65 protein-coding genes, 1 tRNA gene and 1 pseudogene (1 of these 67 only partly in view) are annotated in these 53,621 nt (G+C 59.6%); 36 read left to right on the forward strand and 31 right to left on the reverse strand.

Annotated features, from left to right (window positions below; translation table 11 throughout):
* Nucleotides 1–516, reverse strand: the 5' end (the start) of a protein-coding gene (bglX, locus tag ACI2KS_RS05460; protein ID WP_404617948.1) for a beta-glucosidase BglX. It extends 1,785 nt beyond the left edge of the window; 516 of the gene's 2,301 nt are visible here — the first part of the coding sequence; its start codon is at nt 514–516; its stop codon lies off the left edge, out of view.
* A 283-nt stretch (nt 517–799) separates the two neighbouring features.
* Here bglX and ACI2KS_RS05465 point away from each other — a divergent pair, with 283 nt between their 5' ends.
* The 4 genes from ACI2KS_RS05465 (at nt 800) to ACI2KS_RS05480 (ending at nt 4,229) form a co-directional block, all read left to right on the forward strand.
* Nucleotides 800–1,423, forward strand: a complete 624-nt coding sequence (locus tag ACI2KS_RS05465; RefSeq protein ID WP_404617950.1) for a LemA family protein — start codon at nt 800–802, stop codon at nt 1,421–1,423.
* Nucleotides 1,423–2,172 carry a TPM domain-containing protein gene (locus ACI2KS_RS05470; RefSeq protein WP_404617951.1) on the forward strand — a complete coding sequence of 250 codons (750 nt, stop codon included), beginning with the start codon at nt 1,423–1,425 and terminating at the stop codon, nt 2,170–2,172. The genes ACI2KS_RS05465 and ACI2KS_RS05470 overlap by 1 nt, the downstream gene beginning before the upstream one ends.
* Nucleotides 2,173–2,199: 27 nt before the next feature.
* A complete protein-coding gene (locus ACI2KS_RS05475) occupies nt 2,200–2,817 on the forward strand; it encodes a TPM domain-containing protein (RefSeq protein ID WP_404617953.1) in 618 nt (205 codons plus the stop codon).
* A gap of 194 nt (nt 2,818–3,011) precedes the next feature.
* A complete protein-coding gene (locus tag ACI2KS_RS05480) occupies nt 3,012–4,229 on the forward strand; it encodes a class I SAM-dependent methyltransferase (RefSeq protein ID WP_404617955.1) in 1,218 nt (405 codons plus the stop codon).
* Here the strand turns inward: ACI2KS_RS05480 and ACI2KS_RS05485 are convergent.
* A complete protein-coding gene (locus ACI2KS_RS05485) occupies nt 4,226–5,125 on the reverse strand; it encodes a DMT family transporter (RefSeq protein WP_404617957.1) in 900 nt (299 codons plus the stop codon). The genes ACI2KS_RS05480 and ACI2KS_RS05485 overlap by 4 nt on opposite strands.
* A gap of 269 nt (nt 5,126–5,394) precedes the next feature.
* On the opposite strand from ACI2KS_RS05485, the gene ACI2KS_RS05490 reads away from it, so the two are divergent.
* Together ACI2KS_RS05490 and ACI2KS_RS05495 are read left to right on the forward strand one after the other, a co-directional pair.
* Nucleotides 5,395–5,625, forward strand: coding sequence for a hypothetical protein (locus ACI2KS_RS05490; protein WP_404617959.1), 231 nt, complete (start codon nt 5,395–5,397; stop codon nt 5,623–5,625).
* 369 nt (nt 5,626–5,994) lie between these two features.
* Nucleotides 5,995–6,432 (forward strand): DUF2442 domain-containing protein, encoded by a 438-nt coding sequence (locus tag ACI2KS_RS05495; protein WP_404617961.1) that lies wholly within the window; start codon nt 5,995–5,997, stop codon nt 6,430–6,432.
* 17 nt (nt 6,433–6,449) lie between these two features.
* Here the strand turns inward: ACI2KS_RS05495 and ACI2KS_RS05500 are convergent, their stop codons facing one another.
* Nucleotides 6,450–7,484, reverse strand: a complete 1,035-nt coding sequence (locus ACI2KS_RS05500) for a DUF4917 family protein (protein WP_404617963.1) — start codon at nt 7,482–7,484, stop codon at nt 6,450–6,452.
* 184 nt (nt 7,485–7,668) lie between these two features.
* Between ACI2KS_RS05500 and ACI2KS_RS05505 the strand changes: the two genes are divergently transcribed.
* From ACI2KS_RS05505 to ACI2KS_RS05520, 4 genes are all read left to right on the forward strand, one after another.
* The gene (locus ACI2KS_RS05505) at nt 7,669–7,896 is read left to right on the forward strand and encodes a hypothetical protein (RefSeq protein ID WP_404618496.1); all 228 of its coding nucleotides are present in this window, start codon (nt 7,669–7,671) and stop codon (nt 7,894–7,896) included.
* A gap of 95 nt (nt 7,897–7,991) precedes the next feature.
* A complete protein-coding gene (locus ACI2KS_RS05510; RefSeq protein WP_404617965.1) occupies nt 7,992–8,231 on the forward strand; it encodes a DUF2188 domain-containing protein in 240 nt (79 codons plus the stop codon).
* Nucleotides 8,232–8,523: 292 nt separating this feature from the next.
* Complete coding sequence (locus ACI2KS_RS05515) at nt 8,524–9,000, forward strand: hemerythrin domain-containing protein (RefSeq protein ID WP_404617967.1); 477 nt, start codon at nt 8,524–8,526, stop codon at nt 8,998–9,000.
* 336 nt (nt 9,001–9,336) lie between these two features.
* Complete coding sequence (locus tag ACI2KS_RS05520; RefSeq protein WP_404617969.1) at nt 9,337–10,536, forward strand: tyrosine-type recombinase/integrase; 1,200 nt, start codon at nt 9,337–9,339, stop codon at nt 10,534–10,536.
* Between the two features lie 10 nt (nt 10,537–10,546).
* Here ACI2KS_RS05520 and ACI2KS_RS05525 read toward each other — a convergent pair whose 3' ends face one another.
* The 11 genes from ACI2KS_RS05525 to ACI2KS_RS05575 form a co-directional block, all read right to left on the reverse strand.
* Complete coding sequence (locus ACI2KS_RS05525; RefSeq protein WP_404618479.1) at nt 10,547–10,738, reverse strand: helix-turn-helix transcriptional regulator; 192 nt, start codon at nt 10,736–10,738, stop codon at nt 10,547–10,549.
* 206 nt (nt 10,739–10,944) lie between these two features.
* Nucleotides 10,945–11,184: a hypothetical protein gene (locus ACI2KS_RS05530; RefSeq protein WP_404617971.1), complete on the reverse strand. Its 240-nt coding sequence runs from the start codon at nt 11,182–11,184 to the stop codon at nt 10,945–10,947.
* Nucleotides 11,177–11,854, reverse strand: coding sequence for an HNH endonuclease signature motif containing protein (locus ACI2KS_RS05535; protein ID WP_404617972.1), 678 nt, complete (start codon nt 11,852–11,854; stop codon nt 11,177–11,179). The genes ACI2KS_RS05530 and ACI2KS_RS05535 overlap by 8 nt, the downstream gene beginning before the upstream one ends.
* On the reverse strand, nt 11,847–12,122 hold the full coding sequence (locus ACI2KS_RS05540; protein WP_404617974.1) for a hypothetical protein: 276 nt from the start codon (nt 12,120–12,122) through the stop codon (nt 11,847–11,849). The genes ACI2KS_RS05535 and ACI2KS_RS05540 overlap by 8 nt, the downstream gene beginning before the upstream one ends.
* A 78-nt stretch (nt 12,123–12,200) precedes the next feature.
* Nucleotides 12,201–12,596: a hypothetical protein gene (locus ACI2KS_RS05545; protein ID WP_404617976.1), complete on the reverse strand. Its 396-nt coding sequence runs from the start codon at nt 12,594–12,596 to the stop codon at nt 12,201–12,203.
* The gene (locus tag ACI2KS_RS05550) at nt 12,589–12,897 is read right to left on the reverse strand and encodes a hypothetical protein (protein WP_404617978.1); all 309 of its coding nucleotides are present in this window, start codon (nt 12,895–12,897) and stop codon (nt 12,589–12,591) included. Before ACI2KS_RS05550 ends, ACI2KS_RS05545 begins: the two co-directional genes overlap by 8 nt.
* Before the next feature lie 10 nt (nt 12,898–12,907).
* Nucleotides 12,908–15,601 carry a toprim domain-containing protein gene (locus ACI2KS_RS05555; protein WP_404618480.1) on the reverse strand — a complete coding sequence of 898 codons (2,694 nt, stop codon included), beginning with the start codon at nt 15,599–15,601 and terminating at the stop codon, nt 12,908–12,910.
* Nucleotides 15,598–15,837 carry a hypothetical protein gene (locus tag ACI2KS_RS05560; protein ID WP_404617980.1) on the reverse strand — a complete coding sequence of 80 codons (240 nt, stop codon included), beginning with the start codon at nt 15,835–15,837 and terminating at the stop codon, nt 15,598–15,600. The genes ACI2KS_RS05555 and ACI2KS_RS05560 overlap by 4 nt, the downstream gene beginning before the upstream one ends.
* Before the next feature lie 72 nt (nt 15,838–15,909).
* Nucleotides 15,910–16,272: a hypothetical protein gene (locus ACI2KS_RS05565; protein WP_404617982.1), complete on the reverse strand. Its 363-nt coding sequence runs from the start codon at nt 16,270–16,272 to the stop codon at nt 15,910–15,912.
* The gene (locus tag ACI2KS_RS05570) at nt 16,269–16,748 is read right to left on the reverse strand and encodes a YmfL family putative regulatory protein (protein WP_404617984.1); all 480 of its coding nucleotides are present in this window, start codon (nt 16,746–16,748) and stop codon (nt 16,269–16,271) included. Before ACI2KS_RS05570 ends, ACI2KS_RS05565 begins: the two co-directional genes overlap by 4 nt.
* A 29-nt stretch (nt 16,749–16,777) precedes the next feature.
* On the reverse strand, nt 16,778–16,978 hold the full coding sequence (locus ACI2KS_RS05575; RefSeq protein WP_404617986.1) for a DNA-binding protein: 201 nt from the start codon (nt 16,976–16,978) through the stop codon (nt 16,778–16,780).
* A gap of 93 nt (nt 16,979–17,071) precedes the next feature.
* Between ACI2KS_RS05575 and ACI2KS_RS05580 the strand changes: the two genes are divergently transcribed.
* Together ACI2KS_RS05580 and ACI2KS_RS05585 are read left to right on the forward strand one after the other, a co-directional pair.
* On the forward strand, nt 17,072–17,419 hold the full coding sequence (locus ACI2KS_RS05580; protein WP_404618482.1) for a helix-turn-helix domain-containing protein: 348 nt from the start codon (nt 17,072–17,074) through the stop codon (nt 17,417–17,419).
* Nucleotides 17,420–17,519: 100 nt separating this feature from the next.
* Nucleotides 17,520–17,705 (forward strand): hypothetical protein, encoded by a 186-nt coding sequence (locus ACI2KS_RS05585; protein WP_404617988.1) that lies wholly within the window; start codon nt 17,520–17,522, stop codon nt 17,703–17,705.
* Between the two features lie 64 nt (nt 17,706–17,769).
* On the opposite strand, the gene ACI2KS_RS05590 is transcribed toward ACI2KS_RS05585, so the two are convergent.
* From ACI2KS_RS05590 to ACI2KS_RS05600, 3 genes are all read right to left on the reverse strand, one after another.
* Nucleotides 17,770–18,030 carry an ogr/Delta-like zinc finger family protein gene (locus tag ACI2KS_RS05590; RefSeq protein WP_404617990.1) on the reverse strand — a complete coding sequence of 87 codons (261 nt, stop codon included), beginning with the start codon at nt 18,028–18,030 and terminating at the stop codon, nt 17,770–17,772.
* A gap of 66 nt (nt 18,031–18,096) precedes the next feature.
* Nucleotides 18,097–18,975, reverse strand: a complete 879-nt coding sequence (locus ACI2KS_RS05595; protein ID WP_404618483.1) for a phage portal protein — start codon at nt 18,973–18,975, stop codon at nt 18,097–18,099.
* Entirely contained in the window at nt 18,887–20,959 is a 2,073-nt protein-coding gene (locus tag ACI2KS_RS05600; RefSeq protein WP_404617992.1) for a terminase large subunit domain-containing protein, read from the reverse strand. The genes ACI2KS_RS05595 and ACI2KS_RS05600 overlap by 89 nt, the downstream gene beginning before the upstream one ends.
* Nucleotides 20,960–21,122: 163 nt before the next feature.
* On the opposite strand from ACI2KS_RS05600, the gene ACI2KS_RS05605 reads away from it, so the two are divergent.
* From ACI2KS_RS05605 to ACI2KS_RS05720, 24 genes and pseudogenes are all read left to right on the forward strand, one after another.
* Complete coding sequence (locus ACI2KS_RS05605) at nt 21,123–22,046, forward strand: GPO family capsid scaffolding protein (protein WP_404617994.1); 924 nt, start codon at nt 21,123–21,125, stop codon at nt 22,044–22,046.
* 1 nt (nt 22,047) lies between these two features.
* Nucleotides 22,048–23,067, forward strand: a complete 1,020-nt coding sequence (locus ACI2KS_RS05610) for a phage major capsid protein, P2 family (protein ID WP_404617996.1) — start codon at nt 22,048–22,050, stop codon at nt 23,065–23,067.
* Nucleotides 23,067–23,810, forward strand: coding sequence for a phage terminase small subunit (gene gpM / locus ACI2KS_RS05615; protein WP_404617998.1), 744 nt, complete (start codon nt 23,067–23,069; stop codon nt 23,808–23,810). Before ACI2KS_RS05610 ends, gpM begins: the two co-directional genes overlap by 1 nt.
* Before the next feature lie 101 nt (nt 23,811–23,911).
* Entirely contained in the window at nt 23,912–24,373 is a 462-nt protein-coding gene (locus ACI2KS_RS05620) for a head completion/stabilization protein (RefSeq protein WP_404618000.1), read from the forward strand.
* Nucleotides 24,370–24,813, forward strand: coding sequence for a phage tail protein (locus ACI2KS_RS05625; RefSeq protein ID WP_404618002.1), 444 nt, complete (start codon nt 24,370–24,372; stop codon nt 24,811–24,813). The genes ACI2KS_RS05620 and ACI2KS_RS05625 overlap by 4 nt, the downstream gene beginning before the upstream one ends.
* The gene (locus tag ACI2KS_RS05630) at nt 24,803–25,483 is read left to right on the forward strand and encodes a phage virion morphogenesis protein (protein WP_404618004.1); all 681 of its coding nucleotides are present in this window, start codon (nt 24,803–24,805) and stop codon (nt 25,481–25,483) included. Before ACI2KS_RS05625 ends, ACI2KS_RS05630 begins: the two co-directional genes overlap by 11 nt.
* Nucleotides 25,484–25,494: 11 nt before the next feature.
* Nucleotides 25,495–26,610, forward strand: a complete 1,116-nt coding sequence (locus ACI2KS_RS05635) for a DUF2586 domain-containing protein (protein ID WP_404618006.1) — start codon at nt 25,495–25,497, stop codon at nt 26,608–26,610.
* Between the two features lie 3 nt (nt 26,611–26,613).
* Complete coding sequence (locus ACI2KS_RS05640; RefSeq protein WP_404618008.1) at nt 26,614–27,066, forward strand: phage protein; 453 nt, start codon at nt 26,614–26,616, stop codon at nt 27,064–27,066.
* Nucleotides 27,066–27,275, forward strand: coding sequence for a TraR/DksA family transcriptional regulator (locus ACI2KS_RS05645; RefSeq protein WP_404618010.1), 210 nt, complete (start codon nt 27,066–27,068; stop codon nt 27,273–27,275). The genes ACI2KS_RS05640 and ACI2KS_RS05645 overlap by 1 nt, the downstream gene beginning before the upstream one ends.
* The gene (locus ACI2KS_RS05650; RefSeq protein ID WP_404618012.1) at nt 27,275–27,481 is read left to right on the forward strand and encodes a hypothetical protein; all 207 of its coding nucleotides are present in this window, start codon (nt 27,275–27,277) and stop codon (nt 27,479–27,481) included. Before ACI2KS_RS05645 ends, ACI2KS_RS05650 begins: the two co-directional genes overlap by 1 nt.
* The gene (locus ACI2KS_RS05655; RefSeq protein ID WP_404618014.1) at nt 27,478–28,005 is read left to right on the forward strand and encodes a lysozyme; all 528 of its coding nucleotides are present in this window, start codon (nt 27,478–27,480) and stop codon (nt 28,003–28,005) included. Before ACI2KS_RS05650 ends, ACI2KS_RS05655 begins: the two co-directional genes overlap by 4 nt.
* Nucleotides 28,002–28,517 (forward strand): lysis system i-spanin subunit Rz, encoded by a 516-nt coding sequence (locus ACI2KS_RS05660; protein WP_404618016.1) that lies wholly within the window; start codon nt 28,002–28,004, stop codon nt 28,515–28,517. Before ACI2KS_RS05655 ends, ACI2KS_RS05660 begins: the two co-directional genes overlap by 4 nt.
* Entirely contained in the window at nt 28,514–28,804 is a 291-nt protein-coding gene (locus ACI2KS_RS05665; RefSeq protein ID WP_404618018.1) for a putative phage tail assembly chaperone, read from the forward strand. Before ACI2KS_RS05660 ends, ACI2KS_RS05665 begins: the two co-directional genes overlap by 4 nt.
* A gap of 20 nt (nt 28,805–28,824) precedes the next feature.
* On the forward strand, nt 28,825–28,968 hold the full coding sequence (locus ACI2KS_RS05670) for a DUF6890 family protein (RefSeq protein WP_404618485.1): 144 nt from the start codon (nt 28,825–28,827) through the stop codon (nt 28,966–28,968).
* A gap of 6 nt (nt 28,969–28,974) precedes the next feature.
* A complete protein-coding gene (locus tag ACI2KS_RS05675; protein ID WP_404618020.1) occupies nt 28,975–31,005 on the forward strand; it encodes a phage tail tape measure protein in 2,031 nt (676 codons plus the stop codon).
* Nucleotides 31,002–31,319 carry a DUF2590 family protein gene (locus tag ACI2KS_RS05680; protein ID WP_404618022.1) on the forward strand — a complete coding sequence of 106 codons (318 nt, stop codon included), beginning with the start codon at nt 31,002–31,004 and terminating at the stop codon, nt 31,317–31,319. Before ACI2KS_RS05675 ends, ACI2KS_RS05680 begins: the two co-directional genes overlap by 4 nt.
* Nucleotides 31,316–32,491 (forward strand): baseplate J/gp47 family protein, encoded by a 1,176-nt coding sequence (locus ACI2KS_RS05685; RefSeq protein ID WP_404618024.1) that lies wholly within the window; start codon nt 31,316–31,318, stop codon nt 32,489–32,491. Before ACI2KS_RS05680 ends, ACI2KS_RS05685 begins: the two co-directional genes overlap by 4 nt.
* Nucleotides 32,484–32,999, forward strand: a pseudogene (locus ACI2KS_RS05690) (phage tail protein); the annotation flags it as partial. The gene ACI2KS_RS05685 and the pseudogene ACI2KS_RS05690, both read left to right, overlap by 8 nt.
* 175 nt (nt 33,000–33,174) lie before the next feature.
* Complete coding sequence (locus ACI2KS_RS05695) at nt 33,175–35,457, forward strand: phage tail protein (RefSeq protein ID WP_404618026.1); 2,283 nt, start codon at nt 33,175–33,177, stop codon at nt 35,455–35,457.
* Nucleotides 35,458–35,466: 9 nt separating this feature from the next.
* On the forward strand, nt 35,467–35,979 hold the full coding sequence (locus tag ACI2KS_RS05700) for a DUF4376 domain-containing protein (RefSeq protein WP_404618028.1): 513 nt from the start codon (nt 35,467–35,469) through the stop codon (nt 35,977–35,979).
* On the forward strand, nt 35,976–36,902 hold the full coding sequence (locus ACI2KS_RS05705; protein ID WP_404618030.1) for a hypothetical protein: 927 nt from the start codon (nt 35,976–35,978) through the stop codon (nt 36,900–36,902). Before ACI2KS_RS05700 ends, ACI2KS_RS05705 begins: the two co-directional genes overlap by 4 nt.
* Nucleotides 36,899–37,444, forward strand: a complete 546-nt coding sequence (locus ACI2KS_RS05710; RefSeq protein WP_404618032.1) for a DNA-binding protein — start codon at nt 36,899–36,901, stop codon at nt 37,442–37,444. The genes ACI2KS_RS05705 and ACI2KS_RS05710 overlap by 4 nt, the downstream gene beginning before the upstream one ends.
* Complete coding sequence (locus ACI2KS_RS05715) at nt 37,441–38,151, forward strand: hypothetical protein (protein ID WP_404618034.1); 711 nt, start codon at nt 37,441–37,443, stop codon at nt 38,149–38,151. The genes ACI2KS_RS05710 and ACI2KS_RS05715 overlap by 4 nt, the downstream gene beginning before the upstream one ends.
* Entirely contained in the window at nt 38,124–39,095 is a 972-nt protein-coding gene (locus ACI2KS_RS05720) for a hypothetical protein (RefSeq protein WP_404618036.1), read from the forward strand. The genes ACI2KS_RS05715 and ACI2KS_RS05720 overlap by 28 nt, the downstream gene beginning before the upstream one ends.
* A gap of 5 nt (nt 39,096–39,100) precedes the next feature.
* Here the strand turns inward: ACI2KS_RS05720 and ACI2KS_RS05725 are convergent, their stop codons facing one another.
* From ACI2KS_RS05725 to ACI2KS_RS05790, 14 genes are all read right to left on the reverse strand, one after another.
* Nucleotides 39,101–39,937, reverse strand: coding sequence for a DUF5677 domain-containing protein (locus ACI2KS_RS05725; RefSeq protein WP_404618038.1), 837 nt, complete (start codon nt 39,935–39,937; stop codon nt 39,101–39,103).
* A gap of 40 nt (nt 39,938–39,977) precedes the next feature.
* On the reverse strand, nt 39,978–40,226 hold the full coding sequence (locus ACI2KS_RS05730; protein WP_404618040.1) for a hypothetical protein: 249 nt from the start codon (nt 40,224–40,226) through the stop codon (nt 39,978–39,980).
* Nucleotides 40,227–40,348: 122 nt separating this feature from the next.
* A complete protein-coding gene (locus ACI2KS_RS05735) occupies nt 40,349–40,579 on the reverse strand; it encodes a hypothetical protein (RefSeq protein WP_404618042.1) in 231 nt (76 codons plus the stop codon).
* 1,009 nt (nt 40,580–41,588) lie between these two features.
* A tRNA-Gly gene (locus ACI2KS_RS05740) sits at nt 41,589–41,662 on the reverse strand.
* A gap of 180 nt (nt 41,663–41,842) precedes the next feature.
* Nucleotides 41,843–42,727 carry an alpha/beta fold hydrolase gene (locus ACI2KS_RS05745; protein WP_404618044.1) on the reverse strand — a complete coding sequence of 295 codons (885 nt, stop codon included), beginning with the start codon at nt 42,725–42,727 and terminating at the stop codon, nt 41,843–41,845.
* Between the two features lie 303 nt (nt 42,728–43,030).
* Nucleotides 43,031–43,723 carry a pseudouridine synthase gene (locus ACI2KS_RS05750; RefSeq protein ID WP_404618046.1) on the reverse strand — a complete coding sequence of 231 codons (693 nt, stop codon included), beginning with the start codon at nt 43,721–43,723 and terminating at the stop codon, nt 43,031–43,033.
* A gap of 145 nt (nt 43,724–43,868) precedes the next feature.
* Nucleotides 43,869–44,090, reverse strand: coding sequence for a cysteine-rich CWC family protein (locus ACI2KS_RS05755; protein WP_404618048.1), 222 nt, complete (start codon nt 44,088–44,090; stop codon nt 43,869–43,871).
* A complete protein-coding gene (locus tag ACI2KS_RS05760; RefSeq protein WP_404618050.1) occupies nt 44,087–45,568 on the reverse strand; it encodes a diguanylate cyclase domain-containing protein in 1,482 nt (493 codons plus the stop codon). Before ACI2KS_RS05760 ends, ACI2KS_RS05755 begins: the two co-directional genes overlap by 4 nt.
* A 154-nt stretch (nt 45,569–45,722) precedes the next feature.
* Nucleotides 45,723–49,421, reverse strand: a complete 3,699-nt coding sequence (gene uca, locus ACI2KS_RS05765; RefSeq protein WP_404618052.1) for an urea carboxylase — start codon at nt 49,419–49,421, stop codon at nt 45,723–45,725.
* 124 nt (nt 49,422–49,545) lie between these two features.
* Complete coding sequence (locus ACI2KS_RS05770) at nt 49,546–50,169, reverse strand: urea amidolyase associated protein UAAP2 (protein WP_404618054.1); 624 nt, start codon at nt 50,167–50,169, stop codon at nt 49,546–49,548.
* An 11-nt stretch (nt 50,170–50,180) separates the two neighbouring features.
* Nucleotides 50,181–50,906: an urea amidolyase associated protein UAAP1 gene (locus ACI2KS_RS05775; protein ID WP_404618056.1), complete on the reverse strand. Its 726-nt coding sequence runs from the start codon at nt 50,904–50,906 to the stop codon at nt 50,181–50,183.
* 11 nt (nt 50,907–50,917) lie between these two features.
* Nucleotides 50,918–51,682, reverse strand: a complete 765-nt coding sequence (locus ACI2KS_RS05780) for an ABC transporter ATP-binding protein (RefSeq protein WP_404618058.1) — start codon at nt 51,680–51,682, stop codon at nt 50,918–50,920.
* The gene (locus ACI2KS_RS05785; RefSeq protein WP_404618060.1) at nt 51,679–52,494 is read right to left on the reverse strand and encodes an ABC transporter permease; all 816 of its coding nucleotides are present in this window, start codon (nt 52,492–52,494) and stop codon (nt 51,679–51,681) included. The genes ACI2KS_RS05780 and ACI2KS_RS05785 overlap by 4 nt, the downstream gene beginning before the upstream one ends.
* An 18-nt stretch (nt 52,495–52,512) precedes the next feature.
* The gene (locus tag ACI2KS_RS05790; protein WP_404618062.1) at nt 52,513–53,580 is read right to left on the reverse strand and encodes a putative urea ABC transporter substrate-binding protein; all 1,068 of its coding nucleotides are present in this window, start codon (nt 53,578–53,580) and stop codon (nt 52,513–52,515) included.
* Between the last annotated feature and the right edge of the window lie 41 nt (nt 53,581–53,621).

Raw genomic sequence — 53,621 nt, forward strand, 5'->3', positions numbered from 1 at the left:
GCTGCGGCCCCAGCGCGCGTCGCGGGTGATGTCGACCATTGGCGCAAAGGTCATGTCCAGACCGTCGGCGGCGGATTCTATGGCCGAGACCCGACCGGTGCGGGTGATGGCGTCCATGTCCCAGGTCGACGCCAGGCCCAGGCTGATCGGGAAAATGGTGCGCTGACCATGGACCACATCGTAGGCGAAGAACATCGGGATCTTGTTGCGGCTATGAGCGACTGCGGCGTCCTGCATGGCGCGGTTGTCAGGCAGTACGACCGAATTGAACGTGCCGCCGATCCGGCCTGCGGCGATTTCCTTGAGAATCTCCGGCTTGGGCATCTCCGGCCCGATGCTGATGAGGCGCAGCTGACCGATCTTTTCGTCGAGGGTCATCTGCTTCATCAGGTTGGAGATGAAAGCATTCTTGGCTTGCAGCGTGGAGAGGTTGCTGGCGGTGCTGGTGGCGGTCTCGGCCCAGGCGGACTGACTGACCAAACCGATGACGAGACTCAGTAGACACAGCTTATTCATGAATGTTTTTCTCAAGGCGTGAGCCGGCAACTCGCGTGTAATACCGGGCGGCCTATGTCTTTGGTGTGAAACCTTTGGTTTTTATTGTCATCAGGACCGGGGTGGTCGCTGAACTCCCGACGCATCTGAGCATCAGTAGCGCAACGACTTTTATCTGATTGCAGCCTGGCAATCCAGTGCCCTGACGACGCGATGGGTCAAGATTATGCCGGGGATCGCCTGATTTGGCTAAAGTCATGACTGACGGAAAGATTTTTAAAGCACATCAAGGAGCGCACAGGCTATGCAAATAGAGCGTTACGGGCACGTTCGAGGCAGTCGTTACAATTTGTCACTGACGTTGCTGATGCTGCTGAGCACGTTGCTGGCCGGTTGTGGCATCAACAACATTCCGACCTATGACGAGCAGGTCAAGGCGGCCTGGGCGCAGGTGCAGAATCAGTATCAGCGCCGTGCCGACCTGATCCCCAACCTGGTGGAAACCGTGAAGGGCTACGCCAAACAGGAGCAGGACACGCTGACGGCAGTGATCGAGGCGCGGGCCAAGGCCACGTCGATCCAGGTCGATGCCAATACCCTGAACGATCCGGCCAGGCTCAAGCAGTTCCAGGAAGCGCAGGGTCAATTGACCGGTGCGCTGAGTCGTTTGATGGTGGTGTCCGAGCGTTATCCGGACCTCAAGTCCAATCAGAACTTTCTTTCGTTGCAGTCGCAGCTTGAAGGGACGGAAAACCGCATTGCCGTGGCGCGTCGGGATTTCATCGCTTCGGTGGAGCGCTACAACACCGAGATTCGAACCTTTCCCGGCCGTCTCTGGCATTCGGTGATGTACAGCGATCTGCCGATCCGGCCTAACTTCGAAGCCACTGCCGCCGACGCTGACAAAGCGCCTCAAGTGAAATTCTGATGGCGTGCGCGCGGCGGGGCGTGTGGATCGCGTTGCTGGCGGTGGGGGTCGGGCTGTTCGCCCAATGGGCCCGGGCCGACCTGAAGTTTCCGGCGTTGAGCGGCCAGGTGGTCGACAGCGCCGGAATGATCGACAACGACAGCCGGGAGCGTCTGTCACAGATGCTGCGCGCCCATGAAGAGTTGACCACCGAACAGGTGGTGGTGGTCACGCTGCCCAACCTGCAGGGCTCGACCATCGAGGATTATGGTTACCAGCTGGGTCGTTACTGGGGTATCGGTCAGAAGGGCAAGGACAACGGCGCACTGCTGATCGTCGCCAAAGAGGAGCGCAAGGTGCGCATCGAGGTCGGCTACGGCCTGGAAGATCGGCTCACCGATGCGCAATCCTCGGTGATCATCAACCAGATCATCACGCCGGCGTTCAAACAGGGCGATTTCGTGGGCGGCATCAGCAAGGGCACCGAAGCGATGGTGCAGGTGCTCGGTGGCGATCCGCTGGCCGAGCCGGTGGTCGGGGCCTCGGGTGGCGACGATGTCACTGACTGGAAGATGAGCCTGCTGTTTTTCGTGCTGTTCGTGGTCTTCCTCTACATCAATACGCGCTGGGGGCGCGGTCTCGGCGCCCTGGGTGGCGGCTACATCGGGTCAGGAGGGTCGGGCGGCTTCGGTTCCGGTTCCGGCGGTTCAGGCGGCATGCGCGGTGGTGGTGGCAGTTTTGGCGGCGGCGGTGCCTCCGGTGGCTGGTAGTCGGTAGTTCAATAAAAGGCGTAGCGCATGGCATTACTCACTGAAGACGAACAGCAACAGGTGGCCAGGGCCATCGAGGTGGTCGAGCGTCAAACCGATGCCGAGCTGGTCACGGTGCTGGCCGCCAGCGCCGATGACTACGCCTACGTGCCGCTGATATGGGCCGGGCTGGTGGCGCTGCTGGTGCCGGGGCTGATCAATTTCTACCCGGGCTGGCTCAACGCCAACGAATTGCTGTTGACGCAGATCGCCACATTTATCGTGGTGGCGCTCGTGTGCCGTTTACCGGCCGTCATCACCCGGCTGGTGCCCGGCCCCGTGCGTCATTGGCGGGCCGGCAGTCTGGCACGCCGACAGTTCCTGGAGCAGAACCTGCACGCCACGGCCAATGGCACAGGCGTGTTGATATTCGTCAGCGAGGCCGAGCGTTACGTTGAGATCATCGTCGACGACGGCATCGCCCGGCACGTAGATGACATGGTGTGGCGCTCGATGGTCGACGTGTTTACCCGGCAAGTGAGCGAAGGGAAGATTCTGGAAGGTTTTCTGGGCTGCATTCATTCGTGCGGCGAGGTGCTCAGCGACCAGGTGCCAGTGACTCAGGCGCGTAATGAGTTACCGAATCGGTTGGTGGTGTTGAGATAAATATCGCCGCTACACCTGTGTAGCGGCTCGGTTCGACGGCGGGCGCCCGGGCCGAAGCAGCGCGCTGGCAGCACTTTCCTCGGGCAAGCGCAATCCGACCTGTGGAACTGCCGCGACTTGAATTAAATCCACCACAAGCGCTCAACCCGCCTAAAATAGCGCCCTCGCATTTTTTGCTCCCGAGGCTGCGCCCGATGTCCGCTACTGCACCCACCGCCACTTCTTCGCAGGATCATCGCGAGCAGTTTCTCAGTCAGCTCGACATTTGCCTGACCCAGAACTCGCTGATCAAGCTGGTGCTGGCCAAGTACGTGGGCAGCGAAGCCGAACTGCAGCGAATCATCATCAAACCCGTCACCGTCAAGGATCAGCCCTGCCTGTCGTTCGTCTACCGCTACAAGACCCGTGATATCACCAAGAATCACCCCTTGGCTGATGCGCAGGCATTGATCGCGCAGCTGTTGCCCGAGTCCTTCAAGAACGCGCATCTGCTGTCGCTCACCGACGAGCTGCAGCTGGAATTCAGCAAAAAGGGCAAGAGCACTCTGTTCCGCAATACCTCGCAGCAACAACGTCAAACACCCTCGGCCGACCATGACCGCGAGAAGAAGCGTTACCTGGAGTTGAGCCGCCCGTTTCTCACCGATCTGGGCGTGACCAACAAGCAGCACGAGCTGATCCCGGCCATGTCGCGCAAATGGAAGCAGATCAACAAGTTCATCGAGGTGTTTTCCCACGCCCTGACGACTTCGCCAATCAAGCTCGATCAGCCGGTGACGGTAGCGGACTTCGGATCGGGCAAGGGCTACCTGACTTTCGCCATCCATGACTACCTGCGCAACACCTTGCAGGCGCAGGGCAACGTCACCGGCGTCGAGCTGCGTGAAGACATGGTGACCCTGTGCAACAACGCGGCGGCTCGGCTCGAGCATCCCGGGCTGGTATTCAAGTGTGGCGATGTGCGCTCGGTGGCGCCGAGCGAGCTGGATGTGATGATCGCGCTGCATGCCTGTGACATCGCCACCGATTACGCGATCCACACCGGCATTCGTTCCGGCGCGTCGATCATCATGTGCTCGCCGTGCTGCCACAAACAGATCCGCTTGCAGATCCAGAGCCCGACCCTGCTGCGGCCGATGCTGCAATATGGCCTGCACATGGGCCAGCAGGCGGAAATGGTCACCGACGCCTTGCGTGCCTTGTTGCTCGAAGCGTGCGGCTACGAAACCAAGGTGTTCGAGTTCATTTCGCTGGAACATACCAACAAGAACAAAATGATCCTGGCGGTCAAGCGCGCCACGCCGGCCGATCCCGCCGAGCTGCTGGCGAAGATCCAGGAACTGAAAACCTTCTACGGCATTTCCGAGCAATGCCTGGAGAGCCTGCTCCAGGCGGATGGCCTGCTCGGCTAGATCCGGGTCGCGGTCAGCGGTTTGGGCGCAATCACTGCGGTTTTGCGCCCGATGGCCAGGGTCACCACCACGCCAGCCGCGAAGATCCAGGTCGTCGGATCGATGTGCTCGCCGAAGAACAATGCCGAAAACGCCATGGTGAAGAACAGCTGCACCAGCTGGATCTGACTGACCCGGGCGATGCCGCCCATGGCAAGCCCGGCATACCAGGCGAAAAAACCGATGAACTGTGAAAACAGCGACACATAACCGAATGCCCACCAGGTGCCCGCCGAGATCGGCCCCTGATGCTGCGCAGCCAGATAGCCAACCGGCACGATCAATACCGGAATCGAGATCACCAGCGCCCAGCAGATGACCTGCCAGCCGCCCATCTGTTTGGCCAGTCGTCCGCCCTCGGCATAGCCCAGGCCGCCGATCGCAACGGCACCGACCATCAGCAGATCCCCCGCTTGAAGATTGCCGGCGCCGCTGATCAATGCGTACCCCAGAACCAGCACGCTGCCCATCGCGGCGCACGCCCAGAACGCTTTCGAGGGCCGTTCATGGGACAACCACGCCGCATAGATAGCCACCAGCAATGGCTGCAAACCATTGACCAGCGCACCATGAGAGGCTGGCAGGGTTTTCATCGCCCAGGCAGAGAGCACCGGGAAGCCGACAATGACGCCCAGGGCGACCACCATCAAGGCTTTGAATTGCGCGCGGGTCGGCCATTTTTCCCGCCGCCACAGCAGCAAGGCGGCGGCCGGAACGGCTGCGAACAGTGCCCGGCCCAGGCCGTTGAGCAATGGATGGATTTCCTGGACCACGATACGGGTCATGGGCAATGTCAGGCTGAAGATCACCACCCCGACCAGTCCGAGGACCATGCCGGTGTTTTCGCGAGAGGACATGTTGAATCGTGCCTTTGTTGTTATGAATAAAGAGCAATGGATGAAAAAAAACAGGCATTCATTCAGCCACAGATCCCACGCTGATCGCCTTAACAGCTGACGACAGAATCGGCCGTACACTTCGGCTCCAAGGGGGGAAATGCCGTATATGAGGATTTTTCGACGGCGACCCTGACGAGCCCCGATGTTGGTGCAGAATTTGAATGCCATCTCCCTGCAACAGGTTGCAGGTCAAATGGTTGCCGTCGAACTCAGTCAGGAGAACAATCGTGTCGGACATAGGAAAGTGGGCGTTTCAAGGTGTCGTGGTGTTTCTGTTTGCCTGGATGGCAACCGCAGCGGCCCAGTGGTCATCCAGCGTGGTCAAATCAACGAGCAGCGACCGCCTTGCCGTCCTCAGCAGCGTCCGCTTGTCGACTGAGTCGATCGCCGCCAGCGTCAATAAAAAAACTCGTGGCGCGACAGTCGTGGTGGGCGCTTTGTCGGAAAGTAACGAATAAGCACGCGGCGCTGGGAAGAATGGGAGCGTTGTGATTGAGCGAAGCGTCAACCGGACCTGAGAGGTCCGGTTGTTGTTTTGGGTTGAAAATGGCTTTGCGCCAGGGAAATTTTTTCTCTAGTGTCCGCCACCATGGCTACCGTACAAAGCGACCGAAATTGGAAGATCAAAATATATCCGGATGACCATCCCCGCCGCATTTCCACGTCCTGACCCCGGATGGTGAGTCGTTAGTACAAATCGACGGCCTCAGAGTGCTCGGCAAAAAGGTGCCGAGCCTGAAGCGCTTAAAGGCGCGTTGATGTGGGCCCGAACCAATACCGCAGAACTGTGGCGGGTTTGGTATGAGCAAAACCGGAGGATTTGATATATGGGGAGCAAATTACGTATCGCTGCCGTGCGACCCGTTGTGGGCAAGCATGCGCTGGTCGTCGACTGGAGCAACGGCAAACAGCACACGGTTGATTTGTCAGCGTTCGTTGAGCAGTTCCCTGCACTGGCGCCGTTAAAGGATGCCCGGCTGTTCAGCCAGGTGTCGTTGGGGGAGTGGGGGTTCGATGTGACTTGGGGGGATGACCTTGAGGTTGCTGCATCGACGCTTCATCGGCTGGCGCTTGAGCAAACCGGTCAGGTGATGCCGACCAGGGATTTCAAGCAATGGATGGCAAAGAACAACCTTTCGCTGTCAGCTGCAGCGGTGGAGCTTGGTTTTACGCGGCGAACAATTACCGCATATAGCAGTGGTGCGGCGTTGATACCCAAGCACGTTGCATTGGCGTGCAGAGGATGGGAGTACGAGCACCGCTGAAGGCGGTTCTCATCTGCTCAGCCCTTCCTCAACTCCACCGCCTCCTTCAGCCGCGCCACTGGCACCGACAGGCCAGGGCTGCCCAGCGGATGGGTCGTGGCGTCAAAGAACTCAAGCTCAATGTTCTGCCCTTCGAACAGCGCGCTGTAGTGGCGCTTCTGATGCTGAACGAACGCCTCGCTTCGCGGCAGGATGGAGATGGCGAGGGTGCTCGGCCGGGCCTGCAGGACGGCGTGCAGAATGTGCCGATCCTGTTTGCCCAGCTGATGGCCGAAGATGCACAGCGCGCCCTGGTGTTGCGCCAGTTGTGCGTGGCAGTAGGACAGGTAGTCCGAGCCGCGGATGATTTTCATCTTGTCTTCACTGCGGCCTTCGCAGACGAACAGCGGTACGTCATCCAGCGCGTTGATGGCGAAACTTCCCAGCAGCGTGCTTTCCGATGACAACAACTTGCGCGCGCTGGCGTCGAAGTTTTTCACCAGGTGCATGCCGCCGTGCAGATAGAGGATGCGAGTGGCGTGGCTCGCGGTGCGATGCAGGTTGAAAACCGCATCATCGTCGAACAGGTCGTCGAAAGGCTGAGCGCCATGCAGGACGGCCCAGTAGGCCAGCAGGTCATAGTTGGTCGAATAGACGGTTGCGTACTCGCTCAGCGCCTTGCTGATGTGGGCAACGGTCGATGCTTCGACCAGACGCCAGGGAATGTGCGCCGAACGAATGCCGTGGATCAGCGCTTCCTTGATGGCGAAATAACGGTTGCGCGGCGACGAAGAGCTGACCGTCAGCGCGGCATTGACCCGCATCGCCACTTTCAGCCCACTGAGCACCGGCTCGAAGTTTTCGGTCTCCATCGATTTGAACAGCGCAAGCTCGGTCGGGCTCAGCGGCTTGTTGCGAGTGGTCTGGGCCAGTTCGAACAGCGAGTCGTAGGCGAAGTTCTTCCATACCGCCAGGCTTGCGCCATTGCCCAGCAGCAAGCCGGAACAGGGGTGGGCACTCTGCAATTGGTTCCAGTCGGCCAGTTGGGCATCAAAATCGGTGAATTCCATCATCTCGCTTCGCTTTCAGGTGAGCTGGTACTGACCGGGTCGCCAGAACGCAGTGACTTATAGAAACACGGGCCGGGCTTGTCAACGCCGCACCTTGCGATTCGCCGCCGGGCAGAATCTTCGAACCCCCGGAGCCGGCCTCGCTCTAACCCTTGAACCTAAAATCCGGTTCGCTTGAGAGGTAGCCATGAAGACCGATCCAGTGAATACCCCTGCTGCGCAAAGCCCCGGCCCCAACCCCAATCCCATGGAAACCACGCGCGGCAGTGATGCCGAGCGCCAGGCCCGTGAATTCGAACGGGTGGAACACACCGATGATGCCGAGCGCGAAACACCACCCCCGCAAACCTGGAAACACCCGGACGACGGAAAAAGCCTGTCGCAAACGGATGAAGAGATACCGCTCAAACCCTGACCACCATCTGTCTAACGCTCATTTACATGGCGCTGGCGGGGAGTAAGGTCGTGGAGGAAAATCCATAACACTCTCTGAATGAGAGCGAGGCAAGCATGCACAATGCGACGCTCAGCAAAACGCATTTCAATGGTTATGACGTGATCAACGTCAACAACGGCCCATGGCGGGTCTGTACTCATCAAGACCGTCTCGGATCGTTCGGCACACGCGAGGAGGCCATGGCGTTTGCCGCCTCGTTGTCTGCTTATCATGAACGAACGGCGATGGCACCCCGGCCTGAGCTTGCCGCAGGCTCTCATGGTGCTGCGACGAATCACAAAGCCAGGCACTGATGAGGTCACCGAGCCCCGGTCACGCCGGGGCTACATCAATGCTGCTCGCAGGACCCACCCCCATCGCAACAAATCCTCTGCTGACCGCATCTGCCGGCTTGCTATCTGCAACATCCATTTGCGCAGATTCATGCAAGCTGCACGATCAGATCGTCTGTCGTTGGGCTCAAGCCATTGATTTAACGTGGAATTATCAGACAGATCATCCGGCACGGTCGATGCAACTTCCCTTTGGCATAAGCAGGATCGACATTCAGATCGATCCCCAACTCGTGATCCCAGAGGAAATGACATGAACGCTATCGACCTTCTCAAAGCCGACCATGAACGAGTCAAAGCCATCCTTACGCAACTGAGCGAATCCACTGAACGCGGGGTGAAAAAACGCACCGATCTGCTGGCCAAACTTGAAATGGAAATCACCATCCACACCAAGCTTGAAGAGGAAATCCTCTATCCGGCGTTCAAGGAAGCAGGCTCCAAAGAGCAAGACATCATGTATTACGAGGCCAAGGAAGAGCACCGCACCGTCGATTCCCTGGTGCTTCCGGACCTCAAGCAGACTGACCCTGGCACGCCGGAATTCTCGGGCCGGGTCAAAGTCGTGAAGGAATTGCTGGAGCACCACATCGAGGAAGAAGAGACCGAGATGTTCCCGCAGGCGAAAAAGCTCCTGGGCAAAGCCAAACTCGAAGAGCTGGGAGCGCAGATGGAGGCCATGAAGGCTGACTACAAGAAGTCCATGCTGGCACCAAGCCTTGCCGCGTGATCATTGTCTTACGAAAAAACCCGGACTCGTTCCGGGTTTTTTTCACGCAAAAAAAACCCATACGACAGAGAGTTCAGGTTCGTATGCGTGGGGTTGTGGGGATTAAAAAGAGGTGCAGCGACTGCGAAGGGAAAAGGCTGGAGCGGGTGAAGGGAATCGAACCCTCGTTATCAGCTTGGGAAGCTATGGTGGGTGCTGTATCAGGTAGACGCGTAGGGTATGCTTTCATGCGCTTAAGCCATCAAGATCAAGGCTTTGCGCGGTGGTTGGAGTTTCATCTTGTACCACCTCAATCCCCTATATTCCGGCCGAATGGCCCCCAGATACGGCCCCCAAATGCTTACGGATAAACAAATCAGGGCAATGAAGCCTGGAGAACGGGAATACACCATCTCTGACGGCCGCAGCGCGAAAGGTGAAGGTGTGCTGATGCTCAGAGTCAGGCCCACTGGCACGAAGGAGTTCTATTTCCAACGCCGGCTGGATGGCAAAAAGATCAAGTCGAAGCTCGGCACCTGGCCGGCAATGAGCCTTACTGCAGCACGAGATCTCTGCCGAGTGGAAAAGGAAGTGGTGATTGCCGCCGGTACGTTTCAGAACCTTATCGACGCATACATCAACAAGCTCGAGGGTGAGCAAGCCGCTTCAGCAGACGATGTGAAATGGTCGCTCAAGCACTACGTGAGCGAGGCGTTTCCTGATCTAGTGTCACGACCTGTTGCGCTGATTGGACCGGGCAATATTCGGGACATCCTTTCTAAAATGATCAGTGACGGCGTGACCACTTACTGCAACCGAGTGCGATCGCAGTTACACGCGGCATTTCAGGTCGGCCTCGAGCAGGAGTTCAATCCGCGCAGCTACCAGAAGACGGCTTTGAAATTCGGGCTTACCAGTAATCCCGTGGCCAGCGTCCCGGTGCAGGCTGATTGGGAGAGGCCTGGTGATCGCGCATTGTCGACCCAAGAGCTGGCCACACTTTGGCATTTGCTGCCGGAACACCTCACCCTGGTTACCTCGGAGCTTCTTAAGTTCCTGATCACATCTGGAGGGCAGCGCCCAGAACAGTTGCTCACAAGTGAGCGCCGGCACTACTTCAAAGATCACATGGTAATCAGAAATAAAAAGGGCAAGGCGGGCGAGCGGTCGCTGCATGTGGTGCCGTACAACACACTGATGCGGCGTAGCCTGAAGGTCATGGACGAAATCAGTGAAACCAGCGTTTACCCTTTCGAGGGTAAGGTTATAGGGAAGGCCTTGCACACACAGTCACTTTCCCGAGCGGTCACCAAACTTTACGGCCGGCACGTCGATAAATTCAGCGAGCCGTTCACGTTGCGTGATATCCGGCGGACCTGCAAAACGCTGATGGGGGTTGCTGGGTTAAGCAAAGAGCTCAGGGATCGTATCCAGGGCCACGCGTTCGGCGATGTTTCTTCCAAGCATTACGACCGACACGACTACTTCAAAGAAAAGCAGGAAGGGTTGCTCAGGTGGTCCGTGTGGCTGCACAGGAATGTGGTGGATCTAAAATAAGTGAAGCCGCTTAAGCGGCTTCGATTGGATCAGAAGATTTCCAGCGTTGGGGATCTCGCTGCCAAACGGCAATCGACGATTCCCGCCAACCTACCCGCCCCGGCGATATGGCCACAGCCTTTGGAAACTTCCCCTGCTTGATCACCCGCCAAAGCGTTGTCCTGGACAGGGAGGTAGCCTCGAGCACATCCCGTTCACGCATAAAACGATCTAGCTTACTCACCTCAGTTACCTCCCTTTCTATTCTGGTCCTGCCGCAGCGCGCTGAGCGCCTGGCGCCGCTTGCTGCACTTATCGTGATTGCCTTGAGCTCTGTTTTTACCACATTGGTCGCAGACGGGCGTCACGTCCATGTTCCAAGGGAAACGTCTTCCGTTCTCAGCCATCATCGATCCTCGCTATGACTGTTCATTGGCGGGAACCTTGGATAGCAGGCAATGCTTTCTGCGATTCGATAAATCCTGTGCTGACACCGTCGCCGTCCATCACTTTCATGTACATCACTTCAACTTTCGCAGAGTCGACCAGCACTTTGCCAACCTCCGCAATCGCTTTGGCGCGCTCGATATCCATTGGTTTCTCCTGATCCTGCAGAGCCTCAAGCGTTGCGAAAAGATGGTTTCGCAGATCCGTCATTTTGTTATTCATGGCTGGCCTCGATGGTGCGTTTAAGTTTTCCAAGCAGGCGGATCGCGCCCTTTACATCTGAGGGGTAACGCTGAATGGAGTTACGGCGCATTAACTCGCTGCGCGTCACCAGCTCGAGGTTGTCGATATCGCAATTGGTGCGATCGGGGACCTTGAATACCAGGGCCATCCCCTTCGGAATGGGGCCATGGGCGGCCTCCCAATTGCGCCTATGGGTCCACTCCCATTTGTTGGGTTCTGCGACTTTGATCTTCAGATAACCATCGGTGGCCATAACCTCTGTCCCGATTGGCACATGGTTGTGAGGTACGCCACCTTGAGCGAACTGAGTCTCCGCCGATCGGCCAGTAGCGGGCCGCGACATACCTTTGCTCCAGCTGGGCACACCTTTCTGAAACCGTGTAGAGGCGCCACGGGCGCCATCAAGCCGGCCAGACAAGGGACCATTCAGAAATGCTTCACTCTTTTTCAATCCCAGCGCTTTCGCTTTGGAATGGATAGCACTGATCGGCCGATCTAGAAGCTGGGCAATCGCCGCTGCCTGTTGATCCGGATAGAGCTCAGTCAGGATTTCGATTTCTCGATTCGTCCAAAAACGCCTGGCTGTAGGGTTACTGCGTGCGCGGTCCAGAGCCTGCTGCGCAATAACACTCATGGTTTGTTCAGACATGATGTCGGTCCTGCAAATGCGGGGTGGTATGAGTAGCGAGCACCTTGGCAACGACAAGTGCTTCGACGTCAGTTAAATCCCCTTGGGCCTGGGCCATGGTGGCCAAGGACTCAAGGCGGATTCGAGCGTCGGGCGTCTTGCGTACCTGGTAATCGAAGATCGCCGTGCCGACGATCCGGATCGTCATCAAATGCCGAGCTGCCTGCTCGTCCGGATACGTCGATGTGATAGTCTTCAAAGCGCTGCTGCTTTGGTGCTGTGCTTGCATGGTGTTGCCCTCTGTGGTGGTTGGTGCCGAGGGGTTGCACCCCCTCGACGCCTTTCCTATTCCGGCACTTGCCGGCGTTTACTTGACCTGGTGGAATTCGCTGTCGCGCTTGAACAGCAACTTCACGTCTTCCAGCCTGTAGCACCCTCCGACGCCACCTTTAACGATGTACCCGGAAGGGTCCTGTTCGAACCGAACTGGAAAGGGGTAGGCGTTGCGCAACTCCATCCAGCCGATCTGCGATGCGTATTTGCTGGTCGGTTTGATTTCCGCGTACAGCTGCTGGCCGATCACCCGCGCAGGATTGGGTTTTGCACCTTCTAGGTAGGCTTCAAACACCAGCTGCACTGTCTTGTTCTCGAACCTCTCCCCGTCGTGTGCCAAGTTCTGAGGTGCGATTTTTGTAAACATCGCTTCCTTGAACGCGTCGACGTGCAGCTGCTGTTCCAGCTGTTGTTTCTCATCTTCATGCATGGGTTTGCTCCTCTTGTTTACGCACCAGGTGAATCACCAAATCTTCAAACTGTCCGTCGTCTTCGCAGGAGTTCCACTCCAGAACCCCCTGGACGTGTGCCCGCGAACAGTCCATCACCAGAATTTCGCGTTCGCCCCGGACTGCACGCACTTCCAGAATCCCTATCAGGCCGTCGGCGGCGTATGCCCCGGCATGCACGATCGGAAGGCCGTCAGGCGTTTGTTTCAGCCCTGCGATGACGGTCGCGATCACGTCGGATGAATCGTCAGTTCGCGAACTGTTAATCACTTGAATCTGCATCGCTTCCTCCTCACGCTGCCTGGAAAATCCAGCACCGTACGGTTTTGGGTTTGTTGGCGGCGTCGACGTCCCAGGACGAACACACGTTTCTGTTCGTCTCCACAAACTTCGGGCACTTGCTGGTTTTCAGGTGGCGTTTGAGTTCGGTCAGATCCGGCACTTTCTGCCGCTTCTCTGCCGCCTCTTTGGCGAAATCGTTCAGGTTGACTGCAATCAATCCGTCATTGCGGGAGTGGTTCAGTCCGCCGGCAGCGCTGTTCAGGTACTCGTACAGCTCCCAAAACTCGACGACGATCGGATGATCAGCGTTGATGGCCAGCTGTCGTTCCTTGGCCATGTCCTGAATCTCGGAATGTGCCGCCTCGACCTGGTGCTGCTGCAGGGGCACGACATGAACCAAGGCGTCGACCAGGGCATGCAGTTGAGCGTGGTTTTTCGCGATACGGACGGTGCGAATCTCAGGCAGCTGCAGCAGCTTCTGTTCGTAGGTGGGCACGCCCGCTTTAACGGTCTGCATCACCTGCGCCTCCCTGGTAGTCGCCATCAAAAGAAACCCGCTCACCTTGTCCACCGGCATCTGCTCAAGCTCTTCCACCAGCAGTTTGGTTTTCGCGGTCTGACCGTCCTTCGTCATGCCGACGTGGGCAATACGCTGCAGGATGGGTTCAGACGCGTTGACGGCATGGTTCTGGGCGAAGACGAAGGCACCGCGAAATGGGGGTTCACGCGTGTCGTTGCCGTTGTTCTTCACGCCCGTAGACCGCACGCTGCGCCCGTTGTAAGCGGTTTTCAGCTCGTCCCAGTCGTACTGTTTGGTGGCGCTGCCATCGGTCTTTTCACGCTCGGACTCGATCAGCACGACGGGCAGGTTCCCGACTTGGGCGAAGTTCCGAGCGCGGGCAACCGGTGTGCCCTTGGATGGGTCGAAGCCTTCGTAATCGAGGCGCCCGAGCAGCTTCCAAAGGAATTCGATCAGTGTCGACTTACCCGCGCCGGCCTCACCGACCACCTCAAGGAACAGGTAGCTTTTCTGGTGTTGCCGGATCTGCTCTGCGAACAGTGAGCCCAACCAATAAGCCAGGACAACAATCCCTTTGGCGCCGAAGCACTGCCAAAGGATGTCCAGCCACCGGGTGGTGAACTTGTTCAGATCGGTGTTGATGTTCAGGGCGACGGATTGGCTAAGCGTCTTAATGCTCAGTTTGTTCATGTCGAAGAAGTCTTCTTCGTTCAGCTCGTAAACCTTGCCGTCACGCACCGCCACGTCGCCGTAGACGTACGCGCCGTGCTCACGGGTGTAGCCGGTGAAGTCGATCGTCTGAACGGTCTTGAGCGCATTGGTTTGCTCTTCAATGAACGCATCCAGCTGCTGCGTGGTGCCGGTGAACATCCCACCAGGTGCAATGCCCAACAGGCGTTTTTTGAATTCGGCGGACGATGCGATTTGCGAACTGGTGAAAGTGTTCTTGATCGGCGCTGCGTCGTGCGCGAACGTGATCCGGAAGTAGTACCAGGACTCGTCTGTCAGCTTGTTTTCCTGGTAGTACAGGGCCTTCGGGTTACATGTGGCGATCCGTTGAATGGCGCCGCACTGCTGCATCGCTTTGGCCCGACGCTGCTTGTCGTTCATCAACTGATCGTCCTGGTGCTCGCTGTCCTCGAGGTCCTGGATCGCACGGTTATATTTTTCAAGGTCGAGCTTGAACCAATACAGCCGGTTGCCGAACTCCAGGTGAAATTCGCTACGGCGATTCCAGTCGAAGAGCACCAGTGCTTTTTCAGTCGCGTTGTCAGCAATCAGCAGGGCGCCGTGGTGACGCGCAACCGCGAGGTCTTTCGTAACCTGTGCATCACGCTTCTCACCCGTGTCCAGAGCCCACCAGCGCTGATGCAGGTCATTCCAGTCAACCTTCCTGCCGTCACGCTGGGGGATCTGTGCAGCTTCGCAGACAAAACCCAACTCACGCGCCTGGCGCACCCAGCGCTTGGTGTAGGCGTGTGCGCCTGGCTCGTTGTCCAATGCCCAGATCAGCTTCGGCATGTTGCCGGCGCGGTCGACGGCGAGCTGTCGCAGGGATTCATCCGGAAAGGCGTTGGAGGACATCGCCGATACAGCGGGGATGCCGTTATGCACCAGCGCGATCGCGTCGAAGATTCCTTCAACGATCCACAGTTCTTTGACGTCCAGCAGCTCGACGCACGGCGGGCACCACCAGACGCCCTTGTAGCTTTCACCAGGCTTAAACCGGGCCTTCATTTTTCCGAATCGTGCCGGGCGGTCGATCAGACGTTCCCAGTACCCGCCTTTATCCAGAGCGAAGCGGACTGTGGCGCTGCCGGCGTCGTGCTGAGCCGAAAAGTAAGTTTCTTGCGTGAACCACCCTGCGATCACCGACATATCGAAACTGCGCGCAAACTCAAGATACGCCCGAGCTGTGGCCGTTGGTGCGTTGTCAGTGGCCGGGGCGCGCTTGCTCCAATCCTCGAAAAGGTCGTCGTAGATTTCTTTCACATGCAGGGTGTGCCCGCACTTTTCCTGTCGCCCACAGATCAGCTGCCACGGGCTGTCAAAACGGGTGTACAGCTCCTTTCTATTGCACTTGGGGCACGTGCCGCCGCGCATGTAATTGGTCGTTGCGCGGTGCTTCAACCCGTAGTCGAACTGAATGCGCTGTAGGACGTCGTGACGGAGATCGTCTCTCATGATTGCTTCACTGCTTTGAGGCTGAGGGACAGCGCGGCCATCAGGCGTTTTTGCGCTGCCATTGCCGGCTTTTTCTTGAGAATCGAGCTGTGCCTTACGTCCGAGGGAACGCACCGAAACTCATCGGCGTACCAGTGTTCGTTGAGGCTCATGCTGTAGTGCGTGCGCATTGATACCAACAGCGCTTCGGCTTCTGCAGGTGGCATCTGTGCGGTGATTTGAAGTGCGTTTCCCATCAGGAACCTCGAATTCGGGCGCAGCTCACCCAAACCCACGGGAAGCGGGGCAGGGCGTTGGGTTAGGGGGTGTTACGAATCGGTTACGCGAAAGCGCCCGTATTCCGGTGCTTTGATGATGCGTTCGTAGATCAGGCTGACCGGGATAGCCCAGGCATTGCCAGTGAAGGGGTCAACAATCACCGAGTGCGTGTCACTGCTGTTGGCGACATCGAGGCGCTGACGATCGCGGATGGCGTTCAAGTCAGTCAGAGCAAGGCTAACGACCTGCTCGGCTTTGCTGGTCAGCAGGTCGAAGTCGTTCACCAGGTGCTGAACCGCTCGGTCGAAAAGCATTTGGTCATTGCTCAGGTGTTCGGAGTGGTGCCGCTCCAGAAAAGCGAGCGCTGCCGCTTTCAAAACGTCCTGGTACTGCTGGGCTGCCGGCGTTTTCATAGCGACGACTCCGAGCGGTGGCGATGCAGTTCGATCGCGGCAAGTACTTCCGCGTGCCGTGCTGCCATATGCAGGTTGTGGGCAGACAGAATCGCGTTGGCTTCGCTTTCGTTGATTTCACCGTCGTCCAGCGCTTTGGCGATGATCTGGTCAACCGTTCCGCGTTTAGCTGCGACCTGAACTGACATGGTGTACAGCTCGACCTTGTCCAACGAATCCGGGTCCGCAACAGGCACAAATATCCCGCCGTATAGAGCGGCCACGTAGTTGGCCAAGTGCGTCGACTTCGTTTCCTGCTCCAGCTGGTGGATCTGGATTTCAGTCAGCGGACGGATGTTGCCGTTCTCGTAGGCGTGGTTGTCGAACTTCTTCAAATTCATGCCGAGCCGTGCAGCAGCGCACTCACGCCCGCCGGGATAGGCGCAGATGATCGTGCTGACCACTTCCCTTAGCGTCGATAGAACCGGAATTTTCATGTTCTGGTGTCCCCTGAATGACCGTGCCATTACTGTGCAATCACGCCGTCTTTGATACCGAGTAGTACGGCGGCGCGATGTGCCTCCCCTCGGTGACCTTTGATCCGACCGTTCAATAGGTCACTGACCAAATTTTTGTTCAGCTCATGTTGTCGGCTGAATTCAGCAATGCTGATCCCCTTTCGCTCAAGATCGGCGCGGGCTTGCTCGCGTGTGACGGTGGCGGGCATGATGGCTACTCTGTTTGTTTGTGTTGGTTTCTGTTGATTTGTGGCGATTCTTGGTCAAAATTTTGATCTTGTAAAGGGTGGATGAATAAAAAAATGCTCATAGCGGATGGAGTGGGGGACCGCCTCAGGGATGAGCGCGAGCGTTTGGGTTTGAACCAAACAGATTTCGGAACGCTTCTAGGGGTCAGTCGCGGGACCCAAAAAAACTATGAACTGGGGGCAAATTCGCTTGACCTTCGATACGTCGCCGCGCTGGTCACTCATGGCGTAGACGCCGGTTTCGTACTCACCGGCAGACGCTCGCCATCGCCCGATAAAGGACTTTCGGAGACTGAACAAACCCTCGTAGAGCAGTTCAGGACAGTACCGGCGGACGATCAAAAAGCCATTCTGCGTTTCTTGAAGGCAATGTTCGACGATGCAGTGAAAGGTTCGAAGTAAGTTGTAATAAAATGTGTATGTCACCTGTCATTTACCTTTCTCAATTCAGCGGAGTGGTCCGATAACGTCGATTCAGCAATGCACTTATGGAGAGAAAAGCATGTTGGATCGCACCAAGGTTGAAGACCGTTCCGTTGAAGTGATCGAATTTGAATGGCACGCACTTACGAAAATCGAACGTCGTCTGATTACCCTCTATCGCCGAATGCGCGCAGAGGAGCGACAGCAATTGAGACGCCTTACGGAAGTTCTGGTTGGTCACCCTGACGAGGCTGAGAGCCTATAAAACGCGGCATAGCGCCAGGCTCTGACGCACTCGACCGCCGGCTTTGATGCTGGCGGTTTGCGATTCAAGCCACTGCCTGCGACCCCAACTGCTCGAACAGCTCCCGCTGCTTCGCCCTGGGCAGATCCTTCAATCGATCAAATAGCATCCGATCAAATGTCTGTGCTGACGGGCTCAGCGTGTGCGAGTAAGTCAGGTTTGCCACCCAGGTGTGCCCGCACTTTGCGTCCAGGCATTGGCAGTACAGCTTGACGAACATGCTCGAAACTTCTTCGCGAGAACTGATGCGGCCCTTGTTACGGCAGCTGGTGCAGTAGATGCGCATGTGTCCCTCCCCAGGGTCAAATGAATAGCCATCATTTTGCCATGTTTTATAGGGCGAATCTCTTAGCTAGACACTAGATGTAGTGTTTTCAACTGGTAAAGTCGCTTCTCGCCACGCAATTTGCCTGTCGGCGCGAAGGGTATCGTTCGCCTGCTCGAAAAGTTGACAGATGGGCCGAATCTCGTTGCTGGTGTACACCCGATCGATCTTTTCAATGTCCCCAAAGCCGGCGCTGTTCTCGGGAATAATCCCGGCCAGCGCGGGATTCATGCGCCAAGCCGCGATCACGTCGTTGCGCGTGATGTTCTTGACCTTCTCCAGCTCGTCCTTCGCTTGGAAGTCTCCGACCGGGATGATCTGGATTGCCTTTTCGGCGCCGCCCGGGATGTTCACGAACATCGATCTGAAGTTACCGACACCCTTGCTGGCGGTGATTTGGGCTTTCAGCTCGTCTTCGTCCTCCTCCGTCAGATTCGGGTCGTTGGTGTAGAAGATGTAACCGGCGTGCGCACCGTTGCTGTAATAGCGCCGGCGGAACAGGGTGGCCGCCTCATTGAGCAGCAGCGCCTGCAGGCCGCCCAAGTAATCGGGCACCCCGTAGATGTTCTGTTCCACGTCGTAATTCAGGATGTGGTCAATCTCGTCCTGGTCAAACACAACTTCTTTGCCGTTGGGCAACAGCTGGACGAACCCGCCGCCGATCTTCACGCGCATGTTGATGGCGGGCAGGTGTTCCATCTCGATGATCTGCCCGAACGCATTGGGCTTGCGATACAAATAGGTCTCGCCGAACACCATGAAATCCAAAGCCGACCGGCTCATGGTCGCAGTGGTGAAGCCTTGGGACGGGATGAACTCACGCAGCAATAGGTTGCGCTTGAATCCCGGAATGGCGCCGTGGTGCGCGTTGGCTTTCAGCAGTTTGGCAAGGCCTTGTCGCGACACTGGGGGCGTGTAGATGCGTCCGTCGTGGCTGGCGAACACGCCGAGGTATTGCCCGATGTTCTCCGACAGAACCGCTTCGGGCGCACCGAACGAAAACGCGCGCATCGGTCCGGATGGCTGCGGTTTTACCTGCTGACTTTTGTGTCTTTTGCGTCGATCCATTGTTTGCTGATCCGCTGAGTGCGTAGCGGCTACGCCGCGACTTGTTGGTGTTGAGAGGTTCGTTGGCGAGCGCGTGCATGATTGCCCACGCAATGTCGGCGTGACCGGTGGCGTCGGTACGCGAGGCGCTGTAGGTCACCTGGCCGCTGCCAGTGGTGCCGCGCTTGATCGTCAGGAACGCCTGGGCGATATCGCTCCAGCCGGCGTCCCACTCGATCCTGCTGCCCTGAATCGTGTCCTGCGCCTTGAGCACCAGGGTGTTTTTGGTTTCGAGGCTGTAATGGATCGAGGTGGCACGCGAGTAGAAGTCGCGCACCAGGTCAAATACGCCGTAACCGATGCCGGTCGTATCGATGCCGATGTGCTGGACGTTGAAGCGCTCTGTGAGCTTCTTGACCTGTTCCGCCTGGTACTTGAAGGACTGGCCCCGCCAGCTGTGTTTTTCCAGGATGCGGAACTTGCCGCCGGTTTCCAGTGGCGGCGCGATGACCACGCAGGTGGCGTCGTCCCTGGTGCGGCTTGGGTCGTAGCCGATCCACACGGGGCTGTTGCCGAAAGGTCGCGGATCGTCGGGGTCGTAGTCCGTCCAAAGGGACAGGTCGGAGTAGCAACGCTCCAGATCGGCCAGACCGAAGGCGCTCTGTGTGCTGTCGATGAATTTGCACATGAACAGCTGCTCGAACTTGTCTTCGTCGTACTCCAGCTGCAGCTGCGGCAGGTCGAACAGATCGCAGCCCCCGGCCATGGCGTCGAGAATGGTGATGATCTTGCGCCACTGGCCATCCGGACACAGCGCACCAGACGCAATGTGTTTGTCGGTCGGCCAAGGATCCTTCGCGTTCTTACGCTTGCTGTTGCGAAATTTCTCGCCGGTCCAGAACGGATAGGCCTGGTGCGACACCGCGCTGGGCGTCGAGAAGTAGGTTTTGCGCCACTTCTTGTGGGTGGCCATCGCCGACGCAACCGTGTTCAGCTTCTCGAAATTCTGAATCCAAAAGTATTCGTCGACGTAAACGTGTCCGTGGTGACCTTGGGCTGTGCTGCTGTTGGTGCTGAGAAAGCGCAGCTCTGCCCACGGCTTGCCGTCCTTGCTGAGCACGATCGGGTTGCCGGTCAGCTCCATGCCAAACCATTCCTGGGCGAACGAAATGATGTAGCTGCGGAAGATTTCGGACTGGGCGCGGCTGGCCGACAGGAACACCTGGTTATCGCCGGTCAACACCGCGTCCATGAACGCTTCGCCGGCGAAGTAGTACGTCAGGCCAACCTGCCGGCTTTTGAGGATGTTGCGGATCCGCGCTGTCAGCGGGTTCAGCTTTGCCTGGTACAGCTCCTTTTGGTAGCCGTACATCTTGCTGATGAACTTGTCGAGAAAGTCCACTTCGGTCAGTTCGCTGACGTCGTTCTTGACCTTCTTTTCCCGCTTTTTGCCGCCCTTGCTGTCTCGATCGCCTCGGTCACGGCGATTGCCACGCTGATCGTCGCGGCGCTGGCCACCGTCCTCGGGCTGATCAGCTGGCGCCGCCGGCGCAGGTTTGGCGCATTGCTTGACCAGGCGTTCGCGGACCGTTGTCAGCCGGTCCAGTTCGTCCAGCTCGCCCTTGGTCAAGGTGACCTGCTTTTCCAGCAGCAGCGTGATGCGCCGGCTGACGGCCGTCAGCGGTTCTTCGTCCGACAGCATGTCTTCCCAACTGCCTTGGCGCATCCAGTAATAGACGATCCGAATGTTGGGCAGGTTGAGTTGCGCCTGGATTTCCTTCGCCTTATAGCGGCGCAGGAAAAGGCGTTTGGCGGCTTCTTTGACTTCGGTTGAGTAGTACATGGGCCGCAGTCTATGCGGCGAAAACGCTGGAAACGCGGGGTTAATTTCCGGGATTAACCTACTTCTCAATTGTAGGAGAAGCGCGCAAGTGAACCGTTTGTTTGGCGGTCTGCAGCTCCCTATCTTGGCGGCTCAAACCACCGATTGAGCGCAGTTAACGCCCATGCCCCGTTCCCTTGTTTCGTATTGGAAACGCGTCGCCACCAGCGGCCCGACCGCCGATGGTCGCGAGATCCTTCCCCAGGAGCTGCGCGATATCGCAGAGACCTACAAGGTCTCGACCTACACCGCCGTTATCTGGTGCGAGCATGAGCGCTGGTGCGGCTCCCATGGCACCGTTTTCGCCGTGCGCCTGGTTGAGGATGCCGACGACCTGCAGCCTGGTCAAATCGCACTGGAAGCGCAGTTGAAGCCGAACGACAAGCTGCTGCGGCTCAACGACCAAGGCGAAAAGCTGTTCACCAGCATCGAAATCACCCCGAATTTCGGCCTGTCCGGCAAAGCGTACCTGACCGGCCTGGCTGTCACTGATTCCCCGGCCAGCCTGGGCACTCAAGAACTCTACTTCTCCAGCAAAAGCAGCAAGGCCGCGTTCTTCGCCATGCCCGTTGCCCTCGGATCACTGCGCGAAGACCTACCGCATAACGACCCGGAAGGCCTGCTGGCCAGCATGTTCGCCAAAATCTTCAAGCGCTTTGCTGTTGACGAACAGGAAGCGTCCACGTCGACCGACACCCCCACCGAGAGCAAACCCCCAATGGATGAAGCTACAGCCAAGGCGCTGAAGGCCTTGAACGAACAGCTGGCGGTGATCGTCGCCGGCATCGCAGCTGTGATCGCACCCGCTACTGATGAAGTCGTAGACCCCGTCGTTGACGAGGTTGACGACGTGCAAGCAGCCGTCGACGCCATCGTCACCCAGGTCGAGACCGACCGTGATTTCAGCCGCCAAAGCAAGACCACCGCCGCGCTGTTGAAAGGCATGGCCGAGATGCAGAAGCAATTCTCGGCGCTGGTCAACACGCCCAAAGGTCGCGACCTGCAGGTCACTACCGGCGCCAACGACAACAAAAAGCGGGTGCTTTGACATGAGTCAATCTCAAGCATTGAGCAATCGCGCTCTCAAGCAATACAACGAGCTGCGCGAAGCGATCGCCGAAACATACAGCGTCGACGTCAACCGCCAGTTCTCGGTCGAGCCGAGCATTGCCCAGGAACTGAACGACAAGATCACTGAGCGCGCCGACTTCCTGGAGCGCATCAACGTCGTGCCGGTCACCGAGATCAAGGGTGAAAAGGTGATGTTCGGCGTCAATGGTCCGGTGACGAGCCGCACCAACACCAAAACCACCGACCGTGAAGCCAAGGACGTGTCGGATCTGAACGGTTTGGGCTATGAACTGCACTCGACCGAATCCGACGTCGCTCTGCCGTTTGCGAAAATCGACAGCTGGGCCAAATTCCCGGACTTCGCCGATCGTTATTCGGCTGCAGTGCAAAAGCAGATCGCCCTGGACCGCATCATGATCGGCTGGCATGGCGTGTTGGCAGCGGTGCAGACCGACCTGACTGCGAACCCAATGCTGCAGGACGTCAACAAGGGCTGGTTGCAGATTGCCCGCGAGGAGATTCCTGAGCAGGTTCTGAAGCAAGGCGCTGTCGCCGGCAAGATCACCCTCGGCGAGGGCGGCGACTACGAAAACCTCGATGGCCTGGTGCATGACACCAAGCAAATGATCGATCCGGTGTTCCGCGATGGCGGTGACCTGGTGGCAATCATCGGCAGCGACCTGTTGGCGCATGACAAGGCGAAGCTCTATTCGAACCAGGCGGGGAAACCCACTGAGAAAGAGCGCATCGAAAGCGCCCAGGTGATCGCCACTTACGGCGGTTTGCCAGCCTTCACCGTGCCGCACTTCCCGACCAACGCAGTCGTAGTCACCAGCTGGGACAACCTGTCGATTTACTTCCAGGACAGCAGCTGGCGCCGTCATTTGCTCGAGAACCCCAAGCGTTCCCGCGTTGAGGATTACAACGCCCGTAACGAGGGCTACGTGATCGAGCAGCTGGAGAAATTCGCAGCAGCTGAAAACGTGGAGCTGATCTGATGAGCCTGGCACTGGCGCACAAGCGGCGCGTACTTGCAGAAGGTCCTGCGGCAGCTGTCGCCAGTGCCGGCGCGGGGAGCTATACGCCCTCCGCTGCACTCTCCAGCCCGGCCAATGGGCGCAAGCATCTCAAGCTGATGGAAGACGCACTGGCGGTGGACCTGGAGCGCATCGCCGCTATCAAGCCGCACGAACTCCGTCAGCAGCTAAAGCGCGATGAGCTGCTGCCCAAATACCAAGAATACGTACAGCGGTATCGCGATTCCGGATTGAGCTTCCCGAACTCGGTGCTGGTGTACGTCCTGATCTGGCTGTTCGACACCGGTGAGTTCGACAAGGGCCTGGAGCTGGCTGACTTCGCCATGTCCCAAGGCCAGCCGCTGCCTGAGCGCTTTAACCGAGACATCCCGACGTTCGTTGCCGACGAGGTCATCACCTGGGCCGAGGCCGAATACAAGGCGGGCCGCAGTCCTGAACCCTATGTCTCGAGCCTGCTGCCCCGGGTTGATGGCGAATGGAAGCTCTATGAGCGTATCCCTGCCCGTTATCACAAGGTCCTGGGAATCATGGCCATGGATGCCAAGGACTGGCGCACGGCAATCGCCCGTTTTGAGCGTGCCGAGGCGCTGTATTCGAGCATTGGCGTTGATGGTCGCTTGAAAACTTCCCGCAAAGAATTGGGGAAAGAGGCTGTTCTGCTGGCTGAAAAGGCCAAAGAGCAAGCCGAAACCCCGAACCAATAACCGACTACCCCCCCAGCGGGGAACTGCTGAGGTCATCCAGTTCACTTGTGACCTGGTGATGCCGTCGACGCAGTTTCCCCGCCCTATTCGAGCGCCCAGCAATGAGCTTTTCAGGTAAACCCACCACGTTTGTGGAACAGCAGATTGAGAACGACGGCTTTTGGCCGGACCTCTCCATGTCTGAGTTTCAGAAGGGTTACCGCCTGCCGGCGGAGTACCTGGGCGAGATGCTGGTTGCTGACCTGACCACCGCAATGATCGAGGTGAACCAGGATCTGGCCAAGCGCAAAGCCGCTTGGCAGAACGTGGGCATCACCAGCGTGGAATCCGCAGACCCTACGGTGCTGCAGGAACGCACATTTCACGCAGCGACGTATAAGCGCGCCGTGTATACCCGCGCCAAAGCCAGCTTGCTGACCCAGTTCGCCACGGTGACCCGCCGTGAAAGCGCCGAGAACACTGGCAAGGAACTGCCCGAGCGTTCCGAAACCTTCCTGGCTTTCAGTCAGCAGGCCGTGCGCTCGCTGCAGGGCCGTGGCCGCATCACGGTGAACCTGCTGTGATCAAGCTGCAGGCGTTGACCGCCTACCTGATCGAACGCCAGCTGGTGGCACCGGAGCAGCTCGACAGCTGGACCGACCAGGTGCAGCTGGAGTTGATCTGGAAGCCCGACGAAAAGGGCATGCACATGGGCGACATGAACTACGGCGCCACGATCGCACTCGAGCGCTTCGCCGATAACCCGGCGCGCCTGATGGCATTGGTGGGCAGCTGGCTGGAAAACACTGACCAGGATCGCGACGGCCTGCCTCAGACCGTGTTCGACATCACCATGCTCGATGACGACCTGGCCGACGTCGACATCAAGCTGCAGTTCACCGAGCCGCAGTACCTGGCAGAGGATCCTGACGGCGAAATCCTGACCTTCGGAAAGACCTGGTCATTCATCCCGTTCGACCTGTGGATTGCCGAGAAAGGCGAGGTGACCGGCGATGGCGCGTAGCACCTTCGAACTCGACGTGCGCGGTTACCTGGGCGTCCAGGAACAACTGGCATTGCTGAGCCTGCCCCCGCAATTGCGCCGGCGTTTGCTCAACAACGTGACCAAGCGTGTGCGCAGCATGAGCCGCCAGCGGATCCGCTCCCAGCAGAACGTCGACGGCACCGCATTCGCAGCGCGTAAAGGCGACGGCAAAGGCAAAAAGAAGATGGAAGCCGGCCTGGGCAAATTGCTCATGGTCACCCGTCTGAATGCCGACGAAGCCGAGTTGGGATGGCGCAACGCACTGACCCGTTGGGTTGCCTCCCAGCAGCACAACGGCGTGTCAGAGCGCCGTACCGCCGCGCAGATGCGCAAATGGAACAAGGTGCCCGAAGGCCTGGCCGCGACCGAAAAGCAGGCCAAGCGCCTGCGTCGGCTCGGTTTCAAGACTCGCCAGGCGGGCAAGAAATCCCTCACGCGACCTTCGGTGGCGTGGATTAAAGAGCATGTGAACTACGCCAAGGCGGGTCTGCTGATCCGCATCCTGGACGACGAACAATCCGAATCCACTGGCAAGCAAAGCTGGGACATCACCCTGCCCAAACGCCAGTTCCTCGGCGCGAGCACCAATCAGGACACCAGCTTGCTGGTGAACCAGGTGCTGCAACAAATCCTTCATTCCCCCCGCTAACGAGGCACTGCATGGCACTCGGTCAAGTCAGCGTTAACAACCTCAATCTCAGCCAAGGCGCTGTGACGGCGGTTGAACGCTATTTCCTCTTCATCGGCCAGGCTGCGAAAAGCCCAGGCCAACTTATTCCACTGAACACGGACAGCGACCTGGACGTGATGCTGGGCATTCCGGCCAGCGATCTGAAAACCCAGATCACCGCAGCCCGGGCCAACGGCGGCGATCGTTGGGCGTGCTTGGCTGCGCCACTGGCTGCAGACGGCACCTGGCAGAAGACGCTGGAGACGGCGCAGCAGCAGGGCTATTCGGTCGAAGGCGTAGTGATCACTGCGCCTGTCACTGCCGGCGCGGCGCTGTCGGCCATGAATGACGCCGCCGTGGCACTGAACAACACCTACGGACGTCGTGCGTTCGTGATGGCGTCCACTGCCGGCATCGATCCTGCCAAGTCCTGGTCGGAATACCTCACCGCGCAGAAGGCGATCACCGCCGGGTTGTCTGCACCGCGTGTCCTCGTCGTGCCCCAGTTGCACGGCAATGACCTGGGCGTGTTGGCCGGTCGCCTGGCAAACGCTGCCGTGAGCATTGCTGACAGCCCGATGCGTGTGGCCACCGGCGCCGTGTTGGGCCTCGGGCCCGTACCGAGCGACAAAGACGGCGTGCCGCTGTTGTCAGCCGTCCGATCGGAGCTGGACAAGGCGCGCTTCTCGGTCACGCAGACCTATCCGGATTACCCGGGCGTGTACTGGGGCGACGGCAACATGCTCGACGCCCCGGGCAGCGACTTCCAGGTGATTGAGTACCTGCGCATCGCCGACAAGGCATCGCGCCAGATCCGTCCGCTGCTGATTCGCCGCGTGGCTGACCGCCGCTTGAACAACACCCCCAACAGCATGGCCGTGAACATCAACGCGCTGATGGCGCCGCTGCGCGCCATGGCGAAGTCCACGACCTTCGGTGGCCAGCTGTTTCCGGGCGAGATCGAGCAGCCCAAGGACGGCGACATCGTATTGACCTGGACCAGCAAAACCGCCGTCGAGGCGTACATCAAGCTGCGTCCCCTCAACTGCCCGAAAGACCTGACCGCGAACATCGCGCTGGATCTTTCCACCGGCGATTCGGAGTAACCCATGGCAGCAAAAATTGGCGGTAAGAACTTCACCGTGAACCTGGGCGATCTGCAGGTTTACGTCGAGAGCTGCACCCTGGACATCACCGACAACACCGCAGTCGCGATGACCGGCGGTGTGCCCAACGGGCATGTCGACGGTGACGTGGCCGCTGCAGGTGAAATCGAGCTGGACACCACGAACTTCAACCTGTTGATCGAATCGGCCAAAGCCGCCGGCAGTTTTCGGGAGCTCGAACCATTCGACGCGGTGTTCTATGCCAAGGCCGGTGAAGAAGAGTTTCGGGTGGAGGCGTTCGGCTGCAAGTTGCGCCTGACCAGCATCCTGAGCATCGACCCGAAGGGCGCCGAGAAGAACAAGCACAAGATCCCGTACGACGTCACCAGTCCGGATTTCGTGAAGATCAACGGCGTGCCGTACCTCTCCGCTGCTGAAATCGAGGGCCTGACCTGATGGTTTGCCCGTTCGACCGTGCCCAGGCGCTTGAGCTTCGGCAGCGCGAGCAGGCCATTACGGCTGTGCTTGCGCGCAAGCGGCCGATCGGGCCGAGCCTCACCCATTGCAAGGACTGCGACAGGGAAATTCCTGCAGCGCGCCAGGCGCTCGGCGGCATGACCCGCTGCGTCCCTTGCCAGTCCATTTTTGAACGAGAGGTTCGGTGATGAGCGCGAATCAAGCCGCCCAGGACACTGCGATCGCGTTGGCAAAAGTGTCGCCTGCGATCGGAGTAGCCGCCACCGGTGTGACCGGCGCCGTCGACTGGTCGGCGGTTGCCTACATGCTGACTGCCTTCTACATGGCGCTGCAGATCCTGCTCCTGGTCCCCAAGTACCGGCAGATGTTGCGAGATTGGAAGGTCAAGGGATGAGCCTGCGCCACAAGATCGCCATCGGCGCCCTGGTGCTGGCCGGCAGCACGTTCACCGCGTTCCTGGGCAAATGGGAAGGCACCGGCCAGAACGTGGTTTACGCGGACCAGTTGGCCCGTGGTCTGCCGACTGTGTGCAAGGGCATTACTCGCTACACCAGCCCAGTGCCGGTCGTGGTGGGCGACTACTGGTCCGACGCCCGCTGCGCCGAGGTGGAAAGCCTGGTGGTTTCGAAAGGGCAGTTGGCATTGGCGGACTGCCTGACCAATCAGGCGATCGGCCAGAACACCTTCGACGCCCTGAGCAGCCACGCGCACAACGTAGGCACGGCCAACACCTGCGCCAGTCGCGCCGTGGGCTTGATCAACACGGGGCGGATCCCCGAAGGCTGTCAGGCGTTGGCCTGGGCCCCGGACGGAAAAACCCCGGTTTGGGCGTATGTGACCGACGTGCGAGGCCGAAAGGTATTCGTGCCCGGGCTGCACAACCGGCGACTGGCCGAAGCGGGGCTGTGCGCCCAATGACCATCAGCCCGTTGCGCCTGCTACTGCTCGTCGTGCTTGCCGGCCTTTTGACCTGGTGCGCGTTTGACTGGGTGACCGATCAACGTGACACCGCACGCCGGGAGCGTGACAGCGCTGTGAATGAACGCGATGGGTTGCGCGAGGCCTCGCGTATCAGCGGGGAAATGCTCGCCACCCGTGACCAGATTGATCAGCAACACACGAAGGAACTGAACCTTGCGAATGCTCAAATTCTGGATCTGCGCCGCGACGTTGACGATGGCCGTCAGCGGCTGCTCATCCGTGCCACCTGCCGACCCGCTCCCGCCGCCAATGCCACCGGCACCACCGGCGTGGCTGATGCAGGATCCGCCGAACTCGCAGCAGACGCTCGATCGGATTATTTCACCCTCCGAGGTCAGCTCGCCCTAAGCAGGCAAATGATCCTCGGCCTGCAGGACTACATCCGCCAGGTGATCCAGCGATCACCGGCCACCGCAGCACCCCTTAAACCAATGGAAACCACGCAATGACCGACGTAAACCGCGACATCACCCTGGAAATCGGCGACAGCGAATTCACCTTCCACCTGACCCCGGCGGACGTGACGAAGTACTTCAACGCCACCACGAACAACAACAAGGTCGCGCCGGCCAACAACCTGTTGGTGCAGACCGTCCTGCAGGAACAACGCGCCGGCCTCAAACCGTTTTTGACCAATCCGATCACCGTGATGGAGCTGGCCGGCGCGCTGCTCGAGGAGTACTCGCCGAACGTTGAAATCATCGTAAAAAAGTCCTCGGACACGCTGACGGCCTGACCGAAGACGGGCTGGGCCAGCTGCTGGCTCTGACTAACCGCTGGTTACCTGGTGCTGAGCCCTCAATCGAAAACATGGGCACGGCCAAGTGGCTGGAAGATGAACACTGGCGCCGGATGGAGATAGCCGTTGCAAACGGCATCGCCTTCGCGCTGAACGGATAAATACGCATGGCCGACCGCGCTGCCCGCCTGGCTTTCATCCTGAGTCTGACCGACAAGGTCAGCGCGCCCCTGGGCAAGGTGAAAACCAGCTTCTCCGACCTGGCCAACCAAAGCCAGCAGAACATCGTCAAGGTAGGCGCAGGGCTGGCCGGGATGGTGGGCGCGGGCGTGGCCATCACTGAATCACTGGAACCAGCGCTGGAAATGAACCGGGCGCTGGGTCAGGTCCGATCGCTGGGCGTTGCCGAAGACGCCCTGGACTCGCTGAACAAGAAGGCCCTGGAGTTTTCCGTGGCCTACGGCGCGCACGCCAATGAATTCGTCGAATCGGCCTACAGCATTTCCGGCGCCATCAAGGGCCTGACCGGGGACCAGCTGGCCACCTTCACCAACACCAGCAACCTGCTGGCCAAGGCTACCAAATCCGACGCCGAAACCCTCGGCGAGTACCTGGGCACCATGTACAACCTTTTCAAAACCCAGGCCGACGCGATCGGCAAAGACACCTGGGTGGAAAAACTCGGTGGTCAGACGGCGCTGGCCACCAAGTTGTTCCGCACCAATGGCGCCCAGCTCAAGGACGCCTTCAAGGAAGTCGGAGCGATCGCCACGAGTTTCGGTGTGGATCTGTCTGAGCAGTTCGCGGTGATCGGCACCTTGAGCAGCACCATGGAAGGCGGCGATGCCGGCGGGCGCTACAAGGCGTTCTTCGAAAACGCTGCCAACGCTTCGAAAACCCTGGGCGTCAAACTGACGGATCAGAAGGGCAATCTGCTGCCGATCCTCGATGTCCTGGACGTGCTGAAAGGCAAGCTGGGTGATCTGAACAGCTCTGCAGCCAGCGCCAAATTGCTCGCAGCGTTCGGCGGCGAAGGCGCCCAGGTGATTGGCGCGCTGGCCAAGGACACTGACCGGCTGAAAAACGGCCTCAATCAGCTCGGTCAGGTGCGCGGACTGGAAAGCGCCGAGAAGATGGCGAAAGCCATGGTCGACCCGTGGCAGCAGTTCGGCGCCGCCGTGCAGGCGCTGCGCATTGCGTTCGGCCAATCGTTGATTCCGCTGTTGACCCCACTGATGGAACGCCTGGTGGGCATCGCGTCGACGCTGACCCGCTGGACGCAGATTTTCCCGAACATCACTCGAGTAATCGGCATCGTCGTTCTGATCATTTTGGGACTGGCCGGCGCGATGGCGGCGCTTACCACGGTGGTGGGTCTGAGCCGGCTGGTGTGGTCGGCCCTGGTCACGATCTGGAAGGTGCTGACCTGGACGGGATTGCGCAGCATCGCGATGTTCCTTTATCACACTGTACTGATCGCAGCGTTCGTCGTGGGCATGGTCGCCATGTACACGTGGATGGCGCTGGTCCGCACTGGCATGTTGCTCTGGCAGGGCGCTATCTGGCTGGTCAACGCTGCACTGCTGGCCAACCCGGTGCTGCTGATCATTGCCGGCATCGTCGCGTTGGTCGCCCTGGTGATCGCGGCGGTGGTGTATTGGGATCAGTGGACCACGGCCCTGATGAACACGGCGGCATTTACGTGGATCACGGCGCAGCTGCAGAAGCTGTCGGACTGGTTCGGCACCATTGGCGGCTGGACCGGGCTCGCCAGCGCCGCGTGGGACGGGATCGTCGCCATCTTCAAGGACGCGATCAACGGCCTGATCGAGATGCTGAACAAGATCCCCGGTGTGAAGATCGATGCAGTGTTCGGGGACATGCCCAAAGCGCCGAATCTGCCAGGGATCACCGCGCCTCTGATGGCGTCCCCTGAGCCTCCGCGCCTGGTGACTACGCCGCCGCTGACTGAACAGGCGGAGCAAGCCCGCGAGCGGATGAACAGCACCACCGTGGGCATCTCGCCTGCGCGGCCTACCGCCGTGCCCCAAGGCGGTCTGCTGCGCACGATCCAGGCCACCACCAGTGCGCAGCAGGCTCGCCCAGGTGTTCACGTTGAAACGCTCAACCTTACCAACACCAAGCCCCTGAACAACCTCGAGCTGGAAAACATGCTCGGCATGGCGGTGGGCGGATGAGCGAGTACCTGGACCTGCTGATCGTCGACAACGACCTGTCGCTGGATCCTGCCCGGCAGCCGCTGCTGGTGGAAGACCGCGCCTGCATCGCCCAGGACATCGCCCACATGATCCGCGACAGCGGCCTGTTGGTCACGTTGGTGGCCGAGCGCAACCGCCTGAAACAGCGCGACTGCATCCAGCAGTTGGAACTGCTGGTGGAAAACGACGTGCGCCTGGTACCGGGCACGGCCTCGATCACCGAGATCGGCGCCGGCCAGTACCTGGTCACGGCCAAAACCCTGGAATTCGGATCGATTGAGGTAACGCTTTGAGCGACGTGGATTTTAAACAGGCGCTCGCTGATGCGGGCATTCCGACAACCGAGGCCGCTCTGCGCCAGGCGTGGGAAACCGAAGTCACTGACCAGGGCGGCAAGCTGCGCAACACCAGCGCCTATTCGCCGTTCTGGCGGATCATGACCGCGTTGGTGACCAAGCCTGCGCTGTGGCTGATGACGTTTGTCAGCGACACCGTGTTGCCGAACTTCTTTGTGAAGACGGCCACCGGCGACTGGCTGGACATGTTGGCCTGGGCGGTGAACGTCGAGCGCAAGGCCCCCACCAAGGCGATCGGCTCGCTGTTGTTCACCCGGGCGTTGCCCACCGGCTCGCTGGAAGTGCCGGTGGGTACCCGCGTGCAGTCGGCAGCGATCAATGGCCACGTTTACGAGCTGGTCACCACGCTCGCCGCCAGCTTCGTCGACGGCCTGGTCCAGCTGCAGGTGCCGGTCACGGCGATCGATGCCGGCAGCGGCTACAACCTCGCACCTGGTTATTTCGCCATCTTGCCGGTTCCGGTACCGGGCGTGGTCCAGGTGGTGAATGTTGATGGCTGGCTCGACACTCCCGGATCTGACCAGGAGCCCGACGATCAGCTTCGACTGCGCGTGCGCAACCAGTTCAGCGCCGTGAACCAATGGCACACCGATTCGGTGTACCGGGCGCTGATCGCGGCGTTCCCTGGCGTATCGGCGGATGGCGTGTATTTCGAGCACAACGCACCCCGGGGCCCAGGCAGCGCGAACGCCTATGTACTGTTCGAAGCCGGTGTGCCGGCGGACACCTATCTGGCGCAGATCAACGCCCGGATCATGGACGAAGGCAACCATGGCCACGGCGATGACCTGCTGGTGCGCACCATGCCGGAAACCCAGCAGGCGGTCAGCGTGCAGGTCTGGCCGGTGGCGAACCTTACGACCGGCGAGCGTGACGGACTCAAAACCGAGGTGGCGTTGTTCATCCGTGCGGCCTTCCGCGAAAGCACCGGGCGCGATTACAGCCCGACGCTGACCTGGCCGCAGTCGCGGTTTTCATTCAGCCGCCTGACCGAGGAGCTGCACGAGCAGTTTCCGCGTATCGCCTCGATGCGCTTTGCGACCACCGACATCATCTCGACGCTGAACATCCCACGGCTTAGCGGGTTGACGGTGACGCTCAATGATTAAGCTAGAGCTGCCGTTCTGGCTCGACGCCGGCGAGCTGACCAAATTGAAGGCAAGCGCCCAGGCTTGGTGGGAAACCGCCGAAGGCTGGATGCGTTGGCCGCTGCTGCAGCTGGACGCCGAAACCTGTCACCTGACCATTCTGGATCTACTGGCCTGGCAGCGCGACATCAGCCGTTTTCAGGGCGAGCAGGAAACGCTGTACCGCAAGCGGGTGAAATACGCCTTCGTCAACGCGGTCGACGCCGGATCTGTCGCCGGCTTCAAACGCATCCTGCAGCGCCTGGGCATCGGCTCGGTGGACATTCTCGAGCGTCAGCCTTACCGCGACTGGGACATTGTGCAGCTGCACCTGACGGACCAGCAGCTATCGGATTACCCCGCGCTGCTCAACATGATCATTCAGCAATACGGACGAACCTGCCGCCGGTACGAGCTGGTGGCCACCTCGATCGTTTCCCTGGTGCTGGGTGCCTACGAGGTCGGCAACGACCAGATGACGCTGACAGCCCGATTCCACGACACCAACACCGTGACCCTGCGCATGACGCTGCAGGAATACGGCGGCGACCAGCAAACCATCACCGCCAAATTCAACCACACCGAAACGGTAGGCCTATCCCTGGCTGCCCTTGAGTTCAACCACGACCACATGACGCTGGTCACCCGCTAAAGGAAACTTCCCCATGGGGGCAAGCATTACCCTGGCAGGCGAAAGCCTGATTGCAACCAAACAGAGCAAGCGCGAAGTGTTGGCCGTTGCACGCTTCGTGTTGGCCAACATTCCCGGCCTCGATACTACGCTGGCTGTCGACCGGGCTGCAGCGCTTCCGCCGGCGGCGCAGGTCGTGAAAGAAGTGGTTGTAACCCGTGAGGGCTACATCAGCCCGAACAAGGTGGTTTACAGCCTGATGCTGGACACCACCATCGGCGATTTCGATTTCAACTACATCGGCCTGGTGACCACTGAAAACGTGTTGCTGATTGCGGCCTACGTGCCCCTGCAGCAGAAGCGCAAAGAGATCGTGCCGACGCAGGCGGGCAACAACCTGACCCGCAACATCGTGCTCGAGTACAACGGCGCACAAAGCCTGACCGGGATTCAGGTTCCGGCCAGCACCTGGCAGTTCGACTTCACCGAGAAATTCAGCTCGATCGCCTCGGACATGGCCCAGCTGCGCCTGGACGTCGACAAGAAGCTGAACGCCGATGCCTTGGGATCGGTCAAGTCGGTAAGCCTCGACGGCCCGGTGATCGTCTACCCGGGCAGTACCAACACCTACAAGATTACCGACTACAACCGGTTCAGCACCTTCAAGGTGGCCGCGTCCGTGGGCACAGTCGCGATCAGCGCTGACACCATCACCCTGACCATTGCGACCGGTACCGCATCAGGGCTGATTACCCTGGACGTCACCCGCGACGACGTGAAGGTTTCTTTCAAAGTGCCCCTGGGCGTTGCGGCGATCGAGAAACCGACCCTGACAGTGCCGGCGAACATGGCCACCGGCGTGGGCTTTGAACCGACCCTGACGAGCTCGACATTCAGCGTGCTGCCGGCGGGCTTTGAAGCCCAGGCGAAAACCCGGTGGCAGATCGCAACCGACGCCGCGTTCACGGTTTTGGTGATGGACAAGGAAGGCACGACCAACCTTAAAAGCATCACCCTGTCTGACGTTGGCGTGCGCCTGAATCCGTCGACCCGCTACTACGCCCGAGTGCGTTACAGCGGTCCTACGCTGACCTCTGACTGGTCGACAGTGATCTACTTCAACACTGCGTCGGTCTACGTGCGGAAACCGGCGATCACCTTTCCGGTGGATGGCTCTGACAAAGTGAGCCTGGCCGGTCGTTTGAAGGGCGATGCGTTCAGCGTCTACGGCGGAGCGGATACGCACCAGGCTAGCCGCTGGCAGATTTCGACCGTCGCGGACTTCTCGACCGTTGTCCAGGACAGCGGCTGGTCCACTTCACAGCTGACCGAATTCGTCCCGCCGTCGAGCCTGACACGCAAGACCCAGTATTACGCCCGTGTCTCATATCGCGGTAACGCGACACCACAAAGCGAATGGTCTGCCACTGTGGGTTTCATCACCGCTGAACCGCTCAACGGAACGTCCACACTGGTCGGCAGCGGCGCGACTGCTCGCGACACGCATACCCTGACCAGTATTGCCGGCGCTTTGTACGCCATGGGCGGCTATTCGACGGCGGTCGGGGTTAACCAGGGCAAAACCCTCTGGCGCTATGACGTTGCCAGCAACGCCTGGCAGCAAAAAGCTTCGGCACCGATCAACCGTTCTCGCCACGCTGCCGCAACCGTGGGCGGCATGCTGTACGTATTTGGCGGCAGCACGGACGGCGGCAGCACGCTCACAGCTGACTTCTCGCGATATGACCCGGCGTCCGACACTTGGGCAACGCTGCAAGTTGGCCCGTCTGCCCGGGCTTGGGCGGGAATGGTTGAGGTCGGCGGCGATCTGTATGTGCTGGGCGGTGGCGCCGGTGCAGGCGGTTCCAACACAAAGGATGTCTGGAAATACACGGTTGCGACCAATAAGTGGACGCAATTGGGGGATATGCCGGCGGCTTTAAACTACTCACTTGCCGTAGCGATCGGGGGGAAGGTCTACGTTCTCGCAGGCTTCGTTCACTACATCTGGGATGTGGCTTCCAACACATGGACCTCTGGAGCGGCCCCGATCGTGAGCGTCGATCGGGGCGCCGGCGCGGGCGTGTCCGGATTCCTTTACACCGTAGGCGGTACCGGAGCGGTGTCGGGTGAGTCGTCCACATACAACCACGTTCAGGAATACGACCCGGCGACGGACAAGTGGCGCCGTCTGGCGAACCTTCCAGTTACGCGGTTTTTGGTGCCGGCGGCAGAATGCAACGGCGCGTTGTACGTCTTCGGCGGGCAACAGAACAGCCCGAACATCGTCACCAACACCCTTTATCGAATCGACTGAGGCCTGTCCATGTACAGAGTTGAATACGTAGCAGACGGTTACGCCATGATCGTCAACGAAAGCGATTACCGTTCGGAGTGGATGGCCCAGACCGAGGCTGAAGGCGAGCAGATCGCTATTAGCCTGAACAAGCCAGAAATGCTGAGCACCTTGGCCGACGTTCGCTACCAGGTGGAAACGGCGCCGCTCGAACTGGCAGACGGTCTGCAGATCCTCACCGATCGAGAAAGCCGCGCTGAGTTCTGGAGCACATACGACAACCTGAAAAACGAGCTGATTCCGGACACCGACTGGAAGGCTGCGAACGGGTGGAAGGTGGTCACGCTCGCCGAGATGCACCCCATTGCCAAGGCCATGGCAGCGCACGTCCGTGGCTGCTACGCCGGCGAACGTCAGGTAGTGACCGCCATCAAAGGCGCGACCACCATGGTGCAGATCGAGGCGATCAACATCGCGGGGCAATTCAGCCAGGCATACCAGGCGGCTGTCGACCAGATGATGACTGCCGAGCCTGACGCATGAACTGGACGCCGGTGAGCATGCAGTGGCCCACCGAGGCCACGCAGTGGATGGACAAACTCGCAGCGGCCAAGGATCTGGCCGCAAGTGAGCTGCAGGGCGCTGGGCAGCGGCTGTCGGCCCTGACGACACTGGTGACCACCGACCTGAGCCAACTGGGTGACATTGCCAAGAACGCTGCCGCTGTCGGGCGCGCTGCGCTCGATGGCCAGTTTGGTGAAGTCCCGATGTGCGTAGTCGTGACGCCGTTTCAGAGTGGCGTGGGGCAGGGCACGGGCTACCAGCGGTTTCTGTCTGCGCCGAACCTGTTGCAGCGGCTGGCTGACAAGCTGCAGGACGTTACCGATCCGGCGCGTCCGGTGGGCGAGCAATACGCCCTGGTGGTGATGTTCCTGGGCACGCGGTTCGATCAGTTGTCCGGCACCTTGTCGAAATTCAATGCCCTTATGCCGATTCCGGATCTGCAGCGCGCCGAGCGTCGATCGTCCAACCTGTTCAAGCTCGAGGCGGAAAAGTTCGAGCTGCCGACGGCGGGCATCCTGCCGCGTTGGGCCGGCCTTCCGCTCGAGCGCTGCACGGTGCTCAAGGACGCGGTGGAATCGTTCAACGGCCAGCTGGCAAGTCTGGAGAGCTACGCGGCCAACAGTTCGCCGCTGAGCGATCTTGCGCAACTGGCCCAGCGCAAAGCGCAGCAGGCACTGGATCAGAGCACTGAGTTGACCGCGCTCAAGGATCTGCTGGCCAACGGCACCGCCGATGCAAGTATGCAGGCGCGGTTGATTGGTCCAGGTGATGCCGGCGAGCTGCGCAAGCAGCTACTCGAGGGCGACGATGCACCAGGTCATGAATGGGTGTTGTCGTCGGGCATGATGCTGGTGGGATCGTTGACGGGGCTGAGCTTCGTGCGCGAGCTGGTGGGCCTATGACTCTGATGCTCGATGGGGAACTGATCACTGGCCACCGGTTGAAGGTAACCGGCAGCTTGAAGATCGAGAGCGATGACATGTCCGGCCAGACCAGTGCCACCGACAAGTCGCACAAGGGCTTCAAGCCGAAAACGCTGACCGTGGCCCTCATGATCCCGTTCAAGGACCAGCAGAACCTGCGCACGCTGATGCGCCTGGCGGAAGGCGTTGCAGGCGGTGGTCAGCCCAAGACCTATCGGATCGTCAATGACACTGCAGAAGCGTTCGGCATTCGCCAGGTGCAGTTCAGCGAAGGCGTGAGCGCTCGCGAAGATGACACCCTGGCGCAGTGGATCATCCAGTTCACTCTGTCCGAAAAGCTCTCCAATCCGGAGAAGGTCGAAAACCGTCAGGCGGGGAAGAGCGTCAATAGCCAGTCCGCACCTGGTGACGGCGTGAACGGATCCGGAAGCGGCGCCGGCGGATCTGGGGCCCCGCAGGAACTGACCGGGTTTGAAGGCGTGTTGAAAAACGTCGACAACTGGCTGGGCAAAACCCTGTGAGCATGAAGCTGCATAAGGTGCTGACCATCGATGGCCAAGTCATTCCCCTGGTGAAGGACGAAGTGCGCCTTGAGCTGAAAACACCCGGGCGTGCGATGTTCACCATCCAGGCCGGCGCGACGGTGAAAGGGCTGGTGACGCTTGATATCGGCTACAACGAAGCCCCGCTGCAGCGTCACTTCATCGGCTACGTCGAGCGGTCCACCGCGGTGAACGGGATTCAGCAGGTGGTGTTCTGCCGTGAACTAGCCGCGGTACTCGCCAATCCGTTGCCGCTGAACCTGCGCCATGTGGATCTGCGCGCCGTGCTGGCGGAGGTCAGCAGCAAAACCGGCCTGAGCTTCCGCGTTCCGGATCAACCGTACACCCGAAAAAAAGCACCGTTCTTCTACAGCCTGGCGGCTGGATACCAGGCGATGGACAGCCTGGCGAAGGTGTTCGGCATCCCGGACGGGATCTGGCAGCAGCAGGGCGACGGCGAAGTCTTCGTGGGCAGTTGGGCAGACAGCTTTTTTGGGGAGCGACCGCCGCTGCAGCTGCCTGAAAAGCTGTTCGACAACTACCAGGGCAACCAAAGCGCGATGATTGCAGCTCTTCCCGGGTTGCGACCAGGTGCAACGATCAACAATGGCGAGCGGATCACCACGGTCACGCTCGACGGCACGCAGATGGGTATCAAATGGACAACGCAATCAAAGGCAGCGTAGAGCGCCTGTTTCCGGAATTGACCGGTGGCTATCACCTGCCGCGTTTTGCCCGGGTTATTGGCGTGCCGGATGCGCCCGCCGGCGCCGGGATCTGCGACGACTTCCGGCCACGTTACGCGGTCGATATCGAAGTGCTGACAGCGGACGGCGATGCGGATCCGGCATTGCCGATTCTGTCGGGCGTGCCGCTGCCGGTGCCCACCGGCGGCGAGGAAATGGGCGTGTTCGGCTTTCCGGAGGAAGGCACCCGCGTAGTGGTGTGCTTTGCCTACGGCCTGCCGAGCTGCCCTTACATCCAAACGGTGCTGCCGCACGGCCTGAGCTTGCCAAAGGTGCCCAAGGGCGACCAGGTGTGGCAACACAGCGATTTGGTGCAGCAGCGCGTCGACGCGGACGGCAATTGGACCCGCCTGACCGACGGCAAGATCCGTGACCAGGCGATCGAGCGCGAGGTGGAAGCCCTGGGCAACAGCGAGCGCTATCAATCCCACGCCCAGGACGTGAAATACCATTCGACGGAACAGGTGGGGGGAATCAAGCGTATCGATGCCCTGGGTGCGCTCAAGCTCAATTCAGCCGGCACCGCCACGCTTGCTGCCTTGGACGACATGCACCAGGCAACCGGTCGGGATCTGAACCTGGTAGTCGGCAAGAAGCACAACGCCTCGGTCGGTGGCGACATGCAGGAACAGATTCAGGGCCTGCGTAAAAGCGTGGCCGGGATGAGCCAACGCCTGCAGGCGCCGAAGAACTGGGTAGGTTCGGAGACGGTCAACATCTTCAAAGTGCTGTGCGACACTCTTGACCTGGTACAACTGATGGCCACGCAGATAGCCACTCATACCCATCCGACCGGTCAGCCGCCAACGCAGGCGGCAGTGTTCACGGCGGATGCGGTTAAAGCCAAACTATTGTCGGTCACTTTGGGTGCGGTCACTTTGTAAGGACGTCACTGCGAGGCAGGCGGGGTATAAATATGGTTTACGTGCTCAGTTTTTATATACCAAGTGGAAGCAATATTTATTGCCTTTGACTCTTTGAGTATTTTTTCAGACTCAGGAAAAAGCTCAATATATGAATGTATCAAATGAGCCAAGACCAATATCCCGCAGTTGAGAAAGCTTTCTGCGAATCTTTTCTGGGAGTGGATATCGGGAGTGTCACGAATTTGAAGGATGCTTATATAACTCCCGTGAGCGTGATTGCTCAGTCCGTTATATATGTCCCTGAAATACGTGGGATGTATAGCAGCAAGCTCACTCAAGTATTTCCAACCATCTGCTGGCTTCCACTTCCCTTCTATAATGCTTCTACCTCTCTTTGGTGGATGTGTCTGGTGGTGGGGATGAGCCTCCAGCTCCCCGATTATCTGAAGGATAGCCACTGCCTCTTGAGCGAGTACTTGCTTGGTTTCTTTCGTGTTAGCGAGCAACCTGCTGCGGTCTATCAATCCTGCTAAGCGCCATGCCTTGTGACGGTATTGGGTGACTTCTGGATCGTCATTAATGAATACATAGTGGAATGTCAGATAGCTTTCAAAAGCTGTCCTTAATAAAACGGCAATTGAGGATATGTCTATATACTCAAAGCTTTCACCCTGACCGAAATTGAAATGACTACCATTATAGAGTTGCTGTGCCGAGGCTATATTTTTGAATATCTTTGCACACAATACTTGGCCGTCATTTTTCCAATTTGACGCCTGAGTATTTGGCTTGCCTGATTCGGAGTCGATCAGTTGGAATGTTAAATAGGTCAGGTGTTCTAGATCTTCAACGTAATTCATGCAGTGTCCCTTGCAGTTAGATCGGTGAGAGTCAATCGCTTTAGGGCAGAGTCCTTAATGTCTCCATCCTGGCTTCACTTGCTGTTTCAAAGCCAACGTACATCGCCTCGATCATATCGCGCTTTAAGGCCTCTGCAGTTTCAAGCCCCAACACAAAACCTTCGGCACGGTTCACAGCCATACGCACCGCTTGGACGCTCTCTGCTACCTCAATTGCTGCGAGCAGCCGGAACACCTGGTTTCGGATCCCTACAGGCATAGTCAAGCTACGTAGATCAGCTTTCATCATATAGCCACCCCGTACAACGTCTATGCAAAAGCCCGCTACACAGAGCGGGCTTTTGGTTGTCAGTTTTGGACTAGTTTCGTCACCCTCCGATTTTACTCTTTGTGTATGGATCAGGGAATAAATTACTTCCGGTTTTGAGCCTCGTGAGGCACGGACGAGCAGGTTGCTGGGTTCATGAGGGATTCCAAGGCCTCGGACTGCTCGTTGGTGATCAAGTCCAGCGCTAACAACGCATGCAGCTGGCCCAGCGCATAAGCACGCCCTCGCGGGCTGACGTTGTCACCTTCCGCTTCAATGTCGGCCCGGATGGATCGTAGGCGCTCCGCAACGGCTGAGTCTTCAATAATTGGCATCGGCGAATTCCTTTCGGTCTGGTGGTGTGCCGCTGAATGTCGGGCATCGTGCCTCCGCTGTCAAACTCGCCCTGGTAAAGAAAAAGCTGCCGAAAAAGCACTAATCCCCCTCCCGCCGACGGGCTTTGCGTCCGTTTTTTGTGCAAATCCTCAGACAGTGCAAACAAAGCTGCAGCCCAGGCGGGCCACGGGGCTCCGTGGGCGATCGCGCATTTCACAGTTTGCAAAGTTTTGCGAAGAAATGAAGCGCGGCTGCACGGCCATCCGATTCCGCCTCAGAAGGCGCGAACGCGGGATACCCCCGGCTTTGCTGGGCGAAAAATTGAAAAACGAACGAATAGGGATGTTTTCGAAATCGGGATCCGTCGCGAGCTGGCGGCATTTGGCAAGGCGACGACTTAAAGGTGGACGACTGAAAGCCCCGTTCTGTCTGCCCTGCAGGCTGTTTCGTAGCGTCGGGCAGGCTGCACAACGCTGCACAGAATATTCGCTTTAACCAGGTCCTAGATTCGACCTGAAAAATACCGCATTTAACGAGAACAGTTCTCAGGATGATGGGGGCGTTTTCAGAAAGAGCGATATCGGCGATATCAGGCTAGAAGGATGGCTGGAGACCCCGGTTTTAAAGGGTTTCCGGTATTACACAGCGAAGTAATATTAAGCGATATGAAAAGTAATATTTTGCCCAACCCCCCGGATTCATTGGGTTTTAAGGAATAGAAATATAGCTTCTTTAAAAGGTAATACTATCGCCTTCTTATCGCTTCAATATCGCCTTTTCTAAAAACCGCTGAAAGCCACGGAACACAAGGGCTACAGCCATTTTTTGATAGGCATATTACTAATATCGCTCTTTTTTCTGGGGGGCACAGATTTTAGGAAAGAGTTCCTAAGATAGGTCGGGGGGAGTCGGCGAGGCTGTGAGCGTCAGGTTTCAGCAAACGGTCCCCAATACGGCCCCCAGAGATAGAGGCGAAGGCACGAACGTGGCTGGAACCCTTGAAAATGCTGGAGCGGGTGAAGGGAATCGAACCCTCGTTATCAGCTTGGGAAGCTGGAGTAATGCCATTATACGACACCCGCTTTTGACGCCTTGGAGCGGCTGACTTTGTACCAGATGCGGGCGGCGAAATGAAGCGTTAAATGTCGTGGGGCGCAAATCAGTATGGGGTCAGGTGGTGCTGCAATGGGGTACGGGATTCATTCGCCAATGGCTGTTGGATGGGCGCTGGCGAATGAATCCGTTCCCTGAGACCTTCACGGTCAGATTGCAAATGCATGGTGCGTCTGTACCTGTCGATAGCGGGTTCGGCTGGGTTCAGGTGCCGGAGTGAGGAAACTCAGCACGGCGTTCTGCGAATCCAGGCACGCGGCCTTGTGTTCCATGTCCAGAAAATGCCCGGCGCTGTTGATGGTGGTGAAATGGCAATCACGGATGTGATTGGCGAACAGCCTGGCGTCTGGCGCTGCGGTGTACTCGTCCCATTCGCCGTTCATGAACAGCACCGGCACATTGATGCGCTTGGCGGCCTTGATCTGGTTATGCGTGCTGACGTCCAGTACATGGTTGATGTGGTGATGCATCTGCGCGTATTCGTGCAGATCCAGAGAGCTTACGTGTTTGTAGTTGAAGCGCTTGAACAGCGACGGCAGGTGTTTGCCGATGGTGCTGTTGATCAGGTTGCCGACTTCAAGGCGATCGAAGGCGCCCAGGTGCTGCTGGCCACGGGTGAGGTAGTCGTGCATGTGCTCATTGATGATCGGCGAGAACGAGCTGATGACCGCTTTCTCGATGCGCTTGGGCCGATGCGCCAATGCGACCAGTGCTGCCGCGCCACCCCATGAGAACGACATGAGGTGTTCAGCGTTGAAATGGTCGATCAGCTCCAGCAGGATCTGGCCTTCGATTTCCTTGGTCAGCGGACGTTCGTGAAGGTTGTGTGGTTTGGACTTGCCCGCATAGGGCTGGTCGTAGAGCACCACATTGAATTGCGGATGCAGGTTACGGACGGTCTGGGCGAAAGATGCTGTAGTGGCCAGTGAGCCGTTGACCATGATGATGGTCTTTTCTGCGGCATCTGCGCGATAGAACTCCGTGTAAACCCGAAACTGGCCTTGTATATCAAGCACAGCGATTTCTGGCCTCATATCCATGTCTCCTGACGTTAAAACACATGTGCGCGCAATGACGTTGCACGAGTTTCGTGACAGGTAGGCAGTTGCCTTGCAAGGGGCCCATGTCGGTCCGGGACAGTCTGTCCGACAGGTATTGTTATTGGCGGGCGATTTGCCGAGCGCAAAGGGTGCTGACGACGGCAAAAGGTTTCTTAGAATGCATCAGTGACTCATCAGTCACATGTGGACCGACAACTGGATTCAAGCAGGCCTGCGCGGAACCCGCAAGCGCCTTTCGTGAATTGCCCGGATCATCTGCCGGGCGGTCGGAAGCGGTCAGATGAGTTCGATCTCGTCGCGACGCAGCGCGCGATATTGGCCGGGCTCTAGCGCGGGGTCGAGCGCCAGAGGACCCATGCTTTCGCGGTGCAGGCGCAGCACTTTGTTGTCGAAAAAACCGAACATGCGTTTGACCTGATGATAGCGGCCTTCGACGATACTCAGCCTCGCACGGTGGCTGCCCAGAATCGTCAATTGAGCGGGCAGCGTGGTGAGGTCCTCGAAAGCGAAGTAAAAACCCTCGGCGAATTTCTCGAGGTAATGCTCACCGACCGGCTGCTCGGTTTCGACGTAATAGACCTTGGCCAGCTTGGTGGTCGGCTGGGTCAGGCGGCGCGACCATTGCCCGTCGTTGGTGATCAGCATCAGCCCCGAGGTGTTGAAATCCAGGCGCCCGGCGATGTGCAGGTCGTGCTTGTCCGGCTCATGGATCAGGTCGAGGACGGTTGGGTGTTGCGGATCGAGGGTTGCGCTGACACACCCGGGCGGCTTGTGCAGCATGAAGTAGCGAGCGGGTTTGCCGCCCTGAAGCATCTCGTCATCGAGCAGGACCTGGCTGAAATCGCGGACTTCATGCAGCGGATCCTTGATCGTCTGACCATCGACGATGACGCGGCCGGCAAGCAGCGCCAGGCGCACTTGCTTGCGGCTGAAACGGGGCAGGTTGCTGAGGAAGCGGTCGAGGCGCATGGGCGGTATCGTGAGGCGGTCAGGGAGGCAATGGTACGTCATCGGTGGCGCTACGAAAGCTCTGCCTGCGCACGACCTGTCGCGTCATGGTACGGCTTGGCGCCGATAGCGACTGATGCAACGCTAGCGCCGGCAAGCCGTCCTGCTACAAGGGTGTTGCGGTCACGTTCTCGACCAGCCCCGCGCACCGGGGACACAGACATGCCCGGTCGCGCAGTTCCGGGGGCAAGGCCGCCAGCACGGCGGGGTCGATGGTTTCGCTGAAACACCAGCAAGGCTGATCGACGGTGCGCGGATCGGCCAGGGTGCAGCGATTGTTCTGTCCGCAGGCAGGGCAGATGTCGGGGCTGATCAACGCAGTGCTCATGCCGGTTCCGCCATTTCGATACAGACCCGGTTACGGCCATTCTGCTTGGCGCTGTACAGCGCCTGGTCGGCACGGGCAATCAGGCTTTCCAGGGTATCGCCGGGATGCAGTTCGGTCAGACCCAGGCTGACAGTGACCTGCAGGGCTGCACCTGTGAATACGTAGGTGTGTTGCTCGGCCAGCAGGCGAATTTTCTCGGCGACGCGTCGGGCACCTTTGTTGTTGGTGTCCTGGAGCAGGATGATGAACTCTTCGCCGCCCCATCGGCAAATGATGTCGCTGTCGCGCAGGCAACGTCTGACGTCCTCGGCAAAGCCGGTGAGCACTTGATCGCCCGCCAGATGGCCGTGGGTGTCGTTCAGACGCTTGAAGTGATCCAGGTCCAGCAACATCGCCGACAACGCTTTGTGTTCACGACGGGCATCGGCAATGGCGTCCATTGCGATCTGGTCGAAACCGCGACGGTTGGGCAGGCCGGTCAGGCTGTCGAGCATCGCCTGGGTCTCGATACGAATCTGGAAGCGGCGGATGACCCGGTTCAGCAGGTACAGCACCAGCACCAGCACCACCAGGCAGATCGACAGGTTCAGGTACAGCGACCGGCGAATATCATCCAGGGCGCCGTCCTCGCGTTTGTCGACGAACAGATACCAGTTCAGTTCGGGGATGTAGCGTACGTTGAGAAAGTGCGCGTCCTCTGGCGACTCATATTGGTAGGTGCCGCTCTTGGGCTTGGGCATCTGCTGCTGCAGTTGCCGCAGGCTGGGCAGGTCGCGCAACACCTGACCGATCTTCGCGCCTTGCGGGCCGCCTTCGGCACCGGTCAGCACCAGCCGGCCGAAGGTGTCGACAAAGTACACGCTGCGTTGGTAGCGCTGCTGGTAGCGGTCGATCAGCTTGATCACCGCATCCACGGTCAGCCCGACGCCGGTGGCGCCGATGAAGTTGTTGTTGTAGTCAAAGACCTTGTAGTTGATGAAGAAGGTCAGGTTGTCCTTGTTGGCCAGGTCCGGATCGACGTTGATCTCGTAAGGATCTGCCATGTCGCGCACCCGGTAGTACCAGACATCCCGGGGTTCGTCGGGGCTGATCTTCTTCAGCACGCCTTTGGCCTGGTAATAAGTCAGGCTGTGGTTGGAGACGAAGAACGCGGTGTAGGCGCCGTAATGGTCCATGACCTCCTTGAGGTAACGGGTCATCTGCTGCGGGTCCTTTTCACCGGCCACCACCCAGTCACGCACGAACGTGTCGCGGGCCATCATCGAGGAGATCAGCACCGGGCGTACCAGATCCTTCTGGATCTCGGAGTAGACGGTGTCCGACGTCAGGGGCAGTTCGGTATTGACGATGCTGTCTCGAATGGCGTCCCGCGAGGCGAAGTAGCTCAACAAGGATGTCGCCAGAAAGCCGCTCCCCAGAAGCATCACTAACGTCAACAGCAGGGAGCGTTGTGAGTGGAGCGTGGAACGAAGGCGCATGACCAATCCGCTTGATTAGGTAATCCATTAATCGAGACATGCTAGCCTGAGGCCACCCTGTTGCGCCATCGGCGTCTGCACTTTGCGGCTGATCGGTCGCTGCCACACCGAGGGCGACTGCTTGCGCAAATCGTCGCCCTCACGCACAGGTCAATCAACCCACAGCGTCTGCTTTCTCAAGTACCACCACACGCTGACCGGCTCGTACCGCAGAGCCGGGCTGCACCCGCACCTCGCTGACCACACCGGCGATCGGCGCGAGCAGGGGTATTTCCATTTTCATGGATTCCACAATCACCAATGCCTCACCCGCTTCGACGCGCTGGCCGACGCTGACCTGCACCTGCCAGAGGTTGCCGGTAATGTGGCTGTCGACGCTGGTCTGGCCGGCTTGCAACGGTGCTTGCTCGGTCGATTCGGCTACCGCTTCGTCGCTGTCGAAGGTCGCCTGGCCGCTGGCGATCCAGCGCTCGCGCTCGGCGTTGAACGCGCCTTGCTGCTGGTTGCGAAAGGTCGCGATGCTCTCGGCCTGCGTGGCGAGAAAGGCCTGGTAGTCCGCCAGATTCAACGTGCTGTGTTCGATTTGCAGCGGGTAGCGGCCCAGGGGGAAATCGCGACGGATCCTCAGCAACTCATCCGCACTGACCGGGTAGAAACGGATCTGGTCGAAGAAGCGCAGCAACCACGGTTTGCCATCGAAAGCCTCGACTGCGCGGTAACGATTCCACATCTGCAGGGTACGGCCAACGAACTGATAACCCCCTGGCCCCTCCATGCCGTAGACGCACATATAGGCACCGCCGATGCCGACCGAATTCTCAGCGGTCCAGGTGCGCGCCGGGTTGTATTTGGTGGTCACCAGACGATGACGCGGGTCCAGTGGGGTGGCGACCGGAGCACCCAGGTAGACGTCGCCAAGGCCCATCACCAGATAGCTGGCGTCGAATACGGTGCGCTGCACTTCGTCGAGGTTTGGCAGGTCGTTGATCCGCCGGATGAACTCCAGGTTGCTTGGGCACCAGGGCGCGTCCTTGCGCACGGTGGTCATGTATTTCTCGATGGCCAGCTGGCAGGCGGGGTCGTCCCAGGACAGCGGCAGATGCACGATGCGCGACGGCACTTCGAGATCCCGGCTGGCGCAGACTTCGTCCCATTCACCGGCGACAATGTTCAGTAACTCGGCCAGCGGCAGTTGCTCGGGCTGGTAATGCACCTGCAGGGAGCGGATGCCCGGCGTCAGGTCGATCACACCGTGCAGGTTTTTGCTTTGCAGTGCCTGCATCAGCGCGTGCCCGCGAAAGCGCAAGACCAGGTCCAGCTCAGGGGCGCCTATTTCCAGCAGCAGGTGGGTGTCACCGGAGAGGCGGGCGACCAGGCGGGTGTCGTCCTGGCCGATGTCCAGCACCATCGGCGAGGTCAGCGCTGGCCTCTGTAGGAGTGAGCTTGCTCGCGATGACGGCGGTAGGGGCAATACCTCTTCTGCGTTTGTAAGATCGCTATCGCGAGCAAGCTCACTCCTACAGGATTGAGGTTGGCCCGGGAGGTGTAATGCACGTTCATCCCCACCGGTCATCAGTGCTCGGGCGGCTTCGATGCTCACCGGATGAAACCGCACCTTGTCCCCAGCCTTGAGCTGGCCCAGCTGCCACAAGTCCGCTTCGATGATCGTCACCGGACACACGAAGCCGCCCAGGCTCGGCCCGTCCGGGCCAAGGATGACCGGCATGTCTCCGGTGAAATCCACTGCACCGATCGCGTACGGATTGTCGTGGATGTTCGACGGATGCAACCCGGCCTCGCCACCGTCTGCGCGGACCCACTCGGGCTTCGGACCGATCAGGCGCACGCCGGTGCGACTGGAGTTGAAGTGCACTTCCCAGTCGGTTGCGAAAAAGCGCTCGATGTAGTTTTCCGTGAAATATTCCGGGGCGCCATGGGGCCCGTAGATCACCCGGATGTCGCGTACTGCTGGCAGGGTCGCGATCTGCTGGCTGGCGAGCTGCTGGCCTGCGCGGCGGTCTTGCAACGACGCCACATGCAGGACATCCCCGGCGCGCAGTGCCCGACCGCCATGACCGCCAAATTGCCCCAGGGTGAAAGTGCTCTTGCTGCCCAGATAATCCGGCACATCCAGCCCGCCACGCAGGCACAGATAACTGCGCGCGCCTGCCCCGGCGATGGTGCCCAGGGCCAGTGTCGAACCGGCGTGGATCAATATCGCCTGGTTCATTGGCTGCGCCTGACCTTCCAGCACCACCGGGATCACCGCGCCGGTCACCACCACCACGGCGTCGGTGTTGAAGCGCAGCGTCGGCCCGCTCATGGTGATTTCCAGCGCCGCGCACCCTTCGGGATTGCCCAGCAGCACATTGCCCAGACGCAGCGAGCGGCTGTCCATCGGCCCTGAAGGCGGCACACCGACGGCCCAGTAACCCAGGCGTCCCGGATAGTCCTGGACGCTGGTCTGGGTGCCGCCGCTCAAGACGTCGAAGGTATCAGCGCGATAGGCCAGGCTCTCCAGGCATCGGGTCCAGGGCTGGCCGCTGGAAAAGGGCGCATCGACAATGATCTGCCGCAGGTAATCGCGGTTGGTCTCTACCCCGTACAGGCGTGTCTCGCTCAAGGCGCGGCTGAGTCCGGCGCTGGCAGCTTCGCGGTCAGGCGCCCAACTGATGAGCTTGGCAATCATCGGATCGAAAAACGGCGGGATTTCGCAACCGGCCTCGACCCAGGTGTCGATCCGCAGGTGTTTGCCGTCAGCAGGCGGGAAGTGCACGGCCGTCAGCAAGCCTGGACTGGGCTGGAAATCGCGGCCCGGGTCTTCGGCGTACAAACGCGCCTGAATCGCATGGCCGCGGGGTTGCAGACCCGCTTGCAATTGAGCCAGCGCCGGCAGATCACCGGCCGCCAGCTGCACCATCCAGCTCACCAGATCCACGCCCCAGACCTGCTCGGTCACACCGTGCTCGACCTGCAGTCGGGTGTTCACTTCAAGGAAGTAGAAACGCTGATCGTCGCTGTCGAAGACGAATTCCACCGTCCCGGCGCTGCGATAGCTGACCGCTTTGGCCAGCTTGATCGCCGCCGCGCACAGCGCCTGGGCCATGCCTGCCGGCAAATTCGGCGCCGGGGTTTCTTCGAGGACTTTCTGGTTGCGCCGCTGCACCGAACAGTCGCGTACGCCCAGGGCAATCACCTGGCCCTGACCGTCGCCGAATACCTGAACTTCCAGATGCCGGGCGCGCTGGATGTATTTCTCGATGAACACACCGCCGTCGCTGAAGTTGTTCTGCCCCAGGCGTTTGACGGCATCGAATGATTCGCTCAGTTCGCTGGCGCTGCGGCACACACGCATGCCGATCCCGCCGCCGCCTGCGGTGCTTTTGAGCATCACCGGATAGCCGATCGATTCGCCAGCGCTGAGCGCCGATTCGATGCTGTCCAGCAGCTCGGTGCCTTCGAGCAGCGGCACGCCGTGTTGTCTGGCCAGCGCGCGGGCGGTGTGCTTGAGGCCGAAGACCCGCAGCTGCTCGGGCGTCGGGCCGACAAAGGCGATCCCGGCGTCCTCGCAGGCTTGGGCAAAAGCAGCGTTTTCGGACAGGAATCCGTAGCCTGGATGGATCGCCTTGGCGCCAGTGGATCTGGCGATGGCGAGGATCTTGTCCACCGCCAGATAAGTACTCGCCGCACCGCCTTCGCCGAGGCTATGCGCCTGGTCGGCTTGAAGGATGTGCAGGCTGGCCGCGTCGGCCTCGGAGTAGACCGCCACGCCTTCGACGTTCAGCGCGCGCAGGGTACGCAGGATGCGGCAGGCAATGGCGCCGCGGTTGGCGATCAGCAGTGTGTCGAACATGGTTATGACCCCAGAGACCGACGTTCATCGATCCCGAACCGGGAAGCGGGCCGTCCCGCTGTTGTACTGTTTGCACGAAGGCCGTCCCTCGCGCCAAAACGTCTGGGCAGTCAGCGCGCGAGGTTCAATCCCGCACCTGCAGCTGGGCCGGGGTCGGGTTGTAGCCGTTGCACGGGTTGTTCAATTGCGGGCAGTTGGAGATCAACACGATCACGTCCATCTCGGCGCGCAGTTCGACGTACTTGCCCGCGCCGGAGATGCCGTCTTCGAAGGTCAGCCCGCCTTCGGCAGTCACCGGCACATTCATGAAGAAGTTGATGTTCGGGCTGATGTCGCGCTTGCCCAGGCGACCGTCGTGGATGCAGGCGCGCAGGTAGTTGTCGCGGCAACTGTGCATGTGGCGCTTTTCCAGGGCGTAACGCACGCTGTTGCTCTCTTGGGCGCAGGCGCCGCCGAGGGTGTCGTGGCGCCCGCAGGTGTCTTCGACAATCGTCAGCATTGGCCTGCCAAGGTTGGAATAGAGCACGCTGCCCTTGCTCAGATACACGTTGTTCTGCCGCCGCAGGGTGCGTTGCACGTCGTAGCGCTCGCGCGGGTTGGCCAGGCTGTAGAACAGCGTGTCGACCGCCTGATTGCCCTCGAGGTCGAGCAGACGCAGGGTTTGTCCGGCCTTGAGCTCGGTCAGCGAAGGCTCGCCCGCCGGGATGTGGGTGATGCAAACCGGGGCGTTGAGTTCAGCAGTATTCATGGCGTACCTCCTCAGGCGAACAGGCGATCGGTGTTGATGAAGCCGCGGATGTTTTCTTCACGCGAGGTGCGGCAATGTTCGGCGACGCTGGCGTCGGCCTTCATCCAGCTCAGCTTGACCGGCTGCGGTGCGTATTCGGGGTTGGGGTCCATCGGGTGTTGCAGGGCCGTCAGCACCACCAGCGTGTCCATCGGCGCATACAGCTCGATGTAGTTGCCAGCTTTGGAGTTGTCGGCGACGAAGCTCAGGGCGCCGTGGTCGTCGACCTCGACCCGGCTGAACAGGTTCAGGGTCATCAGCAGGTCCGAGAGGCCCAGGCCCCACTTGCCCATTTCCACCAGCAAGTTGTCGGCGCCATTGCGGAAGAAGCCGTTGCGCAGTTCCTGATAGCGGCCCTGGCCGTACTTTTCAGTCACTTCCTCGGCACACAACACGCCGCCGATGCTGTCGCTCCAGCCGCAGGTGTCGGCGGTGATCGCTGCCAATACGCGGCCCATGTCCGAGTACAGGCAATGGCCGCTGGTGAGTTTGGCGGTGTGTTGGCACTTGAGGCTGTCGGGCAGGTTCAGGCGCTCGGTTTTTTCATGGGCGTTGAACAGCGTCAGGCTGACGTTGGCATTGCCGTTGAGGTCGGTCAGGCGCAACAGTTCGCCGCGCTTGAGCACGAACGACAGGTGGCCGCCACCGGGCAGCAGTTCTTCGGCAAATATCGGGAATACAGAGGTCGAATCAGTCATGTCGGAATCCTTCAAGCCGTTTGCAGCGACTCAATGGCCGCGCGGGCGGCGCGGCGGTCGCTGTTCAGGGGAATGTCGTAAGTGATGCGGGCGCCGTAGGCACCGGGGGCGTGCGGGTCGAGGCGGACCTTGTCGAAGACCAGCAGCCGGGTGCCCAGGTTGAAGCCTTCGGACAGATCGTGGGTGACCATGAACACCGTCAGTCTGGTTTCGCGCCACAGCTCCAGGAGCAGGGCGTGCATGTCCTTGCGGATGCCTGGGTCCAGCGCGCCGAACGGCTCGTCCAGCAGCAGTACGCGAGGCTTCATGATCAATGCCTGGGCAATGGCCAGGCGCTGTTGCATGCCACCGGAAAGCTGCGTCGGGTATTTGTCCAGCGCGTGACCCAGACCGACCTTGTGCAGCAGCAGCGACGCCTGTTCGCGCGCCTCGCGCTTGGCCTTGCCGAACAGCCGCCCCAGGAGCGCCGAACGCGGCAGCTCCAGACCGAGCGCAACGTTATCCAGCACCGACAGGTGCGGGAACACCGAATAGCGCTGAAACACCACGCCGCGGCTGGCGTCCGGCTCATTGGCAAGGGGCTGGCCGTCCATCAGGATCGCACCTTTAGTGGGGACTTCCTGACCCAGCAGCAGGCGCAGGAAGGTCGATTTGCCGCAGCCCGACGCGCCGACCAGGGTGCAGAATTCGCCCTCGGCAATGCTCAGGTTCAGGCCTTCGAGTACCACTTGATCGTCGTACTGCTGCCAGACGTTATTGACCGTGATGAAGCTCATGGGCGCGCGCCCTCGTACCAGGGGAAGGCCTTGCGGGTCAGGGCCTTGAGGCCCCAATCCATCAGCCAGGCGAGCAGGGTGATCCACACCACGTAGGGCAGGATCATGTCCATGGCCAGATAACGGCGCACCAGGAAGATCCGGTAGCCCAGCCCGTCGGTGGAGGCGATGGCTTCGGCCGCGATCAGGAACAGCCACGCCGAACCCAGCACCAGCCGCAACGAGATCAACAGGCGCGGCAGCAGTTGCGGCAGCACCACACGCAGGATCAGCGTCCAGGTCGAGGCGCCCAGGGTCTGCGCCTTGATCAACAGCTCGACGGGTATCTCCCGGGCGCGCTGTTCCAGATCACGGGCCAGTACCGGGGTGATGCCGATCACGATCAGCATCACCTTGGACAACTCGCCCAGCCCGAAGACGATGAACAGGATCGGCAGGATTGCCAGCGGCGGAACCATCGACAGCACCGTCAGTAACGGCGACAACGGCGCGCCGAACAGCGGCAATACGCCGGAAGCGATGCCCAGGCACAGCCCTGCCACAGCGCTGACCGCCAGACCGACGGCCAGGCGTTGCAGGCTGGAGGCGGTGTCCTGCCACAGGATGTACTCGCCGGTGCGCTGATCGGGAAGGATCGCCACACGTTTGATCGCCTCCGTCATCTGCACGGCGCTGGGCAGCAGCTTGTCGTTGGGGTTTTCCGTCAGCCGGGTTGCCGAGCCCGTGAAGTAGGCGAACAGCAACAGGGCGAACGGCAGGATCACCAGAATCAAGCGGCTGGCGCGATCCGGTCGGCGATTAATCAGGCGCATGGCATTGACCTATGGGATTTACAGCTTGCCGTCGGCAGCCATCTGCACGTAGCTGGGGTCGAAGTGCAGCTTGAGATTGCCCTTGTCGCCCTCTGTCACGCTGTTGGCGAAGGTCATGCCGACGGCGCTGGCGTCCTTGGCACCTTCGCCGAGCAGGCCGTGCTCGAACGAAAAGTCAGCCACCTTGCGCATGGTGGTCGGCAACTGCTTGCCGGTGGCGAACTCAAGGGCTTCCTTGGGCGTGGCGAACAGCTTGGTGGTGTCCAGTTGCGACTGGAAGCCGGCCAGATCGGTGCCCGAGGCTTTGGCCATGTGTTCCAGCGCCTGGGTCGATTCAGCGGACTTGGCGTTCATCAGGGCGACCACTTCGAACCAGGCGCCAGTCAGTGCCTTGCCCAGCGCCGGGTTGTCCTTGAGGGTCTGGGTGTTGACCACCATCATGTCCATGATCTCGCCGGGAATCTTGCTGGAGTCGAAGACTTCAGTGACGCCAGGCTTGGCCTTGACCTCGGACAGCATCGGGTTCCAGGTGGTGACGGCCTTGACCTCGCTGGTGTTGAAGGCGGCGGCGATGTCGGCGTCGGAGGTGTTGACCACCTTCAGGTCTTTCTCGGTCAGGTCCACCGAATCCAGCGCGCGGGCCAGCAGATAGTGAGAAACCGACAGTTCGACCAGATTGACGTTCATGCCCTTGAGGTCGGCGACTTTCTTGCCATCGCCCTTGATGACGATGCCGTCGTTGCCGTTGGAGAAGTCGCTGACCACCAATGCGGTACTCTCGACGCCGCCCGCTGCCGGAATGGTCAGGGCGTCCATGTTGGTCATGGTGCAGCCGTCGAACTGGCCAGCGGTGTACTGGTTGATCGATTCGACGTAGTCGTTGAGTTGGGTGACCTTGATGTTGATGTTGTACTTCTTGGCCCACTTGTCGACGATGCCTTGGGTCCCTGCGTATTCCCAGGGCATCCAGCCGGCGTAGATAGTCCAGCAGACGTTGAAGTCTTTCTTCGGGGCGGCACTGGCCGAGAGGCTGATGGCGGCGATGAGGGCTGCGCTGAGCAAGCCGAACAGACGGGATTTTTGCATTGGAAATCTCCAGTAGCGAAAAAGGGCGGACAGGAGCACGG

The sequence above is a fragment of the Pseudomonas sp. NPDC087358 genome, assembly GCF_044900785.1.
In the GTDB taxonomy this organism is placed as follows: Bacteria; Pseudomonadota; Gammaproteobacteria; order Pseudomonadales; family Pseudomonadaceae; genus Aquipseudomonas.

Bases quoted from the DNA above. Each gene is read 5' to 3' on its own strand.
- ACI2KS_RS05700 (WP_404618028.1), top strand. From the start codon at position 35,467: ATGTACAGAGTTGAATACGTAGCAGACGGTTACGCCATGATCGTCAAC.
- ACI2KS_RS05525 (WP_404618479.1), bottom strand. From the start codon at position 10,738: ATGCGTGAACGGGATGTGCTCGAGGCTACCTCCCTGTCCAGGACAACG.
- ACI2KS_RS05710 (WP_404618032.1), top strand. From the start codon at position 36,899: ATGACTCTGATGCTCGATGGGGAACTGATCACTGGCCACCGGTTGAAG.
- ACI2KS_RS05780 (WP_404618058.1), bottom strand. From the start codon at position 51,682: ATGAGCTTCATCACGGTCAATAACGTCTGGCAGCAGTACGACGATCAA.
- ACI2KS_RS05560 (WP_404617980.1), bottom strand. From the start codon at position 15,837: ATGGGAAACGCACTTCAAATCACCGCACAGATGCCACCTGCAGAAGCC.
- ACI2KS_RS05775 (WP_404618056.1), bottom strand. From the start codon at position 50,906: ATGACTGATTCGACCTCTGTATTCCCGATATTTGCCGAAGAACTGCTG.
- uca (WP_404618052.1), bottom strand. From the start codon at position 49,421: ATGTTCGACACACTGCTGATCGCCAACCGCGGCGCCATTGCCTGCCGC.
- ACI2KS_RS05785 (WP_404618060.1), bottom strand. From the start codon at position 52,494: ATGCGCCTGATTAATCGCCGACCGGATCGCGCCAGCCGCTTGATTCTG.
- ACI2KS_RS05495 (WP_404617961.1), top strand. From the start codon at position 5,995: ATGGGGAGCAAATTACGTATCGCTGCCGTGCGACCCGTTGTGGGCAAG.
- ACI2KS_RS05545 (WP_404617976.1), bottom strand. From the start codon at position 12,596: ATGCATGAAGATGAGAAACAACAGCTGGAACAGCAGCTGCACGTCGAC.
- ACI2KS_RS05515 (WP_404617967.1), top strand. From the start codon at position 8,524: ATGAACGCTATCGACCTTCTCAAAGCCGACCATGAACGAGTCAAAGCC.
- ACI2KS_RS05465 (WP_404617950.1), top strand. From the start codon at position 800: ATGCAAATAGAGCGTTACGGGCACGTTCGAGGCAGTCGTTACAATTTG.
- ACI2KS_RS05720 (WP_404618036.1), top strand. From the start codon at position 38,124: ATGGACAACGCAATCAAAGGCAGCGTAGAGCGCCTGTTTCCGGAATTG.
- ACI2KS_RS05485 (WP_404617957.1), bottom strand. From the start codon at position 5,125: ATGTCCTCTCGCGAAAACACCGGCATGGTCCTCGGACTGGTCGGGGTG.
- ACI2KS_RS05760 (WP_404618050.1), bottom strand. From the start codon at position 45,568: ATGCGCCTTCGTTCCACGCTCCACTCACAACGCTCCCTGCTGTTGACG.
- ACI2KS_RS05655 (WP_404618014.1), top strand. From the start codon at position 27,478: ATGAGCCTGCGCCACAAGATCGCCATCGGCGCCCTGGTGCTGGCCGGC.
- ACI2KS_RS05745 (WP_404618044.1), bottom strand. From the start codon at position 42,727: ATGAGGCCAGAAATCGCTGTGCTTGATATACAAGGCCAGTTTCGGGTT.
- ACI2KS_RS05550 (WP_404617978.1), bottom strand. From the start codon at position 12,897: ATGCAGATTCAAGTGATTAACAGTTCGCGAACTGACGATTCATCCGAC.
- ACI2KS_RS05735 (WP_404618042.1), bottom strand. From the start codon at position 40,579: ATGCCAATTATTGAAGACTCAGCCGTTGCGGAGCGCCTACGATCCATC.
- ACI2KS_RS05730 (WP_404618040.1), bottom strand. From the start codon at position 40,226: ATGATGAAAGCTGATCTACGTAGCTTGACTATGCCTGTAGGGATCCGA.
- ACI2KS_RS05665 (WP_404618018.1), top strand. From the start codon at position 28,514: ATGACCGACGTAAACCGCGACATCACCCTGGAAATCGGCGACAGCGAA.
- ACI2KS_RS05565 (WP_404617982.1), bottom strand. From the start codon at position 16,272: ATGAAAACGCCGGCAGCCCAGCAGTACCAGGACGTTTTGAAAGCGGCA.
- ACI2KS_RS05680 (WP_404618022.1), top strand. From the start codon at position 31,002: ATGAGCGAGTACCTGGACCTGCTGATCGTCGACAACGACCTGTCGCTG.
- ACI2KS_RS05530 (WP_404617971.1), bottom strand. From the start codon at position 11,184: ATGAATAACAAAATGACGGATCTGCGAAACCATCTTTTCGCAACGCTT.
- ACI2KS_RS05630 (WP_404618004.1), top strand. From the start codon at position 24,803: ATGGCGCGTAGCACCTTCGAACTCGACGTGCGCGGTTACCTGGGCGTC.
- ACI2KS_RS05470 (WP_404617951.1), top strand. From the start codon at position 1,423: ATGGCGTGCGCGCGGCGGGGCGTGTGGATCGCGTTGCTGGCGGTGGGG.
- ACI2KS_RS05695 (WP_404618026.1), top strand. From the start codon at position 33,175: ATGGGGGCAAGCATTACCCTGGCAGGCGAAAGCCTGATTGCAACCAAA.
- ACI2KS_RS05570 (WP_404617984.1), bottom strand. From the start codon at position 16,748: ATGAAAATTCCGGTTCTATCGACGCTAAGGGAAGTGGTCAGCACGATC.
- ACI2KS_RS05790 (WP_404618062.1), bottom strand. From the start codon at position 53,580: ATGCAAAAATCCCGTCTGTTCGGCTTGCTCAGCGCAGCCCTCATCGCC.
- ACI2KS_RS05480 (WP_404617955.1), top strand. From the start codon at position 3,012: ATGTCCGCTACTGCACCCACCGCCACTTCTTCGCAGGATCATCGCGAG.
- ACI2KS_RS05755 (WP_404618048.1), bottom strand. From the start codon at position 44,090: ATGAGCACTGCGTTGATCAGCCCCGACATCTGCCCTGCCTGCGGACAG.
- ACI2KS_RS05770 (WP_404618054.1), bottom strand. From the start codon at position 50,169: ATGAATACTGCTGAACTCAACGCCCCGGTTTGCATCACCCACATCCCG.
- gpM (WP_404617998.1), top strand. From the start codon at position 23,067: ATGAGCCTGGCACTGGCGCACAAGCGGCGCGTACTTGCAGAAGGTCCT.
- ACI2KS_RS05600 (WP_404617992.1), bottom strand. From the start codon at position 20,959: ATGTACTACTCAACCGAAGTCAAAGAAGCCGCCAAACGCCTTTTCCTG.
- ACI2KS_RS05610 (WP_404617996.1), top strand. From the start codon at position 22,048: ATGAGTCAATCTCAAGCATTGAGCAATCGCGCTCTCAAGCAATACAAC.
- ACI2KS_RS05675 (WP_404618020.1), top strand. From the start codon at position 28,975: ATGGCCGACCGCGCTGCCCGCCTGGCTTTCATCCTGAGTCTGACCGAC.
- ACI2KS_RS05640 (WP_404618008.1), top strand. From the start codon at position 26,614: ATGGCAGCAAAAATTGGCGGTAAGAACTTCACCGTGAACCTGGGCGAT.
- ACI2KS_RS05535 (WP_404617972.1), bottom strand. From the start codon at position 11,854: ATGTCTGAACAAACCATGAGTGTTATTGCGCAGCAGGCTCTGGACCGC.
- ACI2KS_RS05605 (WP_404617994.1), top strand. From the start codon at position 21,123: ATGCCCCGTTCCCTTGTTTCGTATTGGAAACGCGTCGCCACCAGCGGC.
- ACI2KS_RS05520 (WP_404617969.1), top strand. From the start codon at position 9,337: ATGCTTACGGATAAACAAATCAGGGCAATGAAGCCTGGAGAACGGGAA.
- ACI2KS_RS05650 (WP_404618012.1), top strand. From the start codon at position 27,275: ATGAGCGCGAATCAAGCCGCCCAGGACACTGCGATCGCGTTGGCAAAA.
- ACI2KS_RS05660 (WP_404618016.1), top strand. From the start codon at position 28,002: ATGACCATCAGCCCGTTGCGCCTGCTACTGCTCGTCGTGCTTGCCGGC.
- ACI2KS_RS05475 (WP_404617953.1), top strand. From the start codon at position 2,200: ATGGCATTACTCACTGAAGACGAACAGCAACAGGTGGCCAGGGCCATC.
- ACI2KS_RS05590 (WP_404617990.1), bottom strand. From the start codon at position 18,030: ATGCGCATCTACTGCACCAGCTGCCGTAACAAGGGCCGCATCAGTTCT.
- ACI2KS_RS05540 (WP_404617974.1), bottom strand. From the start codon at position 12,122: ATGCAAGCACAGCACCAAAGCAGCAGCGCTTTGAAGACTATCACATCG.
- ACI2KS_RS05575 (WP_404617986.1), bottom strand. From the start codon at position 16,978: ATGCCCGCCACCGTCACACGCGAGCAAGCCCGCGCCGATCTTGAGCGA.
- ACI2KS_RS05645 (WP_404618010.1), top strand. From the start codon at position 27,066: ATGGTTTGCCCGTTCGACCGTGCCCAGGCGCTTGAGCTTCGGCAGCGC.
- ACI2KS_RS05620 (WP_404618000.1), top strand. From the start codon at position 23,912: ATGAGCTTTTCAGGTAAACCCACCACGTTTGTGGAACAGCAGATTGAG.
- ACI2KS_RS05585 (WP_404617988.1), top strand. From the start codon at position 17,520: ATGTTGGATCGCACCAAGGTTGAAGACCGTTCCGTTGAAGTGATCGAA.
- ACI2KS_RS05705 (WP_404618030.1), top strand. From the start codon at position 35,976: ATGAACTGGACGCCGGTGAGCATGCAGTGGCCCACCGAGGCCACGCAG.
- ACI2KS_RS05750 (WP_404618046.1), bottom strand. From the start codon at position 43,723: ATGCGCCTCGACCGCTTCCTCAGCAACCTGCCCCGTTTCAGCCGCAAG.
- ACI2KS_RS05510 (WP_404617965.1), top strand. From the start codon at position 7,992: ATGCACAATGCGACGCTCAGCAAAACGCATTTCAATGGTTATGACGTG.
- ACI2KS_RS05500 (WP_404617963.1), bottom strand. From the start codon at position 7,484: ATGATGGAATTCACCGATTTTGATGCCCAACTGGCCGACTGGAACCAA.
- ACI2KS_RS05635 (WP_404618006.1), top strand. From the start codon at position 25,495: ATGGCACTCGGTCAAGTCAGCGTTAACAACCTCAATCTCAGCCAAGGC.
- ACI2KS_RS05555 (WP_404618480.1), bottom strand. From the start codon at position 15,601: ATGAGAGACGATCTCCGTCACGACGTCCTACAGCGCATTCAGTTCGAC.
- ACI2KS_RS05505 (WP_404618496.1), top strand. From the start codon at position 7,669: ATGAAGACCGATCCAGTGAATACCCCTGCTGCGCAAAGCCCCGGCCCC.
- ACI2KS_RS05580 (WP_404618482.1), top strand. From the start codon at position 17,072: ATGCTCATAGCGGATGGAGTGGGGGACCGCCTCAGGGATGAGCGCGAG.
- ACI2KS_RS05725 (WP_404618038.1), bottom strand. From the start codon at position 39,937: ATGAATTACGTTGAAGATCTAGAACACCTGACCTATTTAACATTCCAA.